Here is a 56,456-nt window from a genome sequence, read left to right as displayed (position 1 = left end):
CAATCTGGTGTCGATGTTGTTTGAGTTTATTCTCGATGACCGCACCTTACCGGATTCGCTCAAGGCGCTGATTGGCCGCCTGCAGATCCCAATGCTGAAAGTGGCGGTAATCGATAAAACCTTCTTCAGCCGTGGCAGCCATCCGGCGCGCCGTTTGCTCAACGAAATTGCTTCGGCGGCGCTTGGCTGGGGTGAGCAGGATGATACCCAGCGCGACAGCCTGTATCAGAAGATCGAGCAGGTGGTGCAGCGTCTGCTTAACGACTTTGTTGATGATCCGCTGATCTTCTCCGAGTTGCTGGCCGAGTTTCTCGCCTTTACCGGTGACGAGCGTCGCCGCAGCGAGTTGCTTGAGCAGCGCACCCGCGATGCCGAAGAGGGCAGCGCCAAGGCCGCAATGGCGCGGCGTGAAGTTGAGCTGGCACTGAATCAGCGGCTACTTGGTAAGACCTTGCCTGAGGTGGTGGTGCGCTTGCTGCAGGAGGCCTGGAGCAAGGTGCTGATGCTCGCCTGCTTGAAACACGGTGTGGAATCAGCCGAGTGGCAAGCTGCCTTGGCGACCATGGATGATTTGGTTTGGAGCGTGGAGCCGCACAACGAGCCTGAAGCCCGCATGCGCTTGTTGGAGATGGTGCCGGGGTTGCTCAAAGCGTTGCGTGCAGGCATCGCCAGCGCGGCGTTTGATCCATTTTCCACCGGTGAGTTTTTTACTCAACTAGAAGCTCTGCATGTGCAGGCCTTCCAGCGTTTTAAGCGCAGCCTGCCGGAAGAGGCGCCGCAGGTTGATATGCCTGCGCACGCTGAGTTAGGTGATGAGCCGTGCGTTACGTTGGCTGAGAGCGGGGTGGATTTACCGCTGTTGGACTTGACGCCCGCTGAGGCCATTACTGCGCCGGTGATGGTTGAGGTGGTGGAAGAAATCATCCTGCTGGCGCCGGGTGAGCTGCGCGCCGCCGAGCCAGAAGTCAGCCTGCCGGACGATGATGCAGCGCTGTTGCAAGTGGATAACCTGCGGGTCGGCAGCTGGGTTGAGTTTCAGGAAGATGACGAGCACAAGCTGCGCTGCAAGCTGGCGGCGGTGATCAAACCGACCGGCAAGTACATCTTCGTCAATCGGACTGGGATGAAGGTGTTGGAGAAAACCCGTATGGGCCTGGCGGTTGAATTCCGCCGCAGTGCCATTCGTTTATTGGATGACGCGCTGCTATTTGACCGGGCGCTGGAATCAGTGATTGGCAATCTGCGTAAGCTCAAAGGCACCTGATCGGCCGCTTGGGGTTAGCAAACGCGCCGCCGGGGCTCTGCTCTGGCGGCGTTTTTGTGTCGGTGCGGTTATTAGGTGCGTGGCGAGGTTTCGGTCTTGGCCTTAGGGCGGGGCTGCACTAGAGTGACTGTTCGATCAAGGAGCTTTGTATGCAGCTGGACCCTTGCAGTGGCTGGTGCGACAGCGTCCAGCACTGCCCATCCCCCAACTTCAATCAGCGGCCGCAGGGGGAAGTGTCGCTGTTGGTGATTCACAACATCAGCTTACCGCCTGGGCAGTTCGGCACGGGCAAGGTGCAGGCGTTTTTCCAGAATCGTTTGGATGCGGATGAGCATCCGTATTTCGCTAGCATCGCCAGCTTGCAGGTGTCCGCGCATTTTTTTATCGAGCGTGATGGGGTGGTTACCCAGTTTGTCTCCTGTAACGAGCGCGCCTGGCATGCCGGTCAATCCTGCTTTGCTGGGCGGGAAAACTGTAATGATTTTTCCTTAGGGATTGAGCTTGAAGGCACCGATGATCTGCCCTTCACTGCGCAGCAGTATGCGGCGTTGGTTGATCTGGTTCGCCAGCTGCAGGCGGCTTATCCGGCGATTACCCTGGCGCGCATATGTGGGCACAGTGATGTTGCCCCGGGGCGTAAAACCGACCCTGGCCCCGCATTTGATTGGCAGCGCGTCCGTCTGGCATTGCAGCAAGACAAGGAGTTGACATGAATTTTCTGGTGCTACTGCTGGTGCTCTGGGTTGAGAAGTTTTCGGCCTGGCGCAAGCGTGTTCAACACGATGGCCCCTGGTTGCAGTTATTGGCGCTGACGGAGCGTAAACCGCAGTTGGCTGCGCGGCCCTGGTTGGCGTTGGCTGTGTTGGTGCTGCTGCCGCTGTTGGCGCTGCAGCTTCTGTTGTTATTGGTGGCGCCGGTGGCCTATGGCTGGCTGGCCCTACCGGTGCATTTGTTGGTGGTGATTTACAGCCTGGGGCGTGGCGATTTGCTGGCAGCGCTGGGGCCGTTTCGTGACAGCTGGCGCCGTGGTGATGCTGAAGCGGCGTATCTGGTGGCCCGACGTGATCTGGCGTTGGAGGCGGACGACGAGGGTACGTTGCTGCAACGCGTGCAGGGCCACTTGGTGTGGCAGGCCTACCAGAGTTTTTTTGCGGTGATTTTTTGGTACGCGCTGCTGGGGCCTTTGGCTGCATTGGCCTACCGGCTGGTCGCTTTGAGCTGCGAGCACACCAGCTTGCCAACGTTGCGTGAGGCTGCCGCGCAGGTGCGGCATGGCCTCGACTGGCTGCCGGTGCGGGTGTTGGCCGCCAGCTTTGCGCTGGTGGGTAACTTTGCCGGAGTCAGTAGGGCGTTGCTGCATGAGCTGCTCAGCTGGGATATCAGCGCGGCGCAGCTGGCCATTAATACTGCACGCGCCGCGGGAGAGACGCCGGAGCCGGTAATTGGTGAGGCCGGTGTCAGCAGCCTGGATGGCCTCTGGCAGTTGCTGGTGCGCGCAGCGGTGTTCTGGTACGCGGTGTTTGCTGCTTGGACTCTGCTTCTCTGAGAACCCATTTATGATCTGCTGCGCGTCGGCCCTGCTGCGTTAAAAACAGGCCCGGAAAGCCCTGGCGGCTAACGCGCTTTAGCGCGACCTGACGGGCGGGTGAAACCACTAGTGCTCATGTATAAAAGTACACTCCGCCTCTTCACCGGTTTTGACCAGCCGGAGGCTGTTACTCACGTAGCGCCTTGCAGGGCTCTAGCTCGCGAGATCGTAAAGCCGCTCTAAGGCTCGTTATTCGTTCCACAGCCAGGCGGCGCCACGTACGCCGCTGGAGTCGCCGTGACGCGCTTGCAACAGGCGCGTGTTGACCTGGTCGGAGAACACATAGCGCGGCAGCAGAGGCGCTACGTGGGTGTACAGCAACGGGTTATTGGAAAGGCCGCCGCCTAAGACAATCACATACGGATCAAATAAGTTGATCACCGACGCCAGGCCGCGTGCCAATTGATCGCAATAACAGCTGATGGCCTGTTGCGCGGCTGAGTCACCGTTCTTCGCGGCGGTTACCAGAGCGGCCGCATCCAGGCCGAGGTTGCTGCGGGCGGCCCAGCCAGGGCCACTTAAGAATGTTTCGATGCAGTCTTCTTTGCCGCAGTAACAGCGCCGGCTTGCGCCATCTTCGGGACGGCGCCAGGGCAAGGGGTTGTGCCCCCATTCTCCGGCAATGGCGTTTGGGCCGCTGAGCAACTGCTGGTTCACTACCAGTCCGCCGCCCACGCCGGTGCCGAGTATCACGCCAAAAACGCTGGCAGCACCGGCTCCGGCGCCATCACAAGCTTCCGACAGAGCAAAACAATCGGCGTCATTAGCCAGGCGTACCGGGCGCTGCAGGCTCCGTTCAAGGTCAGCCTGCAGGTCTTGGTCAATCAGGCATTGGGAGTTGGCATTTTTGATCCGGCCATGGTCGGGCGAGCGAGTGCCGGGGATGCCGACACCCACACTGCCGCGCTGGCCCAGTTCGCGCTCGCATGCCTCAACCAAGTGAGTGATCAGCTGCACGGTTTGCCCGTAATCGCCCTGAGGTGTTGGGGCGCGGCGGCGTAAAACCGGCTGGCCGTTATCCAGCGCGATGATCTCTACTTTGCTGCCACCCAAGTCAATTCCCAGCTTCAGCGGTGCGCGCATCATTAACCTTAAGTTACAGAGGTTGGAGTCGATAAGGGGTATACATGGCGCTACGCTTGGCCGCAATTGTGTGACATTGATCACGTCAATTTGCCGGTATTTACCCGGTTGATGCACATAGCCGCAGGTCGAGCTTTAAGGGACACCTAGGTTGCCGTTTGCCATGCAGCGCGGCCTATTTGTAACCTGACACAACAATAATTAGAACTGGAGACGTCCTGTGAAGACCGCGTTGTATCCGGCCATCGCGCTAATGAATCGCCTCAGCTTCGGTATGAAATTCAGTTTGATCAGCGTGCTGTTCTTTCTGCCCATGCTGGTTACCAACTTCTACCTGGTACGTGACTCCTACCGGCAATTCGTCAGCACCGAGGCGGCGCTGGAAAGTATCGACCTGCTTGGCGATAGCCTGACGCTGCGGCGCAACCTAGAGGACTTCGTCGACCTCATCGAGATCAACGCCATGATTGGCCAGTCCGGCCAGGCCGGTGATCTAGAGGCGCGTTTGGATACCCTTCAGCAAACCCTTTCCACTGAGCTGCAGGGCATGACGGCGGTGGCTGTGGGTGCGGAGCAGGTCGACGAATTCAACAACAAGCGCGATGAACTGATTGCCGAGTTAGCAGCCGTGCAAAGTGAAACATCGCTGCAAGGCAAGATCGCCCTGGCCGAAAAGCTGCTGGGTTCCTCGCAGGTGTTTATCAAGCTGATCGCCAGTCAAGCGGGCCTGAGCCAGGATCGGCATGGCGAGGTTCGGCAATTGGTCGAACTGGTTACCGTGGACACCCCCAAGGTGACAGCCGCCCTCAGCGAAGGCCGGGCCATTGGCGCCTACTCGCTGGCGCAAGGCTTTCTTAACTCATCGGCCAGCACCGCTTTTGATGAGCTGCTGCTTGAGCTGGAAAAGCTGCACGCCGAGTACGGTTTGAATCTACAAGCCTCGCTTAACAGCAGCGCGCAGGCCCGTACCGCACTGGCCAGTCAGGCGGCCAGCAGCCTGGAAACCCTGAAAACTTCCGCTGTGTTGTTTGAGGACAAGGTGGTCATTGCCGACTCGCTGGATACGCCTTGGGCGCAGTTCTACAGCGATGTCAGTGCGGCGATGGAACAGACCTATCAATTGAACAGTGCCGTGCTGGTATTGCTTGACCAGCAACTGCAGGTGCGCCTGGAGGAGAACCGCCTGCAGATGGTGCTCCTAGTGGTCGCCTTGGTGGTGGTGTTCTTGCTGATTGTTTATCTGTACGGCGGTTTTTATGTATCGATCCGCAGCACGCTAAAGAGCCTCGGTCAGGTGATGAACCAGGTGGCAGCAGGCGATATGACCGTCAGCATCAAAACGCAAAGTCAGGATGAGCTGGGCGAGCTGGGTCAGGTGTTCAATGAAACAGTGAGCAAGATTCATCAGCTGATTGAGCGTGTAGGGCAGACGGTCGAGGAAGTCGAGCGCCAAGCCGACCGTGTGCAGCACGTCTCCGGGGAAAGTAACCACGCGGTTGCCGGCCAGCGTGGGCAGATCGACCTGATTGCCACCGCCATGAACCAGATGTCCGCTACGGCGCAGGAAGTGGCGCACAGCGCCGCCGCTGCAGTGGGCAGTGCGCAGAGTGTGAATGATGAAACGGTCAGTGGCCGTGCGCTGGTTGAGTCGCAGGTCGGCAGCATCCAGCGTCTGGCTGGGGAAATCGACCAATCGGTGGCGGTAATCAACAAGCTGGCCAGCGACAGCGCCTCGATTAGTCAGGTGCTGGATGTGATCAAAGGCATCGCCGAACAGACCAACTTGTTGGCGTTGAATGCGGCGATTGAAGCTGCGCGTGCCGGCGAGCAGGGCCGTGGCTTTGCGGTGGTGGCTGACGAAGTACGCAACCTGGCCAAGCGTACCCAGCAGTCCACCCAGGAAATCGAGTCGATGATTGCCACGCTGCAAAGCGGTGTTGGCGCGGCGGTTAAGGCGATGAGTTCCAGCCATCAAATGGCCGACAACACGGTGAACGAGTCCGCCAAGGTGCAACAGGCACTGGATAACATCCTTGGTGCGGTGGGTATGATCGTTGACCAGAACCAACAGATCGCCACCGCCGCAGAAGAGCAAACCGCCGTAGCGCAGGATATTGACCAGAATATTGTCGAGATCAGCCAGGCCGGCGAACGTACTGCTGAAGGTGCCAGCCAGACCGAGCAGGCTAGCCGTGAGCTATCTGTACTGGTAACCCGCTTGAAGCAGTTGATCGGCGCATTCCGCGTTTGATCAAGCCCCGCTTGAACCAAGCCCGCCAACCTGGCGGGCTTTTTTATTCCGCCAAGGCCAGCGCTGTGCTGTGGATAAATAGCATTTCAATTCAAACAGTTAACCCACAATAACGGTGCAGCAAACTGTGGATAAGGTGTGCAGCCTTAGCGCTTGAGCAGGTGCTGCGGGGCTTTCAGGGTGTTGGTTGTTTATTGAGCAGGTGTCTGGGCGTTTTTAGCGGTTGTTTCCCGTCGTAATGGGTATGGCGCTGCAGCCGCGTTCTCTCGCTGCACTGCGCGGGTTTACAAGCGGGCCTTAAAGCAGCGCGGGATGGCGTCTATGCCGGGCTGGTAGTCGGCTTGCTCGATGGCTTGTAGCGCCCAGGTCATGACTCGTTCAGCGATGCGTTCGTGTTGCTGGCTGGTGGTGTTGACCCGCTGGGGTAGAAAGTCGAGCAACTGGGCATCGCCAAAGGTGGCTAGGCGCAATGCTGAGCCGATGGCGTCAGGCTGTTGATGGAGTACGTCAAAAACGCCTTCGAGCAACACATAGGCGGTGGTAATCAGGGCGTCGGGTGGGCCGGCATCCGTGAGCAAGCGCTGCATCTGTTGATAGCCGCTGGCGCGGTTGAATTGTCCGCCGTGGTAAACGCTGATGCGGCCATCGAAATCCTCCAGCGCCTGACGAAAGCCGCGTTCGCGGGCCTGACTGATGACCAGTTCCGGGCGCGCGCCAAGTAGGGCGATATGCCGGGGTTTGGGCGAAAGCAGGCTCTGCGCCAACTGTTTGCCGGCCTGTTGGTCGTCACTGACCACGGAACGAATGTGTTGGGCGCTGAGGGCGCGGTCCACGGCGATGATCGGCAAGCCACCCGCCACCAATGCAGGGTAGAGCGGGTCGTCCTGGGGTAGGCAGCTTGCAACAATCAGCGCGGCACAGCGGCGCGAGCGAAATAACTCGATCAACTGCCGCTCGCTGTCCGGGTTGTCGTCGGAGCTGGCTATCAGCAATTGATAGCCAGCGGCGCGGGCCTTTTGCTCCAGCAACTTGGCCAGGCGGGCGTAGCTGGGGTTTTCCAGGTCCGGGAGGATGAAACCCAGGCAGTGGCTGTGGCCACGGCGCAGCCCCGCTGCCTGTTGATCCGGGCGGTAGCCATGTTGTTCGACCACTGCCAGTACGCGCTCTACGGTAGCCGGGCTGATTCGGCGCTGGGCCGCGTGGCCGTTAATCACGTAACTGGCGGTTGTGACTGAAACGTGCGCCAGCTTGGCGATGTCACTGAGTTTCACGGGCATACCTAAGAACTGAAAAAGGGCTGGGGGCGAGGGTGTCTGGCGCCTCTGTGCGCGGCGGGTAATGTGCTGTGATTAGCGGCGGGCTTCAAGGATTACCCATTATCAGCTAAGGTGCCAGTGCTTGATGAATCGATTCAGCAAGCGCGCCCATCAATTAAGTTGTAAGCCGGCTTGGCACCTTGCCAGCCCGTACAGTGCACAGCCAGAGGAATGCTCCCCATGCTCGAACTCGATGCTAGCCAGATCCAGATCGGTCGCCAGGCGGTGGATAAGGCGCAGGCGTTGGCCATGTTGAGCGAGGCGCTGGTCGAGGGCGGCCTGGCCACGGCGCAGTACTTGGCCGGTTTGCAGGCGCGTGAGGCGCAGGGTTCGACCTTTCTTGGTCAGGGCATCGCCATTCCGCACGGCACGCCGCAGACCCGCGACCAAGTTCTGCGCACGGGCGTGCGGCTGATCCAATTTCCTGATGGGGTGGACTGGGGGGATGGCCAGCAGGTGTATTTGGCCATTGCCATTGCGGCGCAGTCAGATGAGCACCTACACCTATTGCAACTGCTGACTCGCGCGCTGGGTGAAGGTGACCTCAGCCAGGCGCTGCGTCAGGCGCGTGAGCCTGAGCGCATCGTCGAATTGCTGCAGGGCGCGCCACAGGCGCTGGCGCTGGATGGGCAACTGGTCGGTTTGGGGCTGCAGGTTGAGGATTTCGATGAGCTGCTGTGGCAGGGCGCACGCCTGTTGCGCCAAGCCGGGTGTGCGAGCAGCGGCTTTGCCATTGGCTTGGCGCGCAGCGCGCCGTTACCGCTGGGCGATGGCTTGTGGTGGCTGCACAGCGAGCAGAGTGTGCAGCGGCCAGGCCTGGCGTTTGTTACGCCGGTGCAGCCGTTGAGTTTTCGCGATGAGCCGCTCAAAGGGCTGTTTTGCCTGGCCAGCCAGGGCGAGGCTCATCGTCAGGCGCTGGAGCGGTTGTGTGATGTGCTAATCGGCGGCCGTGCCGCGGAGCTGAGTGAAGCGAATGACAGCCGCCGGGTGATCGAGGCGCTGGGCGGTGAGGTGGCCCCGGATTGGCCAAGCGTGTGCCTGCCGCTGCTCAACGCGCACGGTTTGCATGCGCGCCCGGCTAAGGTGCTGAGTGAACTGGCGCAGCGCTTTAGCGGCGAATTGCGCGTGCGCCTGCTTGGTGATGAGGGGGCCGGGGTGTCGGTGAAAAGCCTCAGCCGCCTGCTGTCGCTGGGTGCCCGGCGCGGACAGATGCTGCACTTCAGCGCTGAGCCGAGCATCGCTGCCGGTGCGTTACCAGCGCTGCAGGCGGCGTTGGAAAACGGCCTGGGTGAAACCGTGGAGCCGCTGCTGAGCGAACCGCTTGAGGTTGCGCAGCCGTTATCGACGTCTGCACTGGTGGCCCCACCAGCGGGCAGTCAATTGCTGGCGGTAGCCGCCTCGCCGGGTATCGCCGTCGGCCCGGCGCTGGTGCGGGTGTTTGCGCACGTTGACTATGCCGAGCGGGGGCAGGGCGCGGATCACGAGCGCCAGCGTTTGGTGGCCGCGCGTGCGGTGGTAGCGGCGCAGATCCAGCGGCTGGTCGACGGTGCAGGCGTGGCCAGTATTCGCGAGATTTTCAGCGCGCACCTGGCCATGCTCGACGACCCCGCACTGGTTGACGATGTCGAGGTGCGCTTGCTGGCGGGTGCCAGTGCCGAGGCGGCCTGGCAGGCTGAAATTGAGGCGGCAGCGCAGCGTCAGGAGTCGTTGCGCGACGCCTTGCTGGCCGAGCGCGCGGCGGATCTGCGTGACATCGGGCGCCGCGTACTGGCGCACTTGTGCGGTATTAGCGTTGCAGAAGAACCACGTGAGCCCTATATCTTGGTGATGGACGAGGTGGCCCCCTCGGATGTAGCCAGCCTGGACCCTAAGCGCGTGGCAGGCATCGTCACCGCACGCGGCGGGGCGACCGCCCACAGCGCGATTATTGCGCGGGCCTTGGGCATTCCGGCTCTTGTCGGTGCCGGCAGGGCGATTCTGGCGCTGGAGCAAGGCACGCCATTGTTGCTCGACGGCGACAGCGGGTGGCTGCGAATTGCACCGGATGCCGCCACCTTGCAGCACGCACTGCGTGAGCGCGAAGCCGCACAGTTGCGCCAACAGCAGGCGCACGCTGATCGCCTGCAACCGGCGATAACCCGTGATGGCGTGCAGATTGAGGTGGCCGCCAATATCGGTGCCAGCGCTGAAACGGCCGAGGCCGTGGCGTTGGGGGCCGAAGCGGTTGGCTTGCTTCGTACCGAGTTGGTGTTTATGGAACATGCCCACGCCCCAAGTCAGGCGACTCAGGAGCGCGAATACCGACGCGTATTGGACGCTCTGGACGGGCGTCCACTGGTGGTGCGCACCCTTGACGTGGGTGGCGATAAACCGCTGCCTTATTGGCCGATGCCCGCTGAGGAAAATCCCTTCCTTGGCGTGCGCGGCATTCGTCTTAGTCTGCAGCACCCGGAGATTTTACAAACCCAGTTGCGCGCCTTGCTGGCCTCGGCCGACGGGCGCGCACTGCGGATCATGTTTCCCATGGTCAGCACCGTTGAGGAGTGGCGCGTGGCGCGTGATATGGCGCAGCGCCTGCGCGAGGAGATCCCCGTGGCGGACCTGCAGCTGGGGATCATGATTGAAGTACCCTCTGCGGCCTTGATGGCCGTGCAACTGGCGCGCGAAGTGGACTTCTTCAGCATTGGCACCAACGACCTGACCCAGTATTGCCTGGCTATCGACCGTGGCCACCCGACGCTCTCGGCCCAGGCCGACGGTCTGCACCCGGCGGTGCTGCGGCTGATCGGCATGACGGTCGAGGCCGCACATGCTCACGGTAAATGGGTGGGTGTGTGTGGCGAGCTGGCCAGCGACCGTTTGGCCGTGCCGTTGCTGGTCGGCCTCGGGGTGGACGAGCTGAGCGTGGCACCGCGTGCGATTGCCTTGGTCAAGGCGCGTGTGCGCGAGCTCACAATGAGCGACGCGCGCATCCTGGCTGCGCAGGCGCTGACGCTCGACAGTGCCGCCGCCGTGCGCGCCTTGATCGCGGGGATGCACTAATGGCCCGCATCCTGACCCTGACGCTAAACCCAGCGCTGGACTTGACGGTTAGTCTCGATCGCCTCATCCCCGGCGCGGTCAACCGCAGCCAGGGCCTCACACGTCACGCGGCTGGCAAGGGGCTGAATGTTGCCCAAGTGCTGGCTGACCTTGGTCATAACCTGACGGTCAGCGGTTTTCTTGGTCGCGATAACGCGCAACCGTTCGAAAGCCTGATGCAGGCACGTGGTTTTCACGATGCGTTTGTTCGCGTGCCGGGCGAGACGCGCAGCAATATCAAATTAGCCGAGGCGGATGGGCGCATTACCGACCTCAACGGTCCCGGCCTGCAGGTTGAGGCTGAGCATCTGCAAGGGCTGCTCGATACCTTGGGGCCGCTATTGGCAGGCCACGACGCGATAGTGGTGGCGGGTAGCCTGCCGCGTGGGGTCAGCCCTCAGTGGTTTGCCGAGTTGCTACGCCGGCTCAAAGCCAGTGGCGTACCGCTGGCGCTCGACAGCAGCGGTGCGGCGCTGCAGGCCGGGTTGGCGGTCGCGCCTTGGCTGATCAAACCCAATGAAGAGGAGCTCCGTGAGGTCTGTGGCAGCGACCTAACGGCGGCCATCCGCACACTGCGTGCGCAAGGCATCGAGCATGTCTTGCTGTCGCGAGGCAGCGCTGGCGTCGACTGGCATGGTCCTGCGATTGCCCTGCGCGCTGTACCGCCGCAAGTGAACGTGGCCAGTACGGTTGGGGCTGGCGATTCGCTGCTGGCCGCAAGCCTGCACGGCCTGCTGCAAGGCTGGTCGGCCGAACGCACCTTGCGCCTGGCGACGGCGGTGGCTGCGCAAGCGGTCACCCAGATCGGCTTTGGCATTCACGACCGCGAACAATTGGCGCGCTTAGAAGCAGCCGTGCTGCTACAGCCCTTGCAAGAATAAGAGGCATTGACCATGAATCTGCTGATCGTAACCGCCTGCCCCAATGGCCAAGTCACCAGTGTGCTGTGCTCGCGGCTGCTGCATGCCGCCGCCGAACGCTTGGGCTGGAACGCTAAAGTGGAAGTGCAAGACGCGCTTGCCATCGGCTCGCCGCTGAGCGCCGCCGATATTGCCGCCGCCGACTTGGTCGTGGTGGTTAAAACCGGCGAGCTGTCGCTGACCCGCTTCGTCGGTAAGCGCCTGCAGCAGTCCACGCCCGCCGAAGCCTTGATTGATCCTCGGCGCTTTCTGCTGGAGTCGGCTGAGCGCGCCCAGCCCTATGTGGGGGCGGCTTTCGCTGCGCCCGCGCCGCGATCTCTGGTGGCGGTTACCGCCTGCCCGACCGGCGTGGCACACACTTTTATGGCAGCCGAGGCGTTGCAGCAGGCGGCAGCGCGCATGGGCATCGAGTTACGGGTAGAAACCCGTGGTTCGGTGGGGGCGCGCAACGTGCTCGATGAGGCGGCCATTGCTGCGGCCGACGCCGTGCTGCTGGCCACTGATATTGAAGTGGACACCACCCGCTTTGCGGGCAAGAACGTCTATCGCTGTGGCACCGGTGTGGCGCTCAAGCAGCCGCAGCAAACGCTTGAACGTACGTTTAGTGAGGCGCGCCCACTGGCGGGGGATGCGGCACCACCCCGCGCGGGCAGTCGCTCAAGCGAGCAGGCTGGCCCATACAAGCACCTGCTGACGGGCGTGTCTTACATGCTGCCGATGGTGGTGGCCGGTGGTTTGTTGATTGCGTTGTCGTTTGTGTTTGGCATTGAAGCGTTCAAGGAAGAAGGCTCTCTGGCGGCGGCGTTGATGCAGATTGGCGGCGACGCGGCGTTCAAATTGATGGTGCCACTGCTGGCAGGCTACATTGCCTATTCGATTGCCGACCGGCCGGGGTTGGCTCCGGGGATGATCGGCGGGCTGCTGGCCAGCAGTTTGGGTGCGGGCTTTTTAGGTGGCATCGTCGCGGGATTCCTTGCCGGATACTCAGCCAAAGCCATCGCGCGCTGGGTCAAATTGCCCGTGAGTGTGGAGGCGCTCAAACCGATTTTAATCATCCCGCTGCTGGCCAGCCTGTTTACTGGCCTGGTGATGATTTTCGTGGTCGGTAAACCTGTGGCCGGGATGCTCGCCGGATTGACGGTGTTCCTCGACACCATGGGCACCTCCAACGCGGTAATGCTCGGGCTGCTCCTGGGCGCGATGATGTGTGTTGATCTCGGCGGGCCGATCAACAAGGCGGCGTATGCCTTCTCGGTGGGCTTGTTGGCGTCGCAGAGCTACGCGCCGATGGCGGCAGCCATGGCGGGCGGCATGGTGCCCCCCATCGGTATGGCCATTGCCACGCTGCTGGCGCGGCACAAGTTCGCCCAAAGCGAGCGCCAGGCCGGTAAAGCAGCGGGTGTGCTGGGGCTGTGCTTTATCTCCGAAGGCGCGATCCCGTTTGCTGCCAAGGATCCGCTGCGGGTGATTCCAGCCTGCATTGCCGGTGGCGCGCTGACGGGGGCACTGTCGATGTACTTCGGTTGCAAGCTGATGGCCCCGCACGGCGGCTTGTTTGTGCTACTGATTCCTAACGCCATCAACCACGCGCTGCTGTACCTCTTTGCCATCGCTGCCGGTAGCCTGTTGACCGGGGTGAGTTATGCGCTACTCAAACGCGCGGGCACTCAGCCATTGGTGGCAGAGAAGGCCGCATCTCCAGTGGCTGGTTAGGCGCCGGCGCAGGGTCAGCCCCAGGCAAACAGCTCAGCCGCATTGCGGCTGCTGGCGCGGGCCAGTTCGTCAGCGCTGATGCCGCGCAACTCGGCCAGGGCTGTGCAGATGTCTGGCAGGTATTCGGGGCTGTTGCGCTGGTTGGGATGCATGGCAGGGGCCATATCGGGGGCGTCGGTTTCCAGCACGATAGCGTCCAACGGCAGGTGTGCGACTACCTTGCGCAGGCGCAAGGCTTGCGGCCAGGTCGGCGCGCCGCCGAGACCCAATTTGAAACCGAGCTTGAGGTATTCGCGCGCTTCTTCAAGGCTGCCGGCAAAGGCATGGATGATGCCGCCACGTGCGGGTTTGAGGCGCTTGAGCGTGGCGATGGTCGCGGCATGGGCGCGGCGCACATGGAGCAGTGCAGGCAGTTCGAATTCGATAGCGAGTTTGAGTTGGGCTTCAAACAGCTGCTGTTGCTGCTCGCGGTCAAGCTGTTCGAGAAAGTAGTCCAGGCCGATCTCGCCGACAGCGCAGAGCTTGCGGTGCCCGGCGTAGCGTGCCAGCCAATCACGCAGCTCGTTCAGATGCTCTGGGTGATGTTGATCCAGGTAAACCGGGTGCAGGCCGAAGGCGGCGTACAGGCCATCCTCGCTCAGCGTCAGATCCCACACCCGTTGCCAGTTGGCTTGATACACGCCCAGCACTACCAGACGCTCAACGCCGAGGTCGCGACAGCGTGCCAGCAGCTCGGAGCGGTCAACGTCGAAGTCGGGGAAGTCCAGGTGGGTGTGGGTGTCGATCAGGCGCATGGTCTAGTGTTTGCTCAAACAGTGGTCTTTGCAGGGAGCAGGGTAGCTTATGGGCGGGCTGATGAGGGTGCGTGCCAGAACGTTGCGGCGTGAGATGACCGAGGCAGAGCGGTGTCTTTGGTATCAACTGCGCGCCCATCGCTTTATGGGGCTGAAGTTCAAGCGGCAGAAGCCGTTGGGCCATTTCATCGCGGACTTCGTGTGCCTGGAGATAGGCCTGGTCATTGAGCTGGATGGCGGTCAGCATTTGGAGCAGTCAGCCTATGACCGGCAGCGTGATGACTGGCTACGCGGACAGGGCTTTGAGGTGTTGCGTTTCTGGAACCATGAAGTGCTATTGCAAACGGATGCGGTGCTTGAGCAGTTGCGGCTGTGGGTGGAGCAAAATCAGCCATCTCCCCCAGCCCCTCTCCCGCAAGCGGGCGAGGGGAGCTGACCTTATTGCTTGAGGGGTTGGCGGTTTAGCCAAAGTCCGGGCGTTTGATCGCAGATCGACGGCTTGTCGCGTTCGGCCCCCTCTCCCGCTGGCGGGAGAGGGTTGGGGAGAGGGTGGTGCGGCTTAGTGATGCTCACGCGTGGCGCGGAATTTCACGTCTGGCCAGCGCTCTTCCATCAGCGCCAGGTTGACGCGCGTCGGCGCTAGGTAGGTGAGGTGGCCGCCGCCGTCCAGCGCCAGGTTCTCTACCGCCTTGTTGGCGAATTCCTCAAGCTTCTTCTTGTCGCTGCAGTCGATCCAGCGCGCGGACCACACGGTGATCGGCTCGTAGGCGCACTCGACCTTGTATTCCTCTTTCAGGCGGCTGGCGACCACATCGAACTGCAGCACGCCGACGGCGCCGAGGATGATGTCGTTGCTGCGCTCGGGGAAGAACACCTGGGTGGCGCCTTCTTCAGCCAGCTGCTGCAAACCTTGGCGCAGCTGTTTGGATTTCAGCGGATCTTTCAGGCGCACACGGCGGAACAGCTCCGGGGCGAAGTGCGGGATGCCGGTGAAGCTCAGCGCTTCGCCTTCGGTGAACGTGTCGCCGATCTGGATGGTGCCGTGGTTGTGCAGGCCAATGATGTCGCCGGCGTAGGCCTCGACCAGCATTTCACGCTCGCTGGAGAAGAAGGTCAGGGCGTCGCCAATGCGTACGTCTTTACCTGTGCGCACGTGGCGCATCTTCATGCCCTGGCTGTACTTGCCCGAGCAGATGCGCATAAAGGCGATGCGGTCGCGGTGCTTGGGGTCCATGTTCGCCTGGATCTTGAACACAAAGCCGCTGAATTTCTCTTCCACCGGCTCCACGGTGCGCTCGTTGGCCACGCGTGCCAGCGGCTTGGGTGCCCAGTTGACCACCGCGTCGAGCACGTGATCCACGCCGAAGTTGCCCAGCGCGGTGCCGAAGAACACTGGGGTCAACTGACCGTCCATAAACTCTTGCTGGTTGAATTCATGGCAAGCGCCCTGCACCAGTTCCAGCTGCTCGATAAAGCGCTCGTATTCGTCACCCAAATGGGCGCGGGCTTCGTCGGAGTCGAGTTTTTCGATGATTTTCACATCGGTACGCTCATGGCCGTGGCCCGGCGTGTAAACAATGATGTAGTCGTCAGCCAGGTGGTAGACACCTTTGAAGTCGCGGTAGCAGCCAATCGGCCAGGTGATCGGCGCGGCTTTGATCTTCAGCACCGCTTCAATTTCATCAAGTAGCTCGATGGGGTCGCGAATGTCGCGGTCGAGTTTGTTGATAAAGCTGACGATGGGCGTGTCGCGCAGGCGGCACACGTCCATCAGGGCGATGGTGCGTGGCTCAACACCTTTACCGCCGTCGAGCACCATCAACGCGCTGTCTACCGCCGTGAGGGTGCGGTAGGTGTCTTCCGAGAAGTCTTCGTGGCCGGGGGTGTCGAGCAGGTTGATCATGTGCTCGCGATACGGGAACTGCATCACCGAGGTGGTGATGGAGATGCCGCGCTGCTTTTCCATTTCCATCCAGTCGGAGGTGGCGTGGCGGTCGGACTTGCGCGACTTCACTGTGCCCGCGACAGAGATCGCCTTACCCATCAGCAGCAGCTTCTCGGTAATGGTGGTTTTACCGGCGTCGGGGTGAGAAATGATGGCGAACGTGCGGCGCTTGGCGACTTCGGCGGCCTGGATGGTCATTGTGCGAGAACCCGTCGACTGAATAGTCGGTCTGTCAAAAAAGGCGGCGATTATAACGGTAAACGTCGGTCAGCGCGGCCACCTGTAGTCAGGGGACAAAACCGTGGTTCTTTTCGCCGTTGTGCAGCATTCCATGACGTTTTGTTTTGAATATAAAACGTTCAATCAAGCAGGCGACAATCAGGGTCAAAAGTACGGCATTTTTGGTTGATCTCAGCCCCCCATAGCCCTAAAGTTCGCGCCCGAACGTCCATGCTGGCAACGATCCATCCGGCTCAAGTACTGACGACGAGAGACTTTAACGTGCTCGGCGACATGCCTTGGGAAGTAGGCGAACCAAAGTGGGGAAACTGATCAGGCGTTCTGGCCCGTTGACGGCCGCCCCCGACGCGCAGTTGAACCTGAGCACGGTTTAGCTGCCCGAATTATTGTGTTTCTGGTTTAGCCCATTGGAGTTGAGCATGTCGATCAAGGTCGAAGATTATTACGCCCCCGCTACTTTCCAACGCATGAAGGCCTTTGCTGATAAGCAGGAAACCCCGTTTGTGGTGATCGACACCTCGATCATCAGTCAGGCCTATGACGACCTGCGCGCCGGCTTTGAATTTGCCAGCGTGTACTACGCCGTGAAGGCCAACCCGGCCGTCGAGATCATCGACCTGCTCAAGGAAAAAGGCTCCAGCTTCGACATCGCCTCCATTTATGAGCTGGATAAAGTCATGGGTCGAGGCGTTGGCCCAGAGCGCATCAGCTACGGCAACACCATCAAGAAAGCCAAGGACATTCGCTACTTCTACGAGAAGGGTGTGCGTATGTTCGCCACGGACTCGGAAGCGGACCTGCGCAACATTGCCAAGGCGGCGCCGGGCTCGAAAGTCTATGTGCGCATTCTCACCGAAGGTTCGACCACCGCTGACTGGCCGTTGTCGCGCAAGTTCGGCTGCCAGACCGACATGGCCATGGACCTGCTTATTTTGGCCCGTGACCTGGGCTTGGTGCCTTACGGTTTGTCGTTCCACGTGGGTTCGCAGCAGCGTGATATCTCGGTGTGGGACGCGGCGATTGCCAAGGTCAAGGTGATCTTCGAGCGGCTGAAAGAAGAAGACGGCATCGAACTCAAACTGATCAACATGGGCGGTGGCTTCCCGGCCAACTACATCACCCGCACCAACAGCTTGGAAACCTATGCCGAGGAAATCATTCGCTTCCTTAAGGAAGACTTCGGCGACGAACTCCCAGAGATCATCCTGGAACCTGGGCGCTCCTTGATCGCCAATGCCGGCGTCTTGGTCAGTGAAGTGGTGCTGGTGGCACGTAAGTCACGTACCGCTGTCGAGCGTTGGGTGTATGTCGATGTTGGGCTGTTCGGCGGCTTGATTGAAACCATGGGTGAGGCAATCAAATTCCCCATCTACACCGAGAAGAAGGGCGAGATGGAAGAGGTGGTGATCGCCGGCCCCACCTGCGACAGCGCCGACATCATGTACGAGAACTACAAGTACGGCCTGCCGCTGAATCTGGCGATTGGCGACCGCCTGTATTGGTTGTCTACTGGTGCGTACACCACCAGCTACAGCGCTGTGGAATTTAACGGCTTCCCGCCGCTGAAGGCGTTCTACCTGTAACGCCCACGCGTTGCTGCTGACCCAACAAGGCGCTCGTGCAAACGAGCGCCTTGTTTGTTTCTGCGGGCGAAATCTTGCGGTGGTGCGGGCCTGGATCAATGGAACGTGCGTGTGGCGCTGTCATAGTTCGCGTCGGCTATTTAGAATCATTCGCAACTATTGGGTGGTGGGCGCTGAGGCGGCCTGTGAGGAGAACGAACCATGATGTTGAGCATTGCCGATGTGCTGACGCCCGAGCAGGTGCGCGAGTGTCGCCAGGCGTTTGAGCAGGCCGATTGGCTGGATGGTCGGTTGACGGCGGGGCATCAAGCGATCAAGGCCAAGGCCAACCAGCAGTTGGCGCAGGATGACCCGCTGGTGGTGCAAATGGGTGACTTCATCGTGCAGCGTCTGGGCAATCACCCGTTATTCGTCTCAGCTGCGTTGCCGCTGAAGGTATTGCCGCCGCGGTTCAATCGCTACAGCGACGGTGGCACCTACGGCAACCATATCGATAATTCGATTTTCAGCGTGCCGGGTACGCCGCATCGGGTGCGCAGCGACCTGTCGGCCACGCTATTTTTCAGTGATCCGGACGAGTATGACGGCGGCGAACTGGTGGTCGAGGACAGCTACGGCAGCCACCGCGTCAAATTGCCGGCCGGGCATCTGGTGCTGTATCCCGGCAGCAGCCTGCACCGGGTTGAGCCGGTGACCCGCGGCACGCGCTATGCGGCGTTCTTCTGGATTCAGAGCCTGGTGCGTGACGACACCCAGCGCAGCCTGTTACTGGAGCTGGATCGGGCGGTGCAGGCGCTGACCCTTGAAGTGCCCGAATCGGCCGAGCTGGCGCGGTTGACCGGGGTTTATCACAACCTGCTGCGCCAGTGGGCCAATACATGACCGACATGCCATTGCCGAAGTTGACGCAGATCCCGCCTAACATCGCCTCCGTTGCGGACTATGAGCCCCTTGCCCGCGAGCGCATGAGCGCCCAGGCCTGGGCTTATATTGCGGGCGGTGCAGCCGATGAGTTGACCCTGGCGGAGAATCAGGCGGCGTTTCAGCGCATTCGCCTGCGCACGCGGGTTTTGGCCGACCTGAGCGGGGGTAACACTCATTTGCAGCTGTTCGGCCAGACGTTCGCGCACCCAATCTTTCTCGCGCCAGTGGCGTACCAACGCCTGGCCCATGATGATGGCGAGTTGGCCACGGTGTTGGCCGCGTCGGCAGTGCAGGCCGGTATGGTGCTTAGCACCCAGGCCAGTGTGTCGCTTGAAGCGCTGGCCGAGCAGGCGCACAGCCCGCTGTGGTTTCAGCTGTATATTCAGCCGGATCGGGCCTTTACCCAGGCGTTGGTCAAGCGCGCTGAGGCGGCGGGTTATCAGGCGCTGGTGCTGACGGTGGATGCACCGGTCAATGGCGTGCGCAACCACGAACAGCGCGCCGGTTTCAGCCTGCCTGAGGGCATTGAGGCGGTTAATCTGCGCGGTATGCAGCCGCTACGCGAAAGCGCTCCGCCCAGCGGTGGTTTGCTGCTCGGCGGTGCACTGCTGGCAGCTGCGCCTGGTTGGGCGGACGTGCAATGGCTGCGCTCGCTGACGCGTCTGCCGATTTTGCTCAAGGGCGTGATGAGCGCCGAGGATGCGCAGCGGGCGGTGGCTGAAGGGGTTGACGGCATCATTGTCTCCAACCATGGCGGACGCACCTTGGACGGCCAACCGGCAACCATTGAGGTGCTCGCGGAAATCGCAGCAGCGGTGCAGGGGCGCGTGCCGCTGCTGCTTGATGGCGGTATTCGTCGCGGCACGGATGTGTTCAAGGCTTTGGCCCTGGGCGCCGATGCCGTGCTGGTTGGTCGGCCGTATGTGTTCGCTCTGGCTACGGCTGGGGCGAGCGGGGTGGCCCATGTGGTGCAGCTGTTGCGGGCTGAGCTGGAAGTGGCAATGGCACTGACGGGTTGTCGCGATCTGGCCAGCATTGGTGAGCAGTGCGTGTGGGATAAAAAACCGCAGAGCGGAATTTGATGCGAATAAAAGTGTAAATCCCTATTGATTGATATTGATTATCAAATAGAATCACGCCTCGTTTTGATCTGGGGGTGGTTCTCATGGGTATGGGTAAAAAAGCCGGCAACCTGCCGCAGCGTCGTCTTCTGGCTTCGGCCATCGGTTTGGCCGTCGCGTCCTGGGCGGGTGCAGGTATGGCGGCTGAACAAGCGCTGCAAAAGGCCAAAACACCAGTTGAGCTGGGCAGTGTGACGGTCAAGGGCCAACAGGTCGACGACTACAAAACTGAATCCTCGGCTTCGGCCAAGTACGCTGTACCCCTGCTCGACACCCCGCAGACCATCACCGTGGTGCCGCAGGCATTGCTCAAAGAGCAGAAAGCCCTGAGCATGAAAGAAGTGCTGGCCAACGTGTCCGGCATCACCTTTAACGCCGGTGAGGGCGGTGGTGGTTCGGGCGACAGCATCAACATTCGTGGCTTTAGCGCCAACGCCAATATGCAGATCGACGGCCTGCGCGACAGCTCGCAGAACAACCGTACGGACACCTTCAACATCGAAGCTGTCGAAGTCATCAAGGGCCCCAACTCGGTGTTTGGCGGTTCCGGCACCACGGGCGGCAGCATCAACCAAGTCAGCAAGCAGCCGCGCCAGCGCGACTTCACCGAGATCGGGGCCAGCTTGGGCACTGATAACTATCACCGCCTGACCCTGGACACCAACCAGACCCTGGACGGCGTCGGCACCGACAGCGCGGTGCGCCTCAACCTGATGGCCCATGAGAACGATGTGCCGGGGCGTGACGCGATCGACCGTCAGCGCTGGGGTATTGCCCCTTCGCTGCTGCTAGGCCTGAGCGATTCGACGCGCTTGACCCTGAGCTATCTGCATCAGAACGATGACAACCTGCCGGACTACGGCGTACCGGCCTTCGATGGCAAGCGCCTGGCGGGTGTTGATCGTGATGCGTTTTTCGGTTGGAAGAACATCGATAAGGAAGAGATCCAGACCGATGCGTTCACCGTTAAATTTGAGCACGATTTCAGCGACAGCCTGCGTCTGCAGAACCTCAGCCGTTACAGCCAGGTTAAACGCGATACGGTCATTTCGGCGTCCCATGTCAACCTGACCGGCGTGCCGGCCGGTCGTTACAGCCCAGCAGGCCCGCAAGGCTATGGCCGCGACGTGACCAGCGAGATGTGGATTAACCAGACCAACCTGACGGCGTATTTCGACACCTTCGGCCTGGGCCACACCCTGGTCACCGGTGTTGAGGTGTCGCGTGAGGATTACGATCGCAATACCTACAGCTATGGTCTGAATTTCGCTGGCCAAAGCTTCGACCTGGGCAATCCGCCGGGCCATTACAGTGGGCCAACCAACAAAGCACGCTCCGCTGAAACCTCCACTCAGCTGGAGAACGAAGCCATCTATGCCTTCGACACCATTGCCCTGAATGAGCAGTGGGACCTGAGCCTGGGTCTGCGTTATGACTGGATCAAAGGCGACTCGAAGAACCTCGCCCTGCCAGCTGGCACCGTGACGCGTGTGGATTCGCGTGACAAGGAACTCAGCGGGCGTGCCGGTGTGGTGTACAAACCGGCTGAGAATGGCCGTATCTACCTGGCCTACGGCACCTCCTTCAACCCGGCCGCTGAAAACCTGGCCTCCTCTGGCGCGCTGAGTGCTGCAGCTACGGATCTGGACCCAGAAGAGAACCAAACCTGGGAGCTGGGCACCAAGTGGGAGCTGCTCAACAGCCGCCTGCAACTTGATGCTGCAGTGTTCCGTGTTGAGAAAACCAACGCCCGCGAAACCATGGCCGATGGCTCCACCCAGCTGGCGGGTGAGCAGCGCGTGCAGGGCGTCGAATTTGGTGCGACCGGCCGTATTACTGATCAGTGGAATGTCTACGCCAACTACACCTTCCTCGACAGCGAAACCCTCAAGGCCGCGGATACTGCTGCCGGCCTCGTCCGTGAGGGTCAGGCACTGGGTAACACGCCACCACGTTCCTTCAACCTGTGGAGCACCTATGAGCTGCCCGCCGGCTGGCGCGTCGGCTACGGTGCGCGTTACGCCAGTGAACGCAACGTGACCTCCAGCGACAACGCCAAATTGGATGCCTACTGGGTGCACAACGCCATGCTCGGCTACAAGGTCAATAAGGAACTCGACCTGCAGCTGAATATGAACAACCTGTTCGACAAGGACTATGTGCAGAGCGTGCGCCAGAACGTCGGCCTCAACACCCGCTCTTCGGCCATTGAATACGGTGATGCGCGTTCAGCGGTGCTGTCGGCGACTTACGCCTTCTAAGCCCGCCTTTGCGGCCACCTATCTGATCTATGGGCAGGTGGCCGCACGATATGGATTCACTGAAAACCCCGGTCACTGCCTGCAGTGCCCGGGGTTTTGTTTTGTGCGGCTTTTAGAGGGCGCGGGGCTTTGCGGGGGTGTTCAGCTCTTGTGGGAGAAGGCTTGCCCGCGAATCGAAAGCATCGTGAGCCGAGCTACTTCTACGAGTTGCGCAGCGCTCATCAGGGCTGTGGGCAGAGGGTCATGCGTAGGCTTGGGCGCATAAGCGTAGGGGGATTAACCGCAGCTAATCAGGTGCGCCGTACCCCTTCAGCAGGGCTGTCTTAAGGTCGCCCTCAGTACACATCACGCCGATAGCGACCGCTCTGGCTCAGCTGCTCCACCTGTTCATCACCCAGTAGTTGGCGCAGGCAAGCGTCTACGTCGCGGCCCATGCCGTCGAGGCTGCCGCACAGGTAGATGGCAGCGCCATCGGCCAGCCACGCGTGCAGAGCGGGGGCGGCATCACGCAGGGCGTCCTGCACATAGCGTTGTGGGTGGCCGTCGCGCGAATAGGTGAGGTCGAGGCGCTCAAGGTGGCCGCTGTGTTGCCAGGCGCGCAGCTCGTTATTTAGCAACGCATCGTGGGCGGCGTGGCGTTCGCCAAACAGCAGCCAGTTACGTGAGTGCGGATTTGCAGCGCGTTCTTGCAGGTGCGCGCGCAGGCCGGCGAGGCCGCTGCCGCTGCCGATCAGGATGAGTGGCGTGGCAGCATCCGGGCCATGGAAGCCGGGGTTACGCCGGATGCGCAGGTCGATCTGGCAGCCTACTTCGGCATGCAGGCACAGCCAGCCTGAACCCAGCCCAGGGCTGCCGTCAGCCTGATGCTGCAAGCGCATTAACAAATCAAGAGCGCCGCTTTCGTGGTTGGAGGCGATGGAGTATTCCCGGTGCGGCAGGGCTGTCAGTTGAGCCAGCCAGGGTTCGAGGCCTTGTTCATCTGGCCCGCTGCTCGGCAGGTGGCGCGCACTGATTGCATCGCTTAGGCGTCGGCCGTCAGCCAGCCGCCGCTGCGGGTTAAGGCCGAGTTGTTGCAGGCAGTCGATGACGCGCTGCGGGGCATGGTGTGGGCCGATTTCGACGATATCGCCGGCGCACCAGTCCACGATATCTGTGCTGTTTAGGCGTATGTGATAGATCGGTGCGCCGATGCTGCCCGGGTTCAGGCACTGGCGCTGGGTCAGTTGCCAGGGGCGATAGTGCGCCGGTTGCCAGTCGACAAAATCACTGTCACCGCTGAGGTGTCCAAGTTGCTGCTGCCAGTGGCGCAGGGCGCCGGCATCCAGGCAATCGACTTGCAGCAGGTCGAACAGCGGCTGCGCTTTGAGCGCTTGCAAGCGTTGTTGCAGGCGTTGGCCGAAGGCGCAGAACTGCGGGTAACTGCGGTCGCCTAACGCCAGGATGGCGAAGTGCAGTTGCGGCAGCGCGTGTTGATTGAGCAGTGCGCGCTCAAAGCGTGCCGCGTTGTCCGGCGCTTCGCCATCGCCGTAGGTGCTGACGACCAGTAGCAGGCGTTCGAGGGTTGCCAGCTGTGCGCGGCTTAATTGGTTGAGGGCGATGCAGCGCGCCGGCAGGCCGCTGGCGAGCAATTGCGCGCAGCTGCGTTCGGCTAATCGTTGTGCTTGGCCGCCCTGGCTGGCGTAGGCGATCAACAGTTCGTCGGTTTGATCGGTATGTGTGTTGCGACGCTGTGGCCAGCAGTAGTGCAGGCACAGCGCGATATAGGTGACGCTGATCAGGGTTGCGCTGAGTTCGCGCGCCGGTTGCAGCCATAGCAGCAGGCTAGCCAGTAACAGGCAGGTCGGTAGGGGCCAGTGGCGCAGGGCGTAACGTCGCGAGGCGGTGATCAAGATGGCGAGCCAGACTGGGGGCGTAGCCCGGATGCAATCCGGGATGGCCGTTGGGGATCATCCCCGGATTACATCCGGGCTACAGGTGCATGGCTTAAGGGGCCAGGACTTCCAGGGTGGCGCTGTAGGACGCGCGGCGTTCGGTGGCCGGGGCGCTGACGCCTTCTTTGCTGCTCAGCTCGGCTTCCAGCCAGTACATACCTGCTTGCGGCCAGGTGATGCTGATCTTGCCATTGGCATCGCTGGTGGTTTTGATCTCACCCAGCTCATCGCGGTAGCGGTTGCCGCCAGGGATTACGCTGACTTCCACGCCAGCGGCCGGCTTGCCATCGAGGAGCAGGCTGAACTCAGCCGCTTCACCGGCGAACAGGTCGTTGGGGTGAGTGATGGGCGCCAGCTCCAGGCCAACGCCGGTGGTTTTCAGTACGGTATCCGTTGGGTTGCCGGAGGTGACGAACACTTCCATGCGGCTGTTGTTCTGCGCCACTTTCAGCTCGGCGGCGTTGGCGGGTACCTGCTTGGCGAAGTCTTCGGCCTTGCCCATCCAGCGCTTGTTTTCCTGGCCTTCTTTCCAGCTGGCGAACAGGCCGCTGTTGGCGATGGCCAGTTTGTAGGTGCCTTTCTGCGTCAGGTGCAGGTCGAAGGTGCTGCGGTAGCGGCCGATGGCGCCGTTCTCGGCTTTGGCAGCGCTGCCGTCTGGGGCAAACAGTTGCAGCACGGCCGCTGGGCGAGGGCGCATGCCAGGCGGGCCGCCAGCGGGCACGTTGTCCAGGTTGCCGATGCCCTGAATGCGCAGCGGGAAGTGCTCAAAGTAGAACAGGTCATTAGACACCGCCGCATCCACAGTCACCCACGGGTCTTCACCCGATAGCACGGTGGCTGAAGGCAGCATCCAAGCGCGGTGCGCTTGGGCAGAAAGCGGCAGGCAGATGGCCAGGGTCAGGGCGGTCCATTTTACGAGTGGGTGCATAGCGGTCTTCCTTAGTAGGTGAGGGCTGACGTTCACGGCTTGAGTTGCAGGGTGATTTGACCCAGCTCGCTGCTGCCTTGGGCTTGATGGTTGGTAGCTTGTTGCGGCGGCCAAGTGAAGGGCAGGCGCAGCAGCTCACGGCCGCCGACTTCACGGGCGGCTTCCACCACCACGCGGTATTCGCCAGGCGGCAACTCTTTGAGCGGCGCATCGGCACTGTTGAAGCTCAGGCTCTGCTTACCCACGGCGCGGGTTGCACCGCTGACGCCATCGACTGGCATCTCCAGGCTGCGACCGCTGCGGCGCCACCACTGGCGCAGGTCCTTGAGCCATTTCTCGCCTTCCTTGTCCTTGAGCTTTTGGTCGTACCACACAGCCAGGTTGGCGACGTGTTTCTGGTCTGGTTGCTCCAGCCAGATGGCCACGTAAGGGCGGTGATACTCAGCCACCTGCAGGCGCGGTATTTCCACCTCAAGCTGCAACTCGGCAGCCAGGACGGGCGCGCTCAGCAGGGCGCAGATGGGCAACAGCAAGCGTTTGGGCATAACGGTGTCCTTAGTGAATAAACAGCAGAGCCAACAGAACGGGGAGTACCAGGCCCAGGCCGAGTACCGGCCAGGTGCTCGGGCGGTTACCGGCGTAGCGTTGCAGCAGCAACAGGCCGCTGAGGCTGAAAATCACGCAGAGCCCGGCAAATACATCGATAAACCACGACCAGGCCGTGCCGGTATTACGGCCCTTGTGCAGGTCATTCAGATAAGCGATCCAGCCGCGGCTGGTGGACTCGAATTCCAGCGCGCCGGATCCAATATCCAAACTCAGCCAGGCATCGCCGCCGGGGCGCGGCAGGCCGATATACAGTTCTCCATCTGACCATTCGGCGTCACGGCCATCGAGACGAATCGATAGTTCAGCTTCCAGCCACTGGCGCAGATCCAGCGGCAGCCCTTGGCTAGGCAGCTTGTCCTGCAATGCGCTCTGCAATGCGTCGGGCAATTGCGCCTGATGAGTGATCACCTGCGGTTTGGCTTCAATCTGCGCGGCATGGTTAAGGGTGATGCCGGTGACGGCAAACAGCAGCATGCCGACCAAGCACAGTGCAGAACTGATCCAGTGCCATTGGCGCAGGGTGCCAAGCCAGGGACGCATGTGAATCCTTATATCGAGACTGAGCTAATAATTTGGCAGCGGTGATGCGTGCCAATGTGGAGGGATTTTAAGGGGGATTTGAGGTTGAATACTAATAATTTACCAATAACATACATTCGCGTCTTTGCTGCTCGATCCCTCAGCCCTTATGCAAAAGCCCGTCAGCCGGTAAAGGCTGCGGGCTTTGGTTTAGGCGAGGGGTATCGGCTTAGAAGGTGAGGTTGGCCGACAGCCAGAGGCGGCGGCCTTCTTCCAGAACGCCTGTAGTCGCTGCGCCGCTATGGATATAGTCGGTACCATAAGCCGTACCATCGGGGCGGCCTCCGGCGCTTGTGAGCACTCCAGAGTTGTTGTAGCGCGGCTGAGAGTAGGTGGTATAGGCCTTACCATTGACGAAGTCTTTATCAAGCAGGTTGTAGATGCTGGCGTTAAGCGTCAGGTTTTCCGTGGCCTTGAACGAGCCGCCTAGGTGGAACAGGGTGTAGGCCTTAGTGTTCTTGCCCAGGGTGTCGTAGATCGACTGGTTAGTTGAGTAGCTGTCGTCGGTGTTGACTAGGTTCTCGTAGCTGGATGTAAAGCGCGCGCGCTCGCCGCGGTACTCGCTTTTCAACCACAGGTTGAGGCGGTCGGTGGTCTGCCAGCTGAGCTTAGCGTTGGCCAGGTGCTCGGGCGTGTTGGTTAGCGGCTCACCTTTGTTGCCACCGCTCTTCTGTTCGCTATCGGTGTAGGTGTAGTTACCACTTAAGGTCCAGGCGGGGGCGAACTCCCAGCTGGCGGCCAATTCGAGGCCTTGGGTGACGGCTTCATCAATGTTTACTTGCTGTGAATAGCTGCCGTCCGGAATACCTGGGCGACCACTGATCTGTATGGCGTCGCCACTGGAGATTTTGTCTTTGAACTTGTTGTGGAACAGGGTGGCGTTGGCATTGAAACCGGCCAAATTATCGAAGTAAACGCCGAATTCTGTGCTGGTGGTGGTTTCTGGTTCCAACGATGGATTGCCGATGGTAACCACTCGACCTTGGCTGGTAACGCCATTTACCCCGCTATACAGATCGTTCAGATCAGGGGTGCGATAGCCACGGCTAACGCCACCTTTTAGTGTCCAGTTATCGGTAGTGTTCCACACTAGGTATGCACGCGGGCTGATATGTCCGCCGAAGCTCTCGTGATCGTCGTAACGAGCGCCCAGTGTCAGAGCAAGATCGTTACGCAGACGCCATTCGTCTTCGGCGAAAACCGCCCAAGTCTTTTGCTCAAAGGTAGTTTGGGCTATGCCATCGGTCATTTCGGCATCCCACCATTGCCCGCCAATGGTGCCTATGTGGGACTCGCCGATAGGTGCAGTCAGCTTAGTGTCGAATACCAAATTGGTGGTTTCCAAGTCACGGGCATCACCGCCGATAGCGCCAGGGACTACTGTGGGGGTTCCGATAGTACCTGGGATTGTGCGGCCGATTGTCTCGGTGGTGTTATGCATCAAGCTTGATTCAAGTGTGCCGAAGCCCAAGCGTGCAGTATGAGTTAGAGCAATTTGCTCGCGCTCAAAGCGCAGTTCGTCCGCATAGCCGTTAGCTCTCGTTTTGTCTGTATCGGTACAGCCCTGATTCAGCCCGTCGAGGGTGCCCAGTTGGCATTCGTCGTTGTTGTACGCTTGACGGCCGCGTTCCACATCTAGGCCAAAGTCGTGACTTTCGTGCGGTGTCAGGCTCAGGCGCGCGCCCAAGGTGTTGTTGCCACCATCGACGGGTGATGGGCCGCGCTTGCTGACCTCAATGCCGTCGCCGTAGCTCAGGTCCGACTCGTTACGGTCAAACAGGCTGCCGCGTACTTGCAGGCCGAGCAGGCCGTCGATTAGCGGGCCGCTGGCGTAGATGCTGGTGTTGCGGGTGTCGCCGAAATCGCGGTTTTCTTGGTAGGTGTAATCCTGGGTCAGCGAGCCGGTCCATTCTTTGGCCACCTTGCGGGTGATGATGTTTATCACCCCGCCCATTGCATCGGAGCCATAAAGAGTGGACATCGGACCACGGATGACCTCAATGCGCTCAATCGCCGATAGCGGAGGCATAAAGCTGGTGGAGGTTTCGCCGAAGCCGTTGGGGGTGACGTTACCGGCGGCATTCTGCCGACGACCGTCAATCAAAATCAGTGTGTACTGGCTTGGCATGCCGCGAATGCTGATATTCAGGCCGCCGGTTTTGCCGGTTCCCTGACCAATATCGATGCCTTCCACGTCGCCCAGTGCCTGTGCCAGGTTGTTGTAACGCTTCTGCTGCAGGTCCTCGCGGCTGATAACGCTGATGCTGGCCGGCGCGTCGGTAATTTTCTGTTCAAAGCCCGATGCTGAAACCACCACATCGCTCAAGGTCAAAGGCTCATTGGCGTGGGCGCTGGTTGCCAGGGTGGAGGCCAGCGCGATGGCGCTGGCCAGGGCGGTGCGAGAACAGGCGGGAAGCATCGAAAACTCCAAGTGTGAATTCATGTTGTTGGTTAATTTTAATCAGAAGTAAAAGCATATGATAAATAGTTTCATTTGTGCATGTTTCAAGTTGTTTCATGCGCATTCAGGCCGTGAGGGCCAAGCGTGCCGCTTCCAAGGGCTGATGGTGGCTGCTAAGCGGGGCTTGAGTTATGGGGCAGGCTTCCCGCCATGCCGTTAGCGTTCTAAGCTGGCGCGCATGAAAACAATTCTGCTGAACTGCGACATGGGTGAAAGCTTCGGCGTGTGGCGCATGGGCGATGACGTGCATGCGATGCCGCTGATTGATCAGGCCAACCTGGCCTGTGGCTTTCATGCGTCCGACCCGCTGACCATGCAGCGCACCGTCGCCCTGGCGGTGCAGCATGGGGTGAGCATTGGTGCGCACCCGGCCTATCCGGATTTGCTCGGTTTTGGCCGGCGGCATATCGCCTGCTCGCCGGAGGAGGTCACCGCTCTGGTGCTGTATCAGCTCGGCGCGCTGGATGCTTTCTGCCGCGCGGCCGGCACCCAGTTGGCCTACGTCAAACCGCATGGCGCGTTGTACAACGACCTGGTGCGTGACGATGCGCTGTTCAACGCGGTGCTTGAGGCCTGCGCCAGTTACCGTAAGGGTTTGCCGCTGATGGTGCTGGCGCTGGCCGACAACAGCCGCGAGCTGCGCCTGGCTGATGCTGCGGATGTGCCGTTGATGTTCGAGGCCTTTGCCGACCGTGCTTACCTGGCCGATGGTCAGTTGGCGCCAAGGCGTTTGAGCGGCGCGGTGCACCATGATCCGCAGCGGATTTTCCAGCAGGCCCTGGCGATTGCCCGCGGTGAGCCGTTTGCCGATATCGATGGCAAACCGCTGCAGTTGCGCGCCGACAGCCTGTGCGTGCATGGCGATAACGCCGACTCCCTGGCCGTGCTGCGGCGTTTGCGGGCCAGCCTGGACGCTCTATGATCCGCCTCGAACCGGCCGGTGCCGAAGCGCTGCTGCTGGTGCTGGCCGAGCAGCCGGATGCGCAGCTGCCGCAGCGTATCGCCTTGCTGGCCGAGCGTATTCGTGGCGAGCTGGGTGAGGTGCTGACCGATCTGGTACCGGGCTGGACCAGCCTGCTGCTGCACTACGACCTGATGCGCACGGATCACCTGGAACTGGCCGAGCGGCTCAAGCCGCTGCTGGAGCGCTGGCTGGCCGAGCCCTTTGTCGCACAGGCCGGGCGGCTGCATGAAATCCCTATCTTGTATAACGGTGAAGACCTCGCCGAGGTCGCGCGACTGTGTCAGCTGAGCAGCGCTCAGGTGATCGAACTGCATGCCGCGAGCGAGTACCGCGTTGGCGCGATTGGTTTTGCTCCGGGCTTTGCCTACCTCGGTGAGCTGGACGCGCGCCTGGCCTTGCCGCGCCGCGCTACCCCGCGCATTGCCGTACCGGCCGGTAGCCTGGCGATTGCCGAGCGGCAAACGGCGATCTATCCACACAGCTCGCCCGGCGGCTGGCACCTGATCGGCCGTTGCCCCTGGTCGCTGTTCGACGCCGCGCGAACGCCGCCATGCCCGCTGGCGCTGGGTGATCAGGTGCGTTTTCGCAGCATCGATGAGCGCGACTTTATCCGCGAAGGTGGTCAGTTATGAGCGGCCTGCGGGTGCTCAAACCAGGGCCGCAAAGCCTGTTGCAGGATGCCGGGCGACAGGGCTGGCAACATCTTGGCGTATCGCCGGCCGGACCGCTGGATTGGCATGGCGCGGCCTGGGCCAATCATCTGCTGAACAATCCCTGGGGCACGTCGCTGCTGGAAATCGCCCTAGGCGGCGTCGAGTTGCAGGCCGAAGTCGACACCTGGGTGGCGGTTTGCGGCGCCCAAGTGCCGCTGAGTGTGGATGATCAGCCGCAGCCCTTGTGGACGCGCCTGCCGCTGCGCAAAGGGCAGCTGCTGCGTCTGGGCTTTGCCCGCAGTGGCCAGCGCGCCTACCTGGCGGTGGCGGGCGGTTTTATTGCAGCGCCGGTGCTGGGTAGCGTCAGCGTGCAGCTGCGCGAAGGGCTGGGGCAGGCGGTGCAGGCGGGGGATCTGCTGGCTTGTCGGCCGGCGCATTTCACCCGCAGCGTCAGCGTGCCTTGGCCCTATCTGCCGGATTACGCCTGCAAACCCTTGCTGCGGGTGATTACCGGCGGCGATGCGGCGAGTTTCGAGGAAGACCAGTTGCAGGGCTTTTTCGCCCAGACCTGGCAGCTCAGCCCGCACTCCGACCGCATGGGCGCGCGGCTGCTCGGCGAGGCCTTGCAGCCGCCCGTACGGCAGTGGTCATTGGGGGTGGGTCGTGGTGCGATTCAGGTGCCGCCGGATGGTCAGCCGATCATCCTGCAGGCCGACCACCAGAGCATGGGCGGTTACCCGCTGCTCGGTTGGCTGCATCCGCTCGATCAGTGGCGCCTGGCGCAATGCCCGGCGCACCATCCGCTGCGCTTCACCCCGGTCAGCATTGGCGACGCGCAGGCTGAGCTGCGCGAGTTCTACCGCTTCTTTCGCCGTTAAAGCGTTTTGGCCATACGGCCGGCCAGCAACGCCCAGACAAATAACAGCAGGCAGATAATCAGCATGGGCCAACCACGCCACTGCAGATAAGGCGTTAGCCCCTGCATCGGTTGCACCTGGCCATAGAGCACTGCCTGTTCGAACTGCGGCAGTTGTGTGGTGATCTGGCCTTGCGGGTTGATCAGCGCGGTGACGCCGTTGTTGGTCGCGCGGATCATCCAGCGGCCGGCTTCCAGCGCGCGCATCTGCGCCATCTGCAGGTGTTGCAGCGGGCCGATTGAGCGGCCAAACCAGGTGTCGTTGCTGATGGTCAGCAGCAGGTCGCTCTGCGCCGCCAGACCGGCGGAAAACTCCGGGTAGACCACTTCGTAGCAGATAAACGCGGCAATCGAATGGCCCTTGGCCTGCAGCAGGCTCTGCTCGGCGGAGCCGCGGGCGAAGTCGGACATCGGCAGGTCGAAGAAGGCGATCAGCCCGCGCAGCACTTCCTGCAGCGGCACGTATTCACCAAACGGCACCAGCTTCTGCTTGAGGTAATCGCCGCTGCCCTGGCCGACCACGCTGATGCCGTTGTAGTAGCGCTGCTCGCCGCGCTCGTTGCTTTGGCGAATTGGCACGCCGGTAATCAGCGCGGCATTTCGCTCATTGGCGAAGCGATTGATCATGCCCAGGTAGCCCTGAGCGCGGTCCTTGAGCACCGGAATGGCGGTTTCCGGCCAGACGATCAGGTCGGTCGGCTTGGCGCTGAAGGTCATGTCGCGGTACAGCGCGAGCTGCGCGTTGAGCTGCTCGGGGTCCCACTTCATGTTCTGTTCGATATTGCCCTGCATGGCCGACACGCTCAGCGGTTCGCCCAGCGGCTGGGTCCAGGCGTGGTTCTTGAGAGCGAGGCCGGCGATCCACGGGGCGATTAACAGCACAACGCCGATGGCGAGAAACGCCTTGCGCGTGCGCAGTTGCGCCAGATTGACCAACAGTGCGGCGCTTAGCGCCAAGGCAAAGGACAGCAGCCACACGCCGCCCACCGGGGCCAGCCCGGCCAGCGGACCATCCAGCTGGCTGTAACCGGCATACAGCCAGGGAAAACCGGTGAGAAACCAGCTGCGGAAGGCTTCCTGTGCCAGCCACAGGGCAGCGAAGGCCAAGGCATCGGCCAGCGGCGCTTCAACCCGGCGCAGCCAGCGCGTCCAGACCCAGGCACTAAGGGCGAACAGCAGGCCGAGGCCGCCGACAAACAGTAGGGTCAGAAATACCGCCAGGGGCGGCGAGGCTGCGCCGTAATCGTGGATGCTTACGTACACCCAGCTGGTGCCAGCGGCGAACAGGCCAAAGCCATAACTCCAGCCACGCAGCGCTGCCTGACGCGGCGTGAGGTCACGCAGGCCTAGGTAAAACAGGGCGATGGAGAGGATGGCCAGCGGCCACAGGTCATAAGGCGCCAGCGCCAGGGGCGTGATAGCGCCGGCCAACAGCGCGATCAGGTTGCCGGGCCAGCCAGGTCGGGTTATCCAGTGCATTGCATGCAGGTCCTTGGATTGAGGTGGCGCAAGGGTAAAGCGGGAGGGCAGAAGGGGGAAGTGTTGCGAACCGGCCACCCTTGGAGGTGGCCGGCTATGGGTCAGTTGCTAACCGGGCTCAGACGCAGCAGATGGATGCGGCGGCTGTCTGCGTTGAGTACGCGGAAGCGGAATTCGCCGATCTGGGTGACTTCATTGCGCTTGGGCAGGTGCCCGAAGGCGCTCATCACCAGGCCGCCGACGGTGTCGAATTCGTCATCGGAGAATTCGGTGTCGAAGGCTTCGTTGAAGCTTTCGATTGGGGTCAGCGCCTTGACCAGGAAATCGCCGGAGGGCAGCGGTTTGACGTAGCTGTCTTCTTCCACGTCGTGCTCGTCTTCGATATCGCCGACGATCTGCTCCAGCACGTCCTCGATGGTCACCAGGCCGGCAACGCCGCCGTATTCATCGATCACCACGGCCATGTGGTTGTGGTTGGCGCGGAACTCACGCAGCAGCACGTTAAGGCGCTTGGACTCGGGCACGAAGGTGGCCGGGCGCAGCAGGTCCTTGATATTGAAGTTGGGTTGTTCGCCCGAGAGGATCAGCGGCAGCAGATCCTTGGCCAGGAGGATGCCGATGACATCGTCGAGGCTCTCGCCCACCACCGGGTAGCGTGAGTGCGCGGCTTCGATGATCGAGGGCAGAAATTCCTTGGGCGTCTGGTTGGCCTTGATGCTCATCATCTGTGAGCGCGGCACCATAATGTCGCGAACCTGCAGGTCGGCGACCTGAATTGCACCTTCGACGATGGCCAGTGCTTCGCTGTCGAGCAGCTTGTTCTGATGCGCTTCGCGCAGCACTTCCAGCAATTCCTTGCGGTTTTTCGGCTCATGAGCAAAAGCCTGGGTCAGTCGGTTAAACCAGGACTTCTGCTCGTTGCTCGATCGGTCTTCGCTCATGGTGGTTACTCAGGAACCTTTTGTATTTTCGTTGAGGGGGATTATTCGTGGTCGGCGTAAGGGTCGGCGTGACCCAATTCGGCGAGCAATTCTCGTTCCAGCGCTTCCATCTCTTCGGCTTCCTCATCCTCGATGTGGTCGTAGCCGAGCAAATGTAGGCAGCCGTGGATCACCAGGTGCGCCCAATGCGCCTCGCTGGTTTTAGCTTGTTCCTGGGCTTCGCGCTCAACCACCGGCACGCAGATCACCAGGTCGCCCAAGAGCGGGATATCCAACATTTCGTCCGGCACATCGGCGGGGAAGGATAGTACGTTGGTGGCGTAATCCTTATGACGCCAGGTGTGATTGAGCTCGCGGGCCTCGGCTTCATCGACCAGGCGGATGGTCAGCTCGGAGTCGGCGGTGCGCTGGCGCAGGGCGATTTCGCACCAGGCGCGAAACTGCGCCTCGCTTGGCAGGGCGGCGGCGTCGCTGGCGATCTGTAGGTCAAGCTCAATCATGGCGCTGCGCCTTCGCGTCGAACGGTGCGTGGCTGGTTTCAAAGCGCTCGTAGGCTTCAACGATGCGCTGCACCAGTGGGTGGCGCACCACGTCTTTGGGGTTGAAGTGGGTAAAGCTGATGCCCGGCACGTCGCGCAATACTTCAATCACGTGGGTCAGGCCGCTTTTGGTGCCGCGCGGCAGGTCGATCTGGGTGATATCGCCGGTAATCACCGCCGTGGAGCCGAAACCAATCCGGGTAAGGAACATCTTCATCTGTTCCAGGGTGGTGTTCTGGCTTTCGTCGAGGATGATAAAGCTGTTGCTCAGCGTGCGGCCGCGCATATAGGCCAGTGGCGCTACTTCAATCACCTGTTTCTCGATCAGCTTGGCCACCTGCTCTACGCCGAGCATCTCGTACAGCGCGTCATATAGCGGGCGCAGGTAAGGGTCAATTTTCTGCGACAGGTCGCCGGGCAGGAAGCCCAGCTTTTCACCGGCTTCCACCGCTGGGCGCACCAGCAGGATGCGGCGAATCTGCTCACGCTCCAGGGCATCTACCGCGCAGGCCACCGCCAGGTAGGTTTTACCCGTACCGGCCGGGCCGATGCCGAAGTTGATGTCGTGATCGAGAATGGCTTTGACGTAGCGCTGCTGGTTGGCGCCGCGTGGGCGAATCATGCCCTTGCGGGTGCGCAGGGCGATGTTGGCTTCGACAACCGGGTTGCTCAGCTCTTCGACGCCAGACTCCTGTAGAAACAGGTGAACCATGTCGGGCGACAGCTCTGTGCTCTGGGTTTCGCGGTACAGGCGGCGCAGCACCTGCTCGGCAGCGGTGGTCTGGCCGGCACTGCCGACCAGTTCAAACTGGTTGCCGCGGTTGCGCAACTCAATGCCCAGGCGTGCCTCAATGAGGCGCAGGTGCTCATCAAGTTGGCCGCACAGGTTAGCGAAGCGGCGAGCCTCAAAGGGTTCAAGGATAAAGCGAAGTGGTTCTATGGGTGTGTTCAAGGTCGTGTGATGGCCGCCAGTCGGCTGGGGTAATGAAACGAAGAATAGCGCCAGCGGCTGCAAGGTGGAAGCACGCGCCGCTGGTGTATGTCGGACTTGACCGGCCGTAACCAAGGAAAGTCCGGGTATCGTCAGTTTTACTAGTCTTCCAAGGCCAATAGCGAGCTATTTCGCAAGCACATGCAGCAAAAGAGGCTGGCCCGGCCTTGGCGCAGTAGGGCCGTATTAAGCTCGACAAGCGCCTGAATTTTAGTGGGTTACCGCTTCACTCAGCAGCGTGCCGCGCAGCGAGTTGGGCATGGCTTCGTCGATATGCACATCAACGAACTGACCGATCAGGCGCGGGTTGTCACTGCGGAAGTTGACCACCCGGTTGCTTTCGGTGCGGCCTTGGAGCATGCCGGGGTCCTTCTTCGAGTAGTCGTTAACCAGAATGCGCTGCACAGTGCCTGCCATGCGCCGGCTGTTTTCGAAGCCTTGTTGGGTGATACGGTGCTGCAGCAAGGCCAGGCGTTGCTTCTTCAGTTCCATTGGGGTGTCGTCGGGCAGGTCGGCTGCCGGGGTGCCCGGGCGCGCGCTGTAGACGAAGGAGTAGCAGAAGTCGAAACCGACGTCCTCGACCAGCTTCATGGTCTGCTCGAAGTCTTTCTCGGTTTCCCCGGGGAAACCGACGATAAAGTCCGAACTGATCAGAATGTCCGGCACGGCCGCGCGCAGCTTGCGGATACGCGATTTGTATTCGAGTGCGGTGTGGTTGCGCTTCATGGCTGCCAGGATGCGGTCGGAGCCCGATTGCACCGGCAGGTGCAGGTATTTCACCAGCTCGGGAATCTCGGCGTGGGCCTGGATCAGTGCGTCGGAAAATTCCAGCGGATGGCTGGTGGTGTAGCGAATGCGATCGATGCCATCAATGGCAGCCACGGCGTACAGCAACTCGGCGAAATCAGCAATTTGCCCGCCCAGGGTCGCGCCACGGTAGCCGTTGACGTTCTGCCCCAGTAGGGTGACTTCACGCACGCCATGTTCGGCCAGGTGGATGATCTCACCCAGCACATCGGCCATGGGCCTGCTGACTTCTTCGCCGCGGGTGTAGGGCACCACGCAGAAGGTGCAGTATTTGCTGCAGCCTTCCATCACCGATACGTAAGCGCTAGGGCCGTCGACGCGGGGCTCGGGCAGGCGGTCGAATTTCTCGATTTCCGGGAAGCTGATGTCCACCTGAGCAACCTTGGTGGTGCGCGCGGCGTCGATCATTTCCGGCAGGCGGTGCAAGGTTTGCGGGCCAAAAACCACGTCAACGTAGGGCGCGCGACCAAGAATTGCCGCGCCTTCCTGGCTGGCGACGCAGCCGCCGACGCCGATTACCAGGTCTGGATTCTCCAGCTTCAGTTCACGCCAGCGGCCTAGCTGGGAAAACACCTTGTCCTGCGCCCGTTCACGGATCGAGCAGGTGTTGAGCAGGATGATGTCGGCATCGTCCGCATTATTGGTGATTTCCAGGGCTTGATGTTCGCCCAGTAGGTCGACCATGCGCGAGCTGTCGTACTCGTTCATCTGACAACCGTGGGTTTCGATATAAAGCTTTTTGGTCATGCGCACTCAACAAGGGTGATTCGACGAACCGCGCATTATAGAGGCCCACGCCTCGGGTTCCTAGCATTGGCTGCTCGGTGGCTATGCTATGATCCGCCCCCTTTAAATTAACCCATCGGTACGAACTGCATAGCCATGAGCAAGCGCGAACCCATCTACAAGGTGATTTTCCTCAACCAGGGTCAGGTGTACGAGATGTACGCCAAGCAGATCTTTCAAAGTGATCTGTGGGGCTTTCTGGAGGTGGAAGAGTTCGTCTTCGGCGAGCGCACCCAGGTGGTGGTCGACCCCAGCGAAGAAAAGCTCAAGGCGCAGTTTGACGGCGTGGTGCGCAGCTTTATCCCCATGCACGCGATTATCCGCATCGATGAAGTCGAACGCCTGGGTACACCGAAAATCAGTGAAGCCAAGGGCGGCGGCAATGTGATGCCGTTCCCCATGCCGATGCCGGATAAGTAAGCGTTTCGTACGGTAGTGGGCGTAGGGTGGATGTGGCGTTTACATCCACCACTGCTTGGCTGTAAGGGGATAGCTTCGCTTAGCCTGCGCGGCCCGCCTAGCGCCGCTACGGCAGCGGTGCGAACGGCGAGGTAAAGGTATCGGCGTTTTGCAACTCCAGCAGGTAGTTGCGGAAGATTTGCCCGAGTACCTGGCTGGCGATTTCCAGTTCGTTGCGTGGCATTTGCGCCGCGATCAGGTCGGCGCTGTCCATGGCTTCGTCCGAGCCATTTACGGCGGCCATTTTCAGCACGATATAAGCCTGTACGGCATTCGCCGGCACACCTTCACCGCGATAAAACATCATGCCCAAACGGTACTGCGAGGGTGCATGGCCTTGCAGCGACGCCTGCTCGAACCATCTCAGGGCTTGGCCCAAATCGCGTTCAACGCGCTTACCGTCGTAATAGAACTCGCCCAGCTCAAACTCAGCCTGCAGATCACCCTTGAGCGCCGCTTGTTCGCAGGCTTGCAGGGCGGCGGGCAGTTCTTCAGGGGCGGTGTTGAGGGAGCAGCTGCCAAGCGCTGGGATCAGCAAAGAGTTGCCGCTTGCCGAGGCGAGCAGTGGCAGCAGGAGCAACAGGCAGCCCAGAGACAGGGTGCGGCCGGTGCGTTTCATGAAAGTCCATTTACCTCAGATGCAAAACAGGCGATCAGGCTGGCCGCCAGGGCGCGGCGGCCGTCACATTATGAAATAAGCAATGAGGTTCTTACAAAGTCTTTACCGGGTTTTCTTCGCGCTTGCTGAGTTTTGCGCTGCCGGGCAGGTTCAGCAGCAGCCAGGCCAGCAGTGGATAAGCCGGCACCAGCAAGGCGTGGAACAGGTCAATGCGGCGCAGCGGGCCGATAACGCCCTCAGTGCCGACCGCCAGGCCGGCCAGTAAAAACAGCCCGACCACAGTGGTGGCGACCGCCAGGGGCATGCGCTTGGGCCACTGCACGGCGCCGGCATACATAATCAGCAGCAAGGTCGCCAGGTTGAGCAGCAGGCGGTAATCCTCCAGCTGGTTCATCTGCCGGAACAGTTCGAAGAAGGCGCACAGCCCGAGCAGGATGCGCCCCCAGTTCGCCCGGCTCCATTGCCAGCCACGGCCTAGGGCCAGGGCTGCGGCGCCGAGCAGCGGCAGGCCAAGAAAGCTGCTGGCTTGGCTTAGCCACAGGTGCGCAGCCTGCGCGCTGGGGTCGATACCAAAGCGAATCACCCCGGCGGCCGCCGCTGCAGCTGGCAAGAGAAACCCCAGCAGTGTGCAGAACAGCGCCGGCTGGTCGGCGTCACCATAGTGCTTGCGCGCCTTACCAACCACGATTGCGCAGGCCAGGCAGGCCAGTGCCAGAAGGCCGTCCGACAGTGCAGTGCTGTATTGCATTAGGCTTGCTTCAGCTCGGCGAAGGCGCGCTCGGCAGCGTCGAGGGTGATTTTCAACTCGGCATCACCGTGAGCGATGGAAGTGAAGCCCGCCTCGAAGGCGCTCGGCGCCAGGTAGACGCCGCCGTCCAGCATCAGGTGGAAGAAGCGCTTGAAGCGTTCGGCGTCGCTGGCCATCACATCCTCAAAGGTGACGATATCGTCGGCGCCGCTGAAATACAGACCGAACATGCCGCCGGCCTGGGTGGTGACGAATGGAATACCCGCCGCATCGGCGCGGTCTTGCAGGCCTTGCAGCATACGGCTGGTGTAGTCGGTCAGCTCGGCGTGGAAGCCTGGACGTTTGATCAGGCGCAGGGTGGTCAGGCCGGCGGCCATGGCCAGCGGATTACCTGAGAGGGTGCCGGCCTGGTAAACCGGGCCGAGCGGGGCGATGCAATGCATGATCTCGCGCTTGCCGCCGAAGCAGCCAACCGGCATGCCGCCGCCGATGATTTTGCCGAAGGTGGTCAAATCCGGAGTCACGCCGTAGTGCGCCTGAGCACCGCCGAGTGCAACGCGGAAACCGGTCATCACTTCATCGAAAATCAGCACCACGCCGTGTTTGTCGCACTGTTCACGCAGGCCCTGCAGGTAGCCCGGCGCAGGCGGCACGCAGTTCATATTGCCGGCCACTGGCTCGACGATGATGCAGGCGACGCTCGAACCGACTTCGCTGAGCATCTGCTCGACCGCCGCCAGGTCGTTGAACGGCAAGGTCAGGGTATGTTTGGCGAAGTCCGCCGGCACACCGGCCGAACTCGGCACGCCTTGTGTCAGTAGGCCGGAGCCGGCTTTCACCAGCAGGCTGTCGGAATGGCCGTGGTAGCAGCCTTCAAATTTGATGATGTTGTCGCGGCCGGTATAACCACGGGCCAGGCGGATGGCGCTCATGGTCGCTTCGGTGCCGGAGCTGACCATGCGCACCATTTCCATCGACGGCACGAGGCTGCACACCAAGTCAGCCATCTCGGTTTCCATGGCGGTCGGTGCGCCGTAGGACAGGCCGTGCTGCAGCTGGTTGCGCACTGCGTCGAGCACATCCGGGTGGCTGTGGCCGAGGATCATCGGGCCCCAGGAACCGACGTAATCCACATAGCGCTTGTCGTCTTCATCGGTGACGTAGGCGCCTTCGGCGTGTTTGAAAAACAGTGGCGTGCCGCCGACGCTTTTGAAGGCGCGCACCGGCGAATTAACGCCGCCGGGGATGTGTTTCTGGGCTGCAGTGAACAAGGTTTCGGAGCGGGACATATAAAAGCCTCTCAACTGTTGAAGCGGGGCGAGCTGGGTCGCCCCTCGAACAATTAGTGACGGCCTGCCACGGATGGCGGCCAGCATTCGGGCAGCGTGGCTGCGCGACGTTAAAAAGAGTGCAGCGCCATTATTTAGCCGCGAACAAGGCACTAAAGGCGCGGGCGCGTTGCTCGACTTCAGCCGCCGAGTCGGCGCCAAACAAGCCGTGCACCACCGCGACCATGCTGGCGCCATGGGCAATCAGTGCCGGTGCGGTGTCCAGGGTCACGCCGCCGATGGCGACAATCGGCAGGTTGATCTTGGCTTTCGCTGCGGCCAGCAGTTCGACGTTCGCGCTGGGTGCGCCCGGCTTGGTGGTGGAATTGAAGAAGCGGCCAAAGGCGACATAACTGGCACCTTCTTTGGCGGCGGCTTCGGCCAACTCCAGCTGAGCGTGACAGGTGCCGCCGATGATCGCTTGGCGCCCAAGCAAGGCGCGGGCGACGGACAGCGAGCCGTCGCTTTGCCCCAAGTGCAGGCCAACACCCAAGCGCGCGGCCAGCTCGGCGTCGTCATTGATGATTAACGCGGCGCCGTAACGGTTGCACAGCTCGCGCAGGGCCTCGGCCTCGCGCAGGCGGCGGGCCTCATCAATAGATTTATCGCGGTACTGCAGCAGCTTGGTGCCGCCTTTGAGTGCCGCCTCGACATACGGCAGCAGCTTGCCGGCGAGCAGTTGGCTGTCGGTGATGGCATACAGGCCACGCAGTTTCATCGGGTACTCCATCTGCTGCTTTCTATTAATAAGCATCCAGCGGCAAGCGACGCGGAATGTATTGGCCATGGCCCGGCTGTTCGGCGTCGCGCAGGGTGCGCCAGGTGTAATCAAGGGCAAACTGTACGGCGCTTACCAATTCCTGGCCCAGGGCTAGGCGGCCGGCCAGGGTGCTGGCCAGGGTGCAGCCAGAGCCATGGTAGCTGCCGGGTAAGCGCTGGCAGACAAAGGTGTGGCGGCTGCCGTCACGGCTGTACAGGCGGTTGTGCACTTCGTGCTCGTCGCCGTGGCCGCCGGTGATCAGCAGGTGCTGGATATACGGCAGCAGTTTCTCGGCACATTCATCGGCCGTGCCTTCGGGCAGCTCGGCGAGGATGCGGGCTTCTGGCAAGTTAGGTGTGGCAATGGTTGAGACGGCGAACAGGCGCTCGCGCATGGCGTAACCGACCTCATCCTTACCCAGTGCGCCGCCGCCGCCAGCACGCAGCACGGGGTCGCAGACCAGCGGAATGCCCGGCAGGCGCTGCATGATCTCCAGCACGGTTTCGACCATCTCAACCGAGCCGAGCATGCCCAGCTTGACGGCTTCAACCGGCAGGTCGTTGATCACCGCATTGGCCTGGGCCAGCACCCAGTCGCGGTCAAGCACGCGAAAGTCGGAAACATTGACGGTGTCCTGCACGGTCAGCGCGGTCACGGTTGGTGCGGCGTGACAGCCTTGGGCGAGCAGGGCTTCGATATCGGCTTGCAGGCCTGCACCACCACTTGGGTCATGACCAGACATGCACAGCACTACGGGGCGAGAAGTAGGCATTTTCATGGTGCGCGAGCTTACCACCAAACGGTTCAATGCAGCCCCCGAAACGCCAGCAAAGCTTACCTGATGGACGATCTGTCGCATGCCGGCGGAGCGAGTCCCGCTGAGCCAGCACCGCACGAAAAAGGCGAAGTCGTTGCGGTTTTCCTTGGGCTGGGGCGCAAATGCCTATGATAAAGTGCCGATCTTCTGAATACCTGCCCCAGCGGCGCTGCATGGCGTTATGGGCTTACCCTGGCTGAGCCGCATGCACTACATCCTTCTTTGTTTTTTTATGCTGGTGCCAGGGCTGGCCGGGGCACTGGTTTTTGACGAAAACACCCGCAGCCTGCCACTCGGCAAAGCCATGTGGGTATTCGAGGATGTTCGCGGCGATGCCAGCATCGAGGACATCACCTCGCCAGCCTTGGACGCCAGTTTTCGCCAGCACAATAAAGGCGTACTAAACGCCGGCTATTCGCGCTCGGTGTTCTGGCTGCGCCTTGACCTGGAATACCGTCCGCAGCAGGAAACAGGCGCGCAGCCGTGGTTGCTGGAATTAGCCTATCCACCGCTTGATCATCTGCAGCTGTATCTGCCTGATGCCCAGGGGCGTTATCAGCTGAGCCAGAGCACAGGCGATGCCTTGCCGTTTTCCAGCCGCGCAATCAAACAGCACAACTATGTGTTCGAGCTGAAGTTGCCGCCGGCGCAGCCGCAACGTATTTACTTGCGCTTGGCAAGCCAGGGCTCAATTCAGGCACCGCTGACGCTCTGGGCGCCCACGGCCTATTTGGAAGAGCAACCCGCGCGGATTTATGTGCTGGGCATCATCTACGGCGTGCTGCTGGTGATGCTGATCTACAACCTGTTTATCTTCCTCAGCGTGCGCGACACCAGCTACCTGTATTACATCCTTTATATCGCCTCGTTCGGCTTCTATCAGTTGTCGGTCAACGGTGCGGCGATTGAATACTTCTGGCCTAACAGCCCCTGGTGGGCGAATGCGGCGACGCCTTTCCTGATTGGTGCGTCGGCGCTGTTTGGCTGTCAGTTTGCGCGCAGCTTCCTGCATACCGCCGAGCACAGCCCCTGGGTGGATCGCGCCTTGTTGCTGATGATGGCCTCGGGTGTGCTGGTGATGACGCTGGCGCTGACGGTCAGCTATGCGCTGTCGCTGCGCCTGGCCACTTACCTGGCGCTGGGCTTTACCGTGGTGATTTTCAGTGCCGGTATCCTTGCCTGGATACGCGGCATGCGTGTGGCGCGTTATTTCATCTTCGCCTGGACGGCCTTTCTCGCCGGCGGAGTGATCAACACCCTGATGGTGTTGGGCTACCTGCCGAATATGTTTCTCACCATGTATGCCAGCCAGATCGGCTCGGCGCTGGAAGTGGGCCTGCTGTCGCTGGCACTGGCTGATCGAATTAACGCGATGAAGGAAGAGCGCGCCCGTATCCTGCAGGAAGCCGGCCTCAAGCTTGAAGCCCTCAACCAGGAGCTGGCCAACAGCAACCGCTTGAAAGATGAGTTTCTTGCCACCGTCACCCACGAGTTGCGCACGCCGATGAATGGGGTGATTGGCTCGCTGGAACTGATGCACATGCTCGACATTGACGGCGAGCTGGCGCATTACCAGCGCACGGCCGCGAGCTCCGCGCGCGACATGATGCGCATGGTCAATGACATTCTGACCCTCACCGAGTTGCAGGCCGGCCGGCTCTACCCGCGGCGGGAGCCGTTCAGCCTGCGCGGCTTGTTTGACGGTGTGCGTGCGCAGTACGCGCCGCGTGCCGAAGAAAAAGGTCTGCGCTTTGTTCTGGATGTCGATGACAGCCTGCCCGACACCGTAGAGGGCGACGCCAGCAAGTTGCTGCAGAGCCTCAATTGTTTGTTGGATAACGCCATCAAATTCACCCCGTACGGTGAGGTGCAGGTGCGGGTCAGTCGCGCTGGCACGGCGCGCGATAACCTGCCACTGCGTATCGAGGTGATCGACAGCGGGGTGGGCTTTACTTCGCCCGCCGATGACCAGCTGTATCAGCGCTTCCAGCAGTTGGACGGCTCAATGACCCGCGAATACGGCGGCCTGGGTATCGGTCTGGCGATTTGCCGGCAGCTGGTGGATCTGCTGGGCGGTGACCTCAGCCATGAGTCCTGCCCAGGCCAAGGCAGTCGTTTTCGCCTGGAGCTGCCGCTGGCGTTGCCGATACCGGCAGCCGCGCCGGCAGTGGTCATCCCGCGTACCAGCGGCCCGGCGCTGCGTCAGCCCGAGCAATGCACCGTGCTGGTGGCAGAAGACAATGCGATCAACCAGCTGGTCACCCGTGGCATGTTGCTCAAGCTGGGTTATCAGGTGCGCACCGCCGATAACGGCGCTGAAGCCCTGGAAGTGCTGCGCAGCGAGACCATCGACGCGGTGCTGCTCGATTGCCAGATGCCGGTGATGGACGGTTTCGCCACCTGCCGCGCGCTGCGCAACTTGCCCGGCTGCCAGCTGCTGCCGGTGCTGGCGATTACCGCTCACAGCCACAGCGGCGACCGCGAGCGCTGCCTGGCTGCCGGCATGAGCGACTACCTGGCCAAGCCGGTGAAGTTTGAGCAGCTGCGCAATCTGTTGCGCGACTGGGTGCTCTGCCGCGAGCCCTGATCGCTTGCGTTGTATATGCCAGTGGCTGGCCAATATGCCTGCTGTTGTGCCCGGAACCGCTCTTTAGCCAAACTCTGAATCCTGATTCACTTAAGTAATAGTGAATCAGGATTCAGACCATGGCCTATCGCACCACCGCTACCCGTATCAACCTCGATCAGGCGCTGCGTGAGCGCATCATCAGCGCTGCGCTGGCGCGCGTGGTTGAGGGCGGGTTTGCCGCGCTGACCATGCAGGCGCTGGCCGAGGATGTCGGTATTGCCACCGGTAGCCTGTACCGCCATTTCAGCAGCAAGGGCAGCCTGTCAGCCGAGGTTTTTGCCGTGGCCAGTCAGCGTGAAGTCGATGCGTTGGCGGTAACCGTGCGCGAGCATGGCAGCCCTGTGCAGCGCCTGGCTGCCGGGGTTGAGCGCTTTGCGGCACGCGCCTGGCACAGTCGCCAATTAGCCTTTGCCCTGATTGCGGAACCGGTTGAGTCCGAAGTGGACGAGCAGCGCTTGCTCTACCGCGAAGCCTACGCCGACCTGTTCGTCGAATTGCTGCAGGAAGGCGCCGCGCAGGGCGTGTTTCGCGTGCAGCAGATCAACCTGGTCGCCGCCTGCCTGGTCGGTGCCATCGCCGAAGCCCTGGTCGGCCCACTGTCGCCGCCCGCGCGAGCGGCCCGCGAAGCCGGTTATCCCGCCCCCAGCCTGGCTGAAGTCAGTCAGGCCCTGGTCACTTTTTGCCTACGCGCCGTGGGCGCCCCACTGCCCGAAGAGGAGCCTCAGCCATGAATGCCAGTCAACATGCCGAAACCCATGACGTGTTCAATCAGGTGCCGCCGCTAGATGGCGCCAACCTGTACCGCGTCGACCTGCCGCTGCAGGAGTGGAGCAAACGCTTCGGCGGCGGTTGGGCCGAGCAGCGCCTGGATGTGTATGGGGCGCTGGCAGGCGGCGAGTTGATGGCCGCCGGTTTTCTCGCCAATGAAAACAAGCCGATATTCAAAAGTCATGATCGTTATGGTCATCGCGTTGATCTGGTCGAATTTCACCCGGCTTATCACCAGTTGATGAGCGCGGCTATTGAGCATGGTTTGCCCTCCATGCCCTGGACCGATCCGCGTGCCGGCGCTCAGGTGGCGCGCGCTGCCTTGAGTTACCTGCACAGCCAGGCCGAAGCCGGCAGCGGTTGCCCGTTGACCATGACCTTCGCCAGCGTGCCCGCGCTCAAGCTGCAGGCCGATGTGGCCGAGAAGTGGCTGCCGAAAATTCTTTCCACCCAGTACGACCCGCGCAATCTGCCGATTGAGCAGAAAACCGGCGCGACCATCGGCATGGCCATGACCGAGAAGCAGGGCGGCACCGATGTGCGCGCCAACACCACCCGTGCCTACCCGGTGGGTTTGGGTGGTCCCGGTCAAGCTTATGAACTGATCGGTCACAAGTGGTTCTGCTCGGCGCCGATGTGCGATGCCTTCCTGACCCTGGCCTACACCACCAAAGGCCTGACCTGCTTTCTGCTGCCACGCCACCGCCCGGACGGCACGCGCAACGAGTTCTATATCCAGAGCCTGAAAAACAAGCTGGGCAACTGGTCGAACGCCTCCAGTGAAGTGGAGTTTCGCGGCGCGCTGGCCTGGATGGTCGGCGAGGAGGGCCGTGGCGTGCCGACCATTATCGAGATGGTCGCGCTGACCCGCTTCGACTGCATGATCGGCTCCAGCGCATTGATGCGTCAGGCCCTGACTCAGGCCGCGCACCACTGCGCCCATCGACAGGTGGGCGGCCGGGTACTCAGCGAACAGCCGCTGATGCAGAACGTACTGGCCGACCTGGCCCTGGAAAGCGAAGCGGCCCTAGCGCTGACCCTGCGCATGGGCAAGGCGCTGGACAACCCGCTTGACGAGCAGGAGGACAAGTTCGCCCGTCTGGTCACCGCCGTAGGCAAATATTGGATCTGCAAACGGGCGCCGGCGATGATCAATGAAGCCGCCGAATGCATGGGTGGCGCCGGGTATGTCGAGGAGACCATCCTGCCGCGTCTGTACCGCGAAGCACCGGTCAACTCGACCTGGGAAGGCTCAGGCAACGTGCAATGCCTGGACGTGCTGCGCGCGCTGTCCAAGGAGCCGGGCGTGCTCGATGCGTTGTTTAGCGAGTTGGGCGACGGTCATGGCGATGCGCGCCTCAAGGCGCATATCGCCAAGCTACAGGCGGATTTCTGCGACACCGCCGATATCCAGTACCGCGCCCGCCAGCTCACCGAAGACGTAGCCCTGGCGCTGCAAGCCAAGCTGCTGCTGGAGGCCGGTAACTCGGTGGTAAGCGACGCCTTTATCGTCAGCCGCCTGGGCGGGCAGGGCGGACGGGTCTACGGCACCTTGCCGCGCGGTATCGATGCCGACGCGCTGGTTGCACGCAGCACGCCGCATTTGATCTAGGGCGTTTGCGTTGCCGACACGGGCTGACGGGCCTGCGTTGCGCTTGAGCCTTGAGCCCGGCCTCTGCGCCGGGCTCTGTCATTTCTCGCTGCTGGCGGGTAAGGTGGCCGCCGATGGTTCCGCAGCGTGTTACGCGAGTGGATGAAAAGGGAACATGGTGGGTACTGCAACCGGTACCGAAGCCATGGCTGCCCCCGCAACTGTAAACGGTGAGCGACGCCCCGATGCCACTGGCCGTAAGGCTGGGAAGGCGGGCGACGCGTCAAACCGTGAGCCAGGAGACCTGCCATCGACGCCGGGCACTGATGCCCAATCCCTCAATCCAGATCATCGCGCGGTGGGCGCGGTACAGGAATCTTTATGCACATCGAACCAGAAGTCGTTACGGGCGCCAAACTCTTCCTCAGTTATGCAACCGCCGCAGGCGCCTTTGGCCTTACCGCCAAGCTTGCCCTTGATAGCATTCGCAGCAACGGCGGTGTCGCTGCCCTGGCGCTGCGCAGCCTGCTCACCACCGCACTGGTGTTCTGCTTCTTCGAGGTCTTTCCGCATCATGCGGTGGGGGTTTCCGAGGTGCACCTGATCCTCGGCTCAACCCTGCTGCTGCTGTTCGGCGCGGGTGCCACGGCGATCGGCCTGGCTGTGGGGTTGTTGTTGCAGGGGCTGCTCTTCGCTCAGTTTGACCTGCCGCAGTACGGCATGAACGTCACCACGCTGTTGGTGCCGCTGTGGGCTATCAGCCTGCTGGCCAAGCGCATCATTGCGCCGGGTACCGCCTATGTGGACCTCTCCTATAAGCAGGCGCTGGCGCTGTCGACGGCCTATCAGGGCGGTATTGTTGCCTGGGTGGCTTTCTGGGCGGTTTATGGCAACGGCTTCTCCAGCGACAACCTGGCGGCCGTGGGCAGTTTCGGCCTGGCCTACATGAGCGTGATTTTGCTTGAACCGCTGGTTGATCTGGGTGTGCTGGCTGCTGCCAAAGCGTTCTCGGCTTATAGCCGTGGCCCGTTGTTCAATGCGCGTCTGCACCAGCCGGCCTAACGAGTCGGCTGCAAGCTGCAGTCGCCCGCTGCGGTTTCTGCAGCGTCCGTCGGGCGCAGGTGGCTAATCCCCTGCGCCCCTTACCTGCTACTGCTGCCAGCCAGCACCTCCCGGCGCGACAGCGCTGTTGTCGCCCTCGCTTTTTAGGCGCTCTCGCCGTTCGGGCATGACGCTGCAAGCGTTGCCTGATCATCCTTCGGCATTGCTCAAATGTCCTGTTTAGACCACGCCGCGCTATCGCCAATGCGGCGGCTCAGGGCAAGATAGGGCCGATTGCGATCAGCCTGGAAGGTGCCTTGTGAATACGTATTCTGATGACTTTGTTGTCGCTAATAGCGCTGAAGAGGCGGTGGATCGTCTGGCCGCATTGCATCTGCACGCAACCAGCGGCTTGAGTGCTGCGCTCAAGCGTTACTTGAAAGAGCGGGTCAAACCCGATGCTGCCGAGCAGAGTCAGTTCCGTTACCCCGAATTACGCCTGACCTACCTGTGTCAGGGCGAAGTGCCAACCACCGTTCGCGCCTACGCCAAAGTGCAAGTGCCAGGCACCTACAGCGTGACCGTCACTCATCCGGCGGCGTTTCGTAAGTACCTGCTGGAGCAGCTGCGCCCACTGATGAACGATTTCACCGTGCGCGTTGAGGTGGGCGTCAGTCAGCAAAATATTCCCTATCCCTACGTGGTCGAGCAGGGCGATGAATTAGCCGGTTCCGGGGTGACGGCAGCGGAACTGGCGCGGGTATTCCCCAGCACCGATCTATCCGCCGCCACTGACGGCATTGCCGACGGTCTGTGCGACTGGGAACACACCGACCCGCTGCCGCTGGCGCTGTTTGACGCCGCGCGGGTGGACTTCTCTTTGCGCCGTCTGGTGCATTACACCGGCAGCGACTGGCGGCATGTGCAGCCCTGGATTCTGCTGACCAACTACCACCGCTACGTTGACCAGTTCATCCGTCACGGCCTGGACATGCTGGTGGGGGAGTCGCGGTTTACCCGCATGGTGCTGCCGGGCAACGTGGTGATTGAGCGCGGCATGGCCGAAGGCGAGATGCAGGCGATCATCGAGAACGTCATCTGGCACCGTTACCAAATGCCGGCCTACCACCTGCAGGCGGATGACGGCCACGGCATTACCTTGGTCAATATCGGCGTCGGCCCGTCCAACGCGAAGAACATCACCGACCACCTGGCCGTGCTGCGCCCGCATTGCTGGCTGATGATCGGCCACTGCGGGGGGCTGCGTCAGTCGCAGACCATTGGCGACTATGTGCTGGCCCACGCCTACATGCGCCGCGACGGTATTCTTGATCGCGTGTTGCCGCCGCATATTCCGCTGCCGGCCCTGGCCGAAGTGCAGCAAGCCTTGCAGGCCGCCGCGCGGCAGGTTACCGGTGAAGACGGTGACGAACTGAGAAAACGCCTGCGCACCGGCACCGTGTTGACCTATGACGACCGCAATTGGGAGCTGCGCTGGGCGCAGGAACGCCCGCTGATTAACCTGTCCCGCGCGGTGGCGGTGGACATGGAAAGCGGCACCATTGCCGCGCAAGGCTATCGCCTGCGGGTGCCCTACGGCACCTTGCTTTGTGTCTCGGATAAGCCGCTGCACAGCGAGATCAAACTCCCCGGCGCGGCGGGTGCATTTTATGAGCGGGCGGTGACCCAGCACCTGCAGATCGGCATCACCGCGCTCGACCTGATGCGCAACCAGCTCAACTCGCTGCATTCACGCAAGCTGCGCAGCTTTGACGAGCCGCCGTTCCGCTAGCGTGGTGTTTTGCATAAAAAAGCCCGAGGTTTATGCCTCGGGCTTTTTTAGTTCAGCTCCGCTTATTTACGCGCATCGAGCACCACGCGGTAGCGCGCTTTACCGCTGCGCAGGTGGTCGATGGCCTCGTTGACGTTGCTCATGGGGAAGTGCTCGACCTGCGGCACGATCTGATGGCGGGCGCAGAATTCGAGCATTTTCGCCATATTCGCCGGTGAGCCGACGGGCGAGCCGGAGAGGCTCTTCTGTTTCGGGATCAGGTTGAACACGTGCACGGGAATGGCGCTCGGCACAATGCCGACAAAATGCAGCCGGCCTTTGCCGCCGAGGGTGCCGATCATGGCTGTCCAGTCGAGGTCCGCGCTGGCGGTTACCAGAAGGAAATCCAGGCTGCCGGCGATCGCTTTCAGTGCCGCGCTGTCGGTGGAGGCCACCACCTTGTGTGCGCCCAAGCGTTTGGCTTCTTCCTGTTTGTTCAACGACGAGGTGAAGGCGGTGACGTCGCAGCCCCAGGCATTGAGAAAGCCCAGCGCCAGGTGGCCAAGGCCGCCGATGCCGACCACGCCGACTTTATCAGTGGGCTTTACGTTGAAATCCAGCAGCGGGCTGAACACCGTGGAGCCGGCGCAAAACAGCGGGCCGACCAATGCTGGGTCGAGGCCGTCCGGCAGCGGGATGGCCCAGGCCCAGTGGCTGCGCAGGCGGTCGGCAAAACCGCCGTTGCTGCCAACAATCGTCGGTTTAACGGTGCCGCACAGTTGGTGTGCGCCTTCCATGCACGAGCTGCAATGCATGCAGCTGCCCTTGTACCAGCCGATGCCCACCCGCTGGCCGAGCTTGAGGCCGCGCGCATGCTCACCCAGGCGCACCACGGTGCCGACCACTTCGTGGCCAGGAATAAACGGGTAGCGGGTCATGCCCCATTCGTTGTCGATCATCGACTGGTCGGAGTGGCAGATGCCGCAGTACTCCACGGCCACTTCAACCTCTTCAGCGCCCAGTGGGCCGGGATCATAGCTATATGCCTCAAGGGCCGCGCCGGGGGCTTTAGCGGCCCAGCCTGTGAACGTATCAACAACGGATGCGGACGAACTCATGATGAGGGCCTCTAGGAAGAAAACAGAACCAAGCCAGCATAGCTGGGTCTGCTTGAGCCATGTGCATGGATAAGTCAGGCTGATAGTTGCACGGTGGCCTCGGTTACACTGCTCGCTTCCCGCTCGCATTGTTGGATTGTTCATGCCCCGCCCGTCACGCCCTGCTGCCCCACGCCGCGTCTCCGATAAGCCTGCTGTGCGCCGAGTGGCCAAGGCGCCGCCGGCTGAGCCGCGTTTGCTGCTGCTGAATAAACCCTTCGACGTGTTGACCCAGTTCAATGACGAACAAGGCCGTGCGACTCTCAAAGACTTTATCGACGTGCCGGGTGTTTATCCGGCCGGGCGCCTGGATCGCGACAGCGAAGGTTTGCTGCTGCTGACCAATGACGGCGGCCTGCAGGCACGCATCGCCGACCCCAAGCACAAGCTGGCGAAAACCTATTGGGTGCAGGTGGAAGGCGAGCCGACTGAGGCGCAGGTGCAGCAGTTGCGTGATGGCGTGCAACTAAATGACGGCCCAACCCTGCCGGCCGAAGCGCGGCTGCTGGATGAGCCGCAGCTGTGGGAGCGCCACCCGCCGGTGCGCTTTCGTAAAAGCATTCCCACCGCCTGGCTGGAACTGGTGATTCGCGAGGGGCGTAATCGTCAGGTGCGGCGCATGACCGCTGCCGTTGGCTTGCCGACCTTGCGCTTGGTGCGCGTGGCCATTGGCCCGTTCAGCCTGGAGGGCTTGCAGCCGGGGCAATGGCGTGAGGTGCCGGCCCGGCTGGATTGATCAGTAGCCGGCCTTGATCACAGCGATGCCTTTGTCCAGCACCTCATTCCATGCGTTGCGGGTTTCGCTGCAGTATTGCGGGTCATGTTCGCCAATGGTCACCAGCAGCGCTTGCTGCCAGAGGTCATAAAGCCCTGGGCGAATGTCCATTGCTGCGCGTGAGTGGCTGCAGCCGAGTGCGCGCAGCTTGGTGTCGGGCAGGCCGCGTGCGTGCATCACCAAGTTGAGAATGCCCTGACGCAAGAGCAACTTCTGCCCGCTCATTTCGGTGTTGACGAACTTCTCACGCACCTCTGACGAGCTGGCGAGGAAGTGTCGGTAAAAGCTGTCGAAAAAGTCCGGGCTGGCGCAGCAGCGCCCGTAGCTTTGCATCACGCGGTCGGTGGCCTTCATGCGTTCTCCAGAAAAAGGCTGTCCGGGCCGCATGGTGATGCGGCCGCGAGTCAAGGAAGTAGGGGGGCGGTTAGACGCCTTCCAGGCCTGCAATGACAAAAGATTTGATGATAAAGCCCAGTACGCCCAGGCCCAGGGCAAGGAACAGGATCATGGTGCCGAAGCGGCCCGCCTTGGACTTTTTCGCCAAGTCCCAGACGATAAACGCCATAAACAGCACCAGGCCGCCAACCAAGACGGTCATCATCAGTTCTTCAAACAGCTCAGTTTCCATCGCAACCTCGTGTGGCAAAAGCGGGCTGTGCCGCCGGCTGGGGCGGGAGGTGGGCGATGCGTTTTTATAGGTTGAGCGCAAGGCTCTTATGGGCGGGTCGCACAAGGCACAGCAATATGCCGGCGATTATACGCCGTTGCTGCTGTGCGCCGCGATGTGCGTTTCGCCGTAAAGCGTGATCAGCCACGCAGGTGCTGCAGCGGCAGCTGCGTGCTGGAAAGAATTTGCTGCAGCACGAAGCTGGAGCGCACGCTGGAAACCCCCTCGATCCGGGTGAGGGTGCCGAGTAGCAGCTTCTGGTAGTGATCCATGTCGGGTACCACCACTTTCAGCTGATAGTCGGCGTCCATCCCAGTGACCAGGCAGCATTCGAGCACTTCCGGGCATTTACGAATTTCGGCCTGGAAATGTTCGAAGCGCTCCGGCGTGTGCCGATCCATGCCGATCAGCACGTAGGCCGAGAGCGTCAGGCCCAATTGTTTGCGATCGAGCAGGGCAACCTGGCCGAGGATATAGCCGTCGTCCTGCAGTTGTTTGACCCGGCGTGAGCAGGGCGAGGGCGACAGGCCGATGCGTTCAGCCAGGTCCTGATTGGACAGGGTGGCGTCGCGCTGCAATTCAGCGAGGATGTTCAGGTCGTAGCGGTCAAGTCTGTTCATCTAAGCCACGCTTTCGTTTTTGAATTGCTGTAAATAATGCTCTTGTAGTTATTAATTGCGCAAGTGGTCGCTATATCAGCAATATTCGCAATCTTTCGCTGCGTCGTCAGGCGTAAGCTTTACCTCAACTTCAAGGCCCGGACGATACGTCCACCCGCCTCGCCCAATCAGGTGAGCGGTCGCCGCCGATCCCACCGGATCGTCACGGCACCCGGGTCCGCACTGCCCAATCAGGCGTGCGAAGAAAAGGCGTTATCATCGCCACAATGACGGATACGCAAAAAAGGGGAAGGCCTGCAGGCCTTCCCCTTTTTTGTGTCCGCCATCCTTGGCGTACACCCTGCGGGCCGTCGCTGCGCGACGTCAAAAATTGCGCCAGGCAATTTTTTGTTACCTGTTCGTTGCTCCTTACTGGGCAGTCGTGTGCTCGACCACGCTGCTGGGGTCGGCGTGTACCAGCACTTCGGCGCGGGGGAATTCGCGGCGGATCGCTGCTTCAACCTGATCGCACAGGCTATGGGCCTGTTGCAGGCTCAGCTCGCCCGGCAGCTCCACATGCAGCTGCACGAACCAGTGGGTGCCGGACAGCCGCGTGCGTAAATCATGCACGCCCAAGACGCCAGGCACAGCGCAGGCCAGGCCGTGCATGTGTGCGCTGATGTGCGGGTCGAGTTCTTTATCCATCAGCACCGTGGCTGCTTCGCGGGCAATGCTGATGGCGCTCCAGAAGATATACAGCGCAATGCCGATGCCGAAGATCGCATCCAGTTGTGGCCAGCCGTAGCTTGCCAGTATCAGCGCCAGGAGGATGCTGCTGTTGAGCAGCAGGTCTGAACGGTAATGCAGCGAGTCGGCGCGAATCGCCGTGGAGCCGGTCAGCTTGACCACGTGGCTCTGAAATAGCAGCAGGCCGATGGTCATCGCCAGCGATAAGAGCATCACCGCGATGCCCAGAGCCGGCGCGCCAATTGGCTCTGGGTGCAACAGGCGATCAATGGAGTGACTGCCTACCAGCAACGCGCTGGCGCCGATAAACAGCGCCTGACCCAAACCGGCCAGAGCTTCGGCTTTACCGTGACCGTAGCGGTGATCTTCATCGGCCGGGCGCAGGGCGTAGTGCACGGCGAGTAAGTTAAGCAGCGAGGCCGCGCCATCGAGCAGCGAGTCGGTCAGCCCCGCTAACAGGCTGACCGAGCCGCTAAGCCACCAGGCAATGGCTTTAGCCAGCGCCAGGGTGAGTGCTGTTGCCAGGGCGGCGAAGGTCGCCAGGCGCATCAGGCGGGCATGTTGCGGCTGTATGTTCACGGACGATCCAGAAGGTGCCTGTAAAAGGGCAGAGCCTATTTTCAACGCAGCAGGGCCGACGCGCAGCTGATCGTCGGCAGGTTACTAGGCTGTTGGGCGCAGACCATAGGCTGCCAACTGCTCGGCGCTGCCACTGTGCTGGATCAGGCGTGGGTCATCCAGTGGCAGGCTTTGGCCCGCCTGTACTTCAATCAGCGCCTTGAGCGTGGCGGCGTCAATCTTGCCGTCAGCATCCACCACATTCTGCAAGTCTTGCGGGTCAACCTGCGCGGTCTTGCCGCCGGGCAGGTAGATCGCGCCGGTGGTGAAGTCGATACCAAAGGCGATCAGCCCCGGAATCACGAAAAAGAGGATGCCGATTGCATTGAGCCCGGCTACCACAGGGTCGATACGGCCTTCGATCTGGCCGCGGCGTTCCGGAAAGAACAGGGTGCCGCAGGCAGTCAGTTGAGTGAGCAGCGCGGCGACGATAAGGCCACCGATAACGCGGGTTTGAGTGCGCATTGAACATCTCCATGGAAAAAGTGGCGCAACTATACCAATGCCTGTGTCGCAATGCCGTTGCGTCAGGCGCTGCTGCTGCATTTCTTGCGAAGCAATGCCTGCAACTGAGACAGCACCAATGCTCTACAGGTTCGCCGTTATAATCCTGCGCCTTGAATGGAGTCCGCATGAATTCCCTGCCAATCGATGTGCTGTTGCCTGAGTTGTGCCAGGCCCTTGCCCTGCGTGATGAAGCGGTGCTGGAAGCGCCGCCCGGTGCCGGCAAGACCACCCGTGTGCCGCTGGCGCTGCTGACCCAGCCCTGGCTGGCCGGGCAGACCATCATCATGCTTGAGCCACGCCGGCTGGCAGCGCGTGCTGCGGCCGAGCGTTTAGCCCGCGAGCTAGGCGAGGCGGTGGGGGAAACCGTCGGTTACCGCATCCGCCTGGACAGCAAGGTCGGCCCGCGTACCCGTATCGAGGTGGTCACCGAAGGCATCCTGGCGCGGCGGCTGCAGGATGACCCGGCGCTGGAAGGCGTCGGCCTGGTTATATTCGATGAATACCACGAGCGCAGCCTGGATGCGGACTTGGCGTTGGCGCTGTGCCTGAATGGCCGGGCGATGTTCCGTGGCGCGGACTCCGGCGAGCTGCCGCTGAAGGTGTTGCTGATGTCGGCGACCCTAGAGGGAGAGCGGCTGGCGGGCCTGCTCGGTGATGCGCCGGTGCTGCGCAGCGAAGGGCGCATGTTTCCGGTGGATATCCGCTGGGGCGCGCCCTGGCAGATGGGCGAGTGGCTTGAGCCGAAAGTGCTGCAGTGCGTGTTGCAGGCGCTGGCTGATGAGCCGGGTAGCCTGCTGGTGTTTCTGCCAGGGCAGGCGGAGATCCGCCGGGTCAATGAACAGCTGGCCGAGGCCCTCGCCGGACGCCGCGATATTCTGCTCTGCCCGCTGCATGGTGAGCTCGACCTCAGCGCCCAGCGCGCCGCCATCGAACCTGCACCGGCGGGCCTGCGCAAGGTGGTGCTGGCGACCAATATCGCCGAAACCAGCCTGACCATCGAGGGTGTGCGGGTGGTGATCGATGCTGGCCTGGCGCGGGTGCCGCGTTTTGACCCGAACAGCGGCATGACACGCCTGGACACCCAGCGCATTTCCCGCGCTTCCGCTACCCAGCGCAGCGGGCGGGCCGGGCGCTTGCAGCCGGGCGTCTGCTATCGCTTGTGGTCGCAGGCGCAACATGAACAGCTGGCGACCTACGGCACGGCGGAAATGCTCCAGGCCGACCTCGCCGGTCTGGCCCTGCAACTGGTGCGCTGGGGCGTGCAGCCGGCTGAACTGGTCTGGCTTGATCCGCCACCGGCAGCCGCCTATGCCCAGGCTTTGGAGCTGCTGGCGCGATTGGGCGCGGTGGATGCCCAGGGCTTACTGACCAGCCACGGCCAGGCTATGGCCGAGCTGCCGACTCATCCACGTATTGCCCATCTGCTGCTGCGCGGCCAGGAGTTGGGCCTTGGCCCATTGGCCTGTGATCTGGCGGCATTGCTCGGCGAGCGCGACATTCTGCGCGGCGCGGGGGCTGATCTGCACAGCCGGTTGGCCCTGCTGGCGGGTGAGTCACGCGGCGCGCGCGGCAGCCAGGGCGGGGTGCAACGTGCCCGGCAACTGGCCCGGCAGTTTCAGGGTTACCTCAAGCGCCGGCCCAGCCCGCAGGCGGTCAGCGATCCCGAGCACCCGCGCTGGCTGGGCGCGTTGCTGGCGTTTGCCTACCCGGATCGTATCGCTCAGCAGCGGCGTGACGGCGGAGCTGAATACCGACTGGCCAACGGACGGGCGGCGCTGTTTGCCGAAGTCGATGGCCTGATGAAACACAGCTGGCTGGTGGTGGCTGACCTGGGCAGTCGCCAGGGCCAGCGTGAGGAGCGCATCTACCTGGCCGCCGAGCTGGAACCTCAGCTGTTCGAGGGTGTGCTGGCCGAGCAGGTCAGCAACTTGGACGTGCTGGATTGGGATGAACGCGAGGGTGCCCTGCGCGCCGAACGGCAGCGCAAGGTCGGTGAGCTGGTGTTGTCGCGTGAGCCGCTGGCCGGGCTGGATGCGCAACAGCGCAGTCGCGCCATGCTCGGCCTGGTACGGCGCAAGGGTTTGGCGCTGCTGCCCTGGACGCCGGAACTACGTCAGTGGCAGGCGCGGGTGGCGTTGCTGCGAACGCTGGATCTGGCCAGCAAAGACGCCAGCGAATGGCCGGATG

At 61.6% G+C, this 56,456-nt stretch carries 48 protein-coding genes, 1 pseudogene and 1 riboswitch (2 of these 50 running past the window's edge); of the genes and pseudogenes, 24 read left to right on the top strand and 25 right to left on the bottom strand.

Features of this window, described 5'->3' with window-relative positions:
• The 3 genes from AC0J6G_RS13465 to ampE all read left to right on the top strand — a co-directional run.
• Positions 1–1,264, top strand: partial view of a DUF1631 domain-containing protein gene (locus AC0J6G_RS13465; protein WP_475248482.1) — the 3' portion only. It extends 1,052 nt beyond the left edge of the window; only the last 1,264 of its 2,316 coding nucleotides appear in the window; its start codon lies off the left edge, out of view; its stop codon occupies positions 1,262–1,264.
• 149 nt (positions 1,265–1,413) lie between these two features.
• Positions 1,414–1,977 carry a 1,6-anhydro-N-acetylmuramyl-L-alanine amidase AmpD gene (ampD, locus tag AC0J6G_RS13460; RefSeq protein WP_475248480.1) on the top strand — a complete coding sequence of 188 codons (564 nt, stop codon included), beginning with the start codon at positions 1,414–1,416 and terminating at the stop codon, positions 1,975–1,977.
• Positions 1,974–2,810, top strand: a complete 837-nt coding sequence (gene ampE, locus AC0J6G_RS13455) for a regulatory signaling modulator protein AmpE (RefSeq protein ID WP_475248478.1) — start codon at positions 1,974–1,976, stop codon at positions 2,808–2,810. The genes ampD and ampE overlap by 4 nt, the downstream gene beginning before the upstream one ends.
• Positions 2,811–3,041: 231 nt before the next feature.
• Here the strand turns inward: ampE and AC0J6G_RS13450 are convergent, their stop codons facing one another.
• On the bottom strand, positions 3,042–3,935 hold the full coding sequence (locus AC0J6G_RS13450; RefSeq protein ID WP_475248476.1) for an ROK family protein: 894 nt from the start codon (positions 3,933–3,935) through the stop codon (positions 3,042–3,044).
• A 253-nt stretch (positions 3,936–4,188) separates the two neighbouring features.
• On the opposite strand from AC0J6G_RS13450, the pseudogene AC0J6G_RS13445 reads away from it, so the two are divergent.
• Together AC0J6G_RS13445 and AC0J6G_RS13440 are read left to right on the top strand one after the other, a co-directional pair.
• Positions 4,189–5,328 (top strand): annotated as a pseudogene (locus AC0J6G_RS13445) (HAMP domain-containing protein); the annotation flags it as partial.
• A 144-nt stretch (positions 5,329–5,472) separates the two neighbouring features.
• The gene (locus tag AC0J6G_RS13440) at positions 5,473–6,186 is read left to right on the top strand and encodes a methyl-accepting chemotaxis protein (protein WP_475253754.1); all 714 of its coding nucleotides are present in this window, start codon (positions 5,473–5,475) and stop codon (positions 6,184–6,186) included.
• Positions 6,187–6,470: 284 nt separating this feature from the next.
• On the opposite strand, the gene cra is transcribed toward AC0J6G_RS13440, so the two are convergent.
• The gene (gene cra, locus AC0J6G_RS13435) at positions 6,471–7,457 is read right to left on the bottom strand and encodes a catabolite repressor/activator (protein WP_475248474.1); all 987 of its coding nucleotides are present in this window, start codon (positions 7,455–7,457) and stop codon (positions 6,471–6,473) included.
• A gap of 225 nt (positions 7,458–7,682) precedes the next feature.
• On the opposite strand from cra, the gene ptsP reads away from it, so the two are divergent.
• From ptsP to AC0J6G_RS13420, 3 genes are read left to right on the top strand one after another with little or no spacing between them, the layout of a single operon-like run.
• Positions 7,683–10,544, top strand: coding sequence for a phosphoenolpyruvate--protein phosphotransferase (ptsP, locus tag AC0J6G_RS13430; RefSeq protein WP_475248472.1), 2,862 nt, complete (start codon positions 7,683–7,685; stop codon positions 10,542–10,544).
• On the top strand, positions 10,544–11,464 hold the full coding sequence (gene pfkB / locus AC0J6G_RS13425) for a 1-phosphofructokinase (protein ID WP_475248470.1): 921 nt from the start codon (positions 10,544–10,546) through the stop codon (positions 11,462–11,464). Before ptsP ends, pfkB begins: the two co-directional genes overlap by 1 nt.
• Before the next feature lie 12 nt (positions 11,465–11,476).
• The gene (locus AC0J6G_RS13420; protein WP_475248468.1) at positions 11,477–13,216 is read left to right on the top strand and encodes a fructose-specific PTS transporter subunit EIIC; all 1,740 of its coding nucleotides are present in this window, start codon (positions 11,477–11,479) and stop codon (positions 13,214–13,216) included.
• Positions 13,217–13,230: 14 nt separating this feature from the next.
• Here AC0J6G_RS13420 and AC0J6G_RS13415 read toward each other — a convergent pair whose 3' ends face one another.
• Positions 13,231–14,010 carry a TatD family hydrolase gene (locus tag AC0J6G_RS13415; RefSeq protein ID WP_475248466.1) on the bottom strand — a complete coding sequence of 260 codons (780 nt, stop codon included), beginning with the start codon at positions 14,008–14,010 and terminating at the stop codon, positions 13,231–13,233.
• A gap of 49 nt (positions 14,011–14,059) precedes the next feature.
• On the opposite strand from AC0J6G_RS13415, the gene AC0J6G_RS13410 reads away from it, so the two are divergent.
• A complete protein-coding gene (locus tag AC0J6G_RS13410) occupies positions 14,060–14,446 on the top strand; it encodes an endonuclease domain-containing protein (RefSeq protein WP_475248464.1) in 387 nt (128 codons plus the stop codon).
• 123 nt (positions 14,447–14,569) lie between these two features.
• Here the strand turns inward: AC0J6G_RS13410 and AC0J6G_RS13405 are convergent, their stop codons facing one another.
• On the bottom strand, positions 14,570–16,153 hold the full coding sequence (locus AC0J6G_RS13405) for a peptide chain release factor 3 (RefSeq protein WP_475248462.1): 1,584 nt from the start codon (positions 16,151–16,153) through the stop codon (positions 14,570–14,572).
• A gap of 461 nt (positions 16,154–16,614) precedes the next feature.
• Here AC0J6G_RS13405 and AC0J6G_RS13400 point away from each other — a divergent pair, with 461 nt between their 5' ends.
• The 4 genes from AC0J6G_RS13400 to AC0J6G_RS13385 all read left to right on the top strand — a co-directional run bounded on the left by AC0J6G_RS13400 (position 16,615) and on the right by AC0J6G_RS13385 (position 22,084).
• Complete coding sequence (locus tag AC0J6G_RS13400) at positions 16,615–17,778, top strand: type III PLP-dependent enzyme (RefSeq protein WP_475248461.1); 1,164 nt, start codon at positions 16,615–16,617, stop codon at positions 17,776–17,778.
• A 201-nt stretch (positions 17,779–17,979) separates the two neighbouring features.
• Complete coding sequence (locus tag AC0J6G_RS13395; protein ID WP_475248459.1) at positions 17,980–18,660, top strand: Fe2+-dependent dioxygenase; 681 nt, start codon at positions 17,980–17,982, stop codon at positions 18,658–18,660.
• A gap of 5 nt (positions 18,661–18,665) precedes the next feature.
• The gene (locus tag AC0J6G_RS13390) at positions 18,666–19,784 is read left to right on the top strand and encodes an alpha-hydroxy acid oxidase (RefSeq protein WP_475253752.1); all 1,119 of its coding nucleotides are present in this window, start codon (positions 18,666–18,668) and stop codon (positions 19,782–19,784) included.
• 89 nt (positions 19,785–19,873) lie between these two features.
• Positions 19,874–22,084, top strand: a complete 2,211-nt coding sequence (locus AC0J6G_RS13385; protein WP_475253750.1) for a TonB-dependent receptor — start codon at positions 19,874–19,876, stop codon at positions 22,082–22,084.
• 335 nt (positions 22,085–22,419) lie between these two features.
• Here AC0J6G_RS13385 and AC0J6G_RS13380 read toward each other — a convergent pair whose 3' ends face one another.
• The 5 genes from AC0J6G_RS13380 to AC0J6G_RS13360 form a co-directional block, all read right to left on the bottom strand.
• On the bottom strand, positions 22,420–23,973 hold the full coding sequence (locus AC0J6G_RS13380; RefSeq protein ID WP_475248458.1) for a sulfite reductase subunit alpha: 1,554 nt from the start codon (positions 23,971–23,973) through the stop codon (positions 22,420–22,422).
• A 94-nt stretch (positions 23,974–24,067) separates the two neighbouring features.
• Positions 24,068–24,943, bottom strand: a complete 876-nt coding sequence (locus AC0J6G_RS13375; protein ID WP_475248456.1) for a DUF4198 domain-containing protein — start codon at positions 24,941–24,943, stop codon at positions 24,068–24,070.
• A gap of 32 nt (positions 24,944–24,975) precedes the next feature.
• Positions 24,976–25,488 (bottom strand): DUF2271 domain-containing protein, encoded by a 513-nt coding sequence (locus AC0J6G_RS13370; protein WP_475248454.1) that lies wholly within the window; start codon positions 25,486–25,488, stop codon positions 24,976–24,978.
• Positions 25,489–25,498: 10 nt separating this feature from the next.
• Positions 25,499–26,092 (bottom strand): PepSY-associated TM helix domain-containing protein, encoded by a 594-nt coding sequence (locus AC0J6G_RS13365; RefSeq protein ID WP_475248452.1) that lies wholly within the window; start codon positions 26,090–26,092, stop codon positions 25,499–25,501.
• Positions 26,093–26,300: 208 nt separating this feature from the next.
• Positions 26,301–28,550: a TonB-dependent receptor domain-containing protein gene (locus tag AC0J6G_RS13360; protein WP_475248450.1), complete on the bottom strand. Its 2,250-nt coding sequence runs from the start codon at positions 28,548–28,550 to the stop codon at positions 26,301–26,303.
• Positions 28,551–28,770: 220 nt separating this feature from the next.
• On the opposite strand from AC0J6G_RS13360, the gene AC0J6G_RS13355 reads away from it, so the two are divergent.
• From AC0J6G_RS13355 to AC0J6G_RS13345, 3 genes are read left to right on the top strand one after another with little or no spacing between them, the layout of a single operon-like run.
• Positions 28,771–29,514, top strand: a complete 744-nt coding sequence (locus AC0J6G_RS13355) for a 5-oxoprolinase subunit PxpA (protein WP_475248448.1) — start codon at positions 28,771–28,773, stop codon at positions 29,512–29,514.
• Positions 29,511–30,188: a 5-oxoprolinase subunit PxpB gene (pxpB, locus tag AC0J6G_RS13350; RefSeq protein ID WP_475248446.1), complete on the top strand. Its 678-nt coding sequence runs from the start codon at positions 29,511–29,513 to the stop codon at positions 30,186–30,188. The genes AC0J6G_RS13355 and pxpB overlap by 4 nt, the downstream gene beginning before the upstream one ends.
• Positions 30,185–31,087 carry a 5-oxoprolinase subunit C family protein gene (locus AC0J6G_RS13345; RefSeq protein ID WP_475248444.1) on the top strand — a complete coding sequence of 301 codons (903 nt, stop codon included), beginning with the start codon at positions 30,185–30,187 and terminating at the stop codon, positions 31,085–31,087. Before pxpB ends, AC0J6G_RS13345 begins: the two co-directional genes overlap by 4 nt.
• Here the strand turns inward: AC0J6G_RS13345 and lnt are convergent.
• The 5 genes from lnt to miaB all read right to left on the bottom strand — a co-directional run bounded on the left by lnt (position 31,084) and on the right by miaB (position 36,629).
• The gene (lnt, locus tag AC0J6G_RS13340) at positions 31,084–32,604 is read right to left on the bottom strand and encodes an apolipoprotein N-acyltransferase (protein WP_475248442.1); all 1,521 of its coding nucleotides are present in this window, start codon (positions 32,602–32,604) and stop codon (positions 31,084–31,086) included. The genes AC0J6G_RS13345 and lnt overlap by 4 nt on opposite strands.
• Positions 32,605–32,705: 101 nt before the next feature.
• Positions 32,706–33,545, bottom strand: coding sequence for an HlyC/CorC family transporter (locus AC0J6G_RS13335; protein ID WP_339523009.1), 840 nt, complete (start codon positions 33,543–33,545; stop codon positions 32,706–32,708).
• A 41-nt stretch (positions 33,546–33,586) separates the two neighbouring features.
• Positions 33,587–34,045: an rRNA maturation RNase YbeY gene (ybeY, locus tag AC0J6G_RS13330; RefSeq protein ID WP_475248440.1), complete on the bottom strand. Its 459-nt coding sequence runs from the start codon at positions 34,043–34,045 to the stop codon at positions 33,587–33,589.
• A complete protein-coding gene (locus AC0J6G_RS13325; RefSeq protein WP_475248438.1) occupies positions 34,038–35,036 on the bottom strand; it encodes a PhoH family protein in 999 nt (332 codons plus the stop codon). Before AC0J6G_RS13325 ends, ybeY begins: the two co-directional genes overlap by 8 nt.
• Before the next feature lie 249 nt (positions 35,037–35,285).
• Positions 35,286–36,629 (bottom strand): tRNA (N6-isopentenyl adenosine(37)-C2)-methylthiotransferase MiaB, encoded by a 1,344-nt coding sequence (miaB, locus tag AC0J6G_RS13320; protein ID WP_475248436.1) that lies wholly within the window; start codon positions 36,627–36,629, stop codon positions 35,286–35,288.
• A 135-nt stretch (positions 36,630–36,764) separates the two neighbouring features.
• Between miaB and AC0J6G_RS13315 the strand changes: the two genes are divergently transcribed.
• Entirely contained in the window at positions 36,765–37,088 is a 324-nt protein-coding gene (locus AC0J6G_RS13315; protein WP_090249225.1) for a DUF1820 family protein, read from the top strand.
• Positions 37,089–37,194: 106 nt separating this feature from the next.
• On the opposite strand, the gene AC0J6G_RS13310 is transcribed toward AC0J6G_RS13315, so the two are convergent.
• The 5 genes from AC0J6G_RS13310 to AC0J6G_RS13290 all read right to left on the bottom strand — a co-directional run bounded on the left by AC0J6G_RS13310 (position 37,195) and on the right by AC0J6G_RS13290 (position 41,360).
• Positions 37,195–37,746: a tetratricopeptide repeat protein gene (locus AC0J6G_RS13310; protein ID WP_475248434.1), complete on the bottom strand. Its 552-nt coding sequence runs from the start codon at positions 37,744–37,746 to the stop codon at positions 37,195–37,197.
• 91 nt (positions 37,747–37,837) lie between these two features.
• Positions 37,838–38,494 carry a DUF6962 family protein gene (locus tag AC0J6G_RS13305; protein ID WP_475248432.1) on the bottom strand — a complete coding sequence of 219 codons (657 nt, stop codon included), beginning with the start codon at positions 38,492–38,494 and terminating at the stop codon, positions 37,838–37,840.
• Positions 38,494–39,783, bottom strand: a complete 1,290-nt coding sequence (hemL, locus tag AC0J6G_RS13300; protein WP_475248430.1) for a glutamate-1-semialdehyde 2,1-aminomutase — start codon at positions 39,781–39,783, stop codon at positions 38,494–38,496. Before hemL ends, AC0J6G_RS13305 begins: the two co-directional genes overlap by 1 nt.
• 130 nt (positions 39,784–39,913) lie before the next feature.
• Complete coding sequence (gene thiE, locus AC0J6G_RS13295) at positions 39,914–40,540, bottom strand: thiamine phosphate synthase (protein ID WP_475248429.1); 627 nt, start codon at positions 40,538–40,540, stop codon at positions 39,914–39,916.
• Between the two features lie 25 nt (positions 40,541–40,565).
• Complete coding sequence (locus tag AC0J6G_RS13290; protein ID WP_475248427.1) at positions 40,566–41,360, bottom strand: hydroxymethylpyrimidine/phosphomethylpyrimidine kinase; 795 nt, start codon at positions 41,358–41,360, stop codon at positions 40,566–40,568.
• A 244-nt stretch (positions 41,361–41,604) separates the two neighbouring features.
• On the opposite strand from AC0J6G_RS13290, the gene AC0J6G_RS13285 reads away from it, so the two are divergent.
• From AC0J6G_RS13285 to amn, 5 genes are all read left to right on the top strand, one after another.
• Positions 41,605–43,986, top strand: a complete 2,382-nt coding sequence (locus AC0J6G_RS13285) for a hybrid sensor histidine kinase/response regulator (RefSeq protein WP_475248425.1) — start codon at positions 41,605–41,607, stop codon at positions 43,984–43,986.
• Between the two features lie 119 nt (positions 43,987–44,105).
• Positions 44,106–44,759 carry a TetR/AcrR family transcriptional regulator gene (locus AC0J6G_RS13280; protein ID WP_475248423.1) on the top strand — a complete coding sequence of 218 codons (654 nt, stop codon included), beginning with the start codon at positions 44,106–44,108 and terminating at the stop codon, positions 44,757–44,759.
• Complete coding sequence (locus AC0J6G_RS13275; protein WP_475248421.1) at positions 44,756–46,408, top strand: acyl-CoA dehydrogenase family protein; 1,653 nt, start codon at positions 44,756–44,758, stop codon at positions 46,406–46,408. Before AC0J6G_RS13280 ends, AC0J6G_RS13275 begins: the two co-directional genes overlap by 4 nt.
• 97 nt (positions 46,409–46,505) lie before the next feature.
• Positions 46,506–46,713: riboswitch (cobalamin riboswitch) on the top strand.
• Positions 46,714–46,768: 55 nt separating this feature from the next.
• Positions 46,769–47,449 carry an energy-coupling factor ABC transporter permease gene (locus tag AC0J6G_RS13270; RefSeq protein ID WP_475248419.1) on the top strand — a complete coding sequence of 227 codons (681 nt, stop codon included), beginning with the start codon at positions 46,769–46,771 and terminating at the stop codon, positions 47,447–47,449.
• A gap of 298 nt (positions 47,450–47,747) precedes the next feature.
• Positions 47,748–49,220 carry an AMP nucleosidase gene (gene amn / locus AC0J6G_RS13265; protein WP_475248417.1) on the top strand — a complete coding sequence of 491 codons (1,473 nt, stop codon included), beginning with the start codon at positions 47,748–47,750 and terminating at the stop codon, positions 49,218–49,220.
• Positions 49,221–49,282: 62 nt separating this feature from the next.
• Here amn and ahr read toward each other — a convergent pair whose 3' ends face one another.
• Positions 49,283–50,317, bottom strand: coding sequence for an NADPH-dependent aldehyde reductase Ahr (ahr, locus tag AC0J6G_RS13260; RefSeq protein WP_475248415.1), 1,035 nt, complete (start codon positions 50,315–50,317; stop codon positions 49,283–49,285).
• 205 nt (positions 50,318–50,522) lie between these two features.
• Here ahr and AC0J6G_RS13255 point away from each other — a divergent pair, with 205 nt between their 5' ends.
• Complete coding sequence (locus tag AC0J6G_RS13255; RefSeq protein WP_475253748.1) at positions 50,523–51,092, top strand: pseudouridine synthase; 570 nt, start codon at positions 50,523–50,525, stop codon at positions 51,090–51,092.
• Here AC0J6G_RS13255 and AC0J6G_RS13250 read toward each other — a convergent pair whose 3' ends face one another.
• The 5 genes from AC0J6G_RS13250 to AC0J6G_RS13230 all read right to left on the bottom strand — a co-directional run bounded on the left by AC0J6G_RS13250 (position 51,093) and on the right by AC0J6G_RS13230 (position 54,227).
• Entirely contained in the window at positions 51,093–51,485 is a 393-nt protein-coding gene (locus AC0J6G_RS13250; protein WP_475248413.1) for a globin, read from the bottom strand.
• A gap of 70 nt (positions 51,486–51,555) precedes the next feature.
• Positions 51,556–51,759, bottom strand: coding sequence for a DUF2788 domain-containing protein (locus AC0J6G_RS13245; RefSeq protein ID WP_475248411.1), 204 nt, complete (start codon positions 51,757–51,759; stop codon positions 51,556–51,558).
• A 179-nt stretch (positions 51,760–51,938) separates the two neighbouring features.
• A complete protein-coding gene (locus AC0J6G_RS13240; RefSeq protein WP_475248409.1) occupies positions 51,939–52,418 on the bottom strand; it encodes an Lrp/AsnC family transcriptional regulator in 480 nt (159 codons plus the stop codon).
• A gap of 408 nt (positions 52,419–52,826) precedes the next feature.
• Entirely contained in the window at positions 52,827–53,693 is an 867-nt protein-coding gene (locus AC0J6G_RS13235; RefSeq protein ID WP_475253746.1) for a cation diffusion facilitator family transporter, read from the bottom strand.
• 114 nt (positions 53,694–53,807) lie between these two features.
• Positions 53,808–54,227 (bottom strand): polyribonucleotide nucleotidyltransferase, encoded by a 420-nt coding sequence (locus AC0J6G_RS13230; RefSeq protein ID WP_475248408.1) that lies wholly within the window; start codon positions 54,225–54,227, stop codon positions 53,808–53,810.
• 167 nt (positions 54,228–54,394) lie between these two features.
• On the opposite strand from AC0J6G_RS13230, the gene hrpB reads away from it, so the two are divergent.
• Positions 54,395–56,456, top strand: partial view of an ATP-dependent helicase HrpB gene (gene hrpB / locus AC0J6G_RS13225; protein WP_475248406.1) — the 5' portion only. Its footprint extends 473 nt past the window's final position; 2,062 of the gene's 2,535 nt are visible here — the first part of the coding sequence; the start codon lies at positions 54,395–54,397; its stop codon lies off the right edge, out of view.

Source organism: Pseudomonas sp. TS_SC_3 (assembly GCF_056156225.1).
This window is presented reverse-complemented; position numbering and strand designations above follow the sequence as displayed.

Excerpts from the sequence above, each read along its gene's own strand:
- AC0J6G_RS13440 (WP_475253754.1), top strand. The coding sequence starts at position 5,473 with ATGAACCAGATGTCCGCTACGGCGCAGGAAGTGGCGCACAGCGCCGCC.
- AC0J6G_RS13375 (WP_475248456.1), bottom strand. The coding sequence starts at position 24,943 with ATGCACCCACTCGTAAAATGGACCGCCCTGACCCTGGCCATCTGCCTG.
- pfkB (WP_475248470.1), top strand. The coding sequence starts at position 10,544 with ATGGCCCGCATCCTGACCCTGACGCTAAACCCAGCGCTGGACTTGACG.
- AC0J6G_RS13345 (WP_475248444.1), top strand. The coding sequence starts at position 30,185 with ATGAGCGGCCTGCGGGTGCTCAAACCAGGGCCGCAAAGCCTGTTGCAG.
- AC0J6G_RS13390 (WP_475253752.1), top strand. The coding sequence starts at position 18,666 with ATGCCATTGCCGAAGTTGACGCAGATCCCGCCTAACATCGCCTCCGTT.
- hemL (WP_475248430.1), bottom strand. The coding sequence starts at position 39,783 with ATGTCCCGCTCCGAAACCTTGTTCACTGCAGCCCAGAAACACATCCCC.
- AC0J6G_RS13270 (WP_475248419.1), top strand. The coding sequence starts at position 46,769 with ATGCACATCGAACCAGAAGTCGTTACGGGCGCCAAACTCTTCCTCAGT.
- AC0J6G_RS13275 (WP_475248421.1), top strand. The coding sequence starts at position 44,756 with ATGAATGCCAGTCAACATGCCGAAACCCATGACGTGTTCAATCAGGTG.
- AC0J6G_RS13235 (WP_475253746.1), bottom strand. The coding sequence starts at position 53,693 with ATGCGCCTGGCGACCTTCGCCGCCCTGGCAACAGCACTCACCCTGGCG.
- lnt (WP_475248442.1), bottom strand. The coding sequence starts at position 32,604 with ATGCACTGGATAACCCGACCTGGCTGGCCCGGCAACCTGATCGCGCTG.
- AC0J6G_RS13400 (WP_475248461.1), top strand. The coding sequence starts at position 16,615 with ATGTCGATCAAGGTCGAAGATTATTACGCCCCCGCTACTTTCCAACGC.
- AC0J6G_RS13240 (WP_475248409.1), bottom strand. The coding sequence starts at position 52,418 with ATGAACAGACTTGACCGCTACGACCTGAACATCCTCGCTGAATTGCAG.
- AC0J6G_RS13290 (WP_475248427.1), bottom strand. The coding sequence starts at position 41,360 with ATGAAAATGCCTACTTCTCGCCCCGTAGTGCTGTGCATGTCTGGTCAT.
- ahr (WP_475248415.1), bottom strand. The coding sequence starts at position 50,317 with ATGAGTTCGTCCGCATCCGTTGTTGATACGTTCACAGGCTGGGCCGCT.
- AC0J6G_RS13230 (WP_475248408.1), bottom strand. The coding sequence starts at position 54,227 with ATGCGCACTCAAACCCGCGTTATCGGTGGCCTTATCGTCGCCGCGCTG.
- AC0J6G_RS13305 (WP_475248432.1), bottom strand. The coding sequence starts at position 38,494 with ATGCAATACAGCACTGCACTGTCGGACGGCCTTCTGGCACTGGCCTGC.
- thiE (WP_475248429.1), bottom strand. The coding sequence starts at position 40,540 with ATGAAACTGCGTGGCCTGTATGCCATCACCGACAGCCAACTGCTCGCC.
- AC0J6G_RS13355 (WP_475248448.1), top strand. The coding sequence starts at position 28,771 with ATGAAAACAATTCTGCTGAACTGCGACATGGGTGAAAGCTTCGGCGTG.
- AC0J6G_RS13415 (WP_475248466.1), bottom strand. The coding sequence starts at position 14,010 with ATGCGCCTGATCGACACCCACACCCACCTGGACTTCCCCGACTTCGAC.
- ampD (WP_475248480.1), top strand. The coding sequence starts at position 1,414 with ATGCAGCTGGACCCTTGCAGTGGCTGGTGCGACAGCGTCCAGCACTGC.
- AC0J6G_RS13335 (WP_339523009.1), bottom strand. The coding sequence starts at position 33,545 with ATGAGCGAAGACCGATCGAGCAACGAGCAGAAGTCCTGGTTTAACCGA.
- ybeY (WP_475248440.1), bottom strand. The coding sequence starts at position 34,045 with ATGATTGAGCTTGACCTACAGATCGCCAGCGACGCCGCCGCCCTGCCA.
- AC0J6G_RS13405 (WP_475248462.1), bottom strand. The coding sequence starts at position 16,153 with ATGACCATCCAGGCCGCCGAAGTCGCCAAGCGCCGCACGTTCGCCATC.
- AC0J6G_RS13280 (WP_475248423.1), top strand. The coding sequence starts at position 44,106 with ATGGCCTATCGCACCACCGCTACCCGTATCAACCTCGATCAGGCGCTG.
- AC0J6G_RS13385 (WP_475253750.1), top strand. The coding sequence starts at position 19,874 with ATGGGTAAAAAAGCCGGCAACCTGCCGCAGCGTCGTCTTCTGGCTTCG.
- AC0J6G_RS13360 (WP_475248450.1), bottom strand. The coding sequence starts at position 28,550 with ATGCTTCCCGCCTGTTCTCGCACCGCCCTGGCCAGCGCCATCGCGCTG.
- AC0J6G_RS13450 (WP_475248476.1), bottom strand. The coding sequence starts at position 3,935 with ATGCGCGCACCGCTGAAGCTGGGAATTGACTTGGGTGGCAGCAAAGTA.
- ampE (WP_475248478.1), top strand. The coding sequence starts at position 1,974 with ATGAATTTTCTGGTGCTACTGCTGGTGCTCTGGGTTGAGAAGTTTTCG.
- AC0J6G_RS13395 (WP_475248459.1), top strand. The coding sequence starts at position 17,980 with ATGATGTTGAGCATTGCCGATGTGCTGACGCCCGAGCAGGTGCGCGAG.
- AC0J6G_RS13245 (WP_475248411.1), bottom strand. The coding sequence starts at position 51,759 with ATGGAAACTGAGCTGTTTGAAGAACTGATGATGACCGTCTTGGTTGGC.
- pxpB (WP_475248446.1), top strand. The coding sequence starts at position 29,511 with ATGATCCGCCTCGAACCGGCCGGTGCCGAAGCGCTGCTGCTGGTGCTG.
- ptsP (WP_475248472.1), top strand. The coding sequence starts at position 7,683 with ATGCTCGAACTCGATGCTAGCCAGATCCAGATCGGTCGCCAGGCGGTG.
- AC0J6G_RS13315 (WP_090249225.1), top strand. The coding sequence starts at position 36,765 with ATGAGCAAGCGCGAACCCATCTACAAGGTGATTTTCCTCAACCAGGGT.
- AC0J6G_RS13285 (WP_475248425.1), top strand. The coding sequence starts at position 41,605 with ATGCACTACATCCTTCTTTGTTTTTTTATGCTGGTGCCAGGGCTGGCC.
- miaB (WP_475248436.1), bottom strand. The coding sequence starts at position 36,629 with ATGACCAAAAAGCTTTATATCGAAACCCACGGTTGTCAGATGAACGAG.
- AC0J6G_RS13310 (WP_475248434.1), bottom strand. The coding sequence starts at position 37,746 with ATGAAACGCACCGGCCGCACCCTGTCTCTGGGCTGCCTGTTGCTCCTG.
- AC0J6G_RS13365 (WP_475248452.1), bottom strand. The coding sequence starts at position 26,092 with ATGCGTCCCTGGCTTGGCACCCTGCGCCAATGGCACTGGATCAGTTCT.
- AC0J6G_RS13250 (WP_475248413.1), bottom strand. The coding sequence starts at position 51,485 with ATGAAGGCCACCGACCGCGTGATGCAAAGCTACGGGCGCTGCTGCGCC.
- AC0J6G_RS13420 (WP_475248468.1), top strand. The coding sequence starts at position 11,477 with ATGAATCTGCTGATCGTAACCGCCTGCCCCAATGGCCAAGTCACCAGT.
- AC0J6G_RS13370 (WP_475248454.1), bottom strand. The coding sequence starts at position 25,488 with ATGCCCAAACGCTTGCTGTTGCCCATCTGCGCCCTGCTGAGCGCGCCC.
- AC0J6G_RS13410 (WP_475248464.1), top strand. The coding sequence starts at position 14,060 with ATGGGCGGGCTGATGAGGGTGCGTGCCAGAACGTTGCGGCGTGAGATG.